The 54,908-nt window shown below is 72.1% G+C and carries 55 protein-coding genes, 2 pseudogenes and 1 riboswitch (1 of these 58 running past the window's edge); of the genes and pseudogenes, 30 read left to right on the top strand and 27 right to left on the bottom strand.

Annotation, left to right across the window (positions count from 1 at the left end; genetic code table 11):
* Nucleotides 1-1,522, bottom strand: partial view of an acyl-CoA dehydrogenase gene (locus AB5J54_RS12260; protein ID WP_369143957.1) — the 5' portion only. Its footprint begins 650 nt before the window's first position; only the first 1,522 of its 2,172 coding nucleotides appear in the window; it begins with the start codon at nt 1,520-1,522; the stop codon falls past the left edge of the window.
* A gap of 168 nt (nt 1,523-1,690) precedes the next feature.
* Between AB5J54_RS12260 and AB5J54_RS12265 the strand changes: the two genes are divergently transcribed.
* The 3 genes from AB5J54_RS12265 to AB5J54_RS12275 all read left to right on the top strand — a co-directional run bounded on the left by AB5J54_RS12265 (nt 1,691) and on the right by AB5J54_RS12275 (nt 3,538).
* Nucleotides 1,691-2,575, top strand: coding sequence for an NmrA/HSCARG family protein (locus tag AB5J54_RS12265; protein ID WP_369143958.1), 885 nt, complete (start codon nt 1,691-1,693; stop codon nt 2,573-2,575).
* Nucleotides 2,576-2,604: 29 nt separating this feature from the next.
* Nucleotides 2,605-3,030 carry a MarR family winged helix-turn-helix transcriptional regulator gene (locus AB5J54_RS12270; RefSeq protein WP_369143959.1) on the top strand — a complete coding sequence of 142 codons (426 nt, stop codon included), beginning with the start codon at nt 2,605-2,607 and terminating at the stop codon, nt 3,028-3,030.
* A 103-nt stretch (nt 3,031-3,133) separates the two neighbouring features.
* Nucleotides 3,134-3,538, top strand: a complete 405-nt coding sequence (locus AB5J54_RS12275) for a DUF4259 domain-containing protein (protein WP_369143960.1) — start codon at nt 3,134-3,136, stop codon at nt 3,536-3,538.
* An 8-nt stretch (nt 3,539-3,546) separates the two neighbouring features.
* Here the strand turns inward: AB5J54_RS12275 and AB5J54_RS12280 are convergent, their stop codons facing one another.
* Both AB5J54_RS12280 and AB5J54_RS12285 read right to left on the bottom strand, forming a co-directional pair.
* Complete coding sequence (locus AB5J54_RS12280; protein WP_369143961.1) at nt 3,547-3,969, bottom strand: hypothetical protein; 423 nt, start codon at nt 3,967-3,969, stop codon at nt 3,547-3,549.
* Complete coding sequence (locus tag AB5J54_RS12285) at nt 3,966-4,385, bottom strand: hypothetical protein (protein ID WP_369143962.1); 420 nt, start codon at nt 4,383-4,385, stop codon at nt 3,966-3,968. The genes AB5J54_RS12280 and AB5J54_RS12285 overlap by 4 nt, the downstream gene beginning before the upstream one ends.
* Nucleotides 4,386-4,483: 98 nt before the next feature.
* On the opposite strand from AB5J54_RS12285, the gene AB5J54_RS12290 reads away from it, so the two are divergent.
* The gene (locus AB5J54_RS12290; protein ID WP_369143963.1) at nt 4,484-5,113 is read left to right on the top strand and encodes a class I SAM-dependent methyltransferase; all 630 of its coding nucleotides are present in this window, start codon (nt 4,484-4,486) and stop codon (nt 5,111-5,113) included.
* A gap of 9 nt (nt 5,114-5,122) precedes the next feature.
* Here the strand turns inward: AB5J54_RS12290 and AB5J54_RS12295 are convergent, their stop codons facing one another.
* Nucleotides 5,123-6,973 (bottom strand): hypothetical protein, encoded by a 1,851-nt coding sequence (locus AB5J54_RS12295; protein ID WP_369143964.1) that lies wholly within the window; start codon nt 6,971-6,973, stop codon nt 5,123-5,125.
* Between the two features lie 479 nt (nt 6,974-7,452).
* Here AB5J54_RS12295 and AB5J54_RS12300 point away from each other — a divergent pair, with 479 nt between their 5' ends.
* The 3 genes from AB5J54_RS12300 (at nt 7,453) to AB5J54_RS12310 (ending at nt 10,479) form a co-directional block, all read left to right on the top strand.
* Complete coding sequence (locus AB5J54_RS12300; protein WP_369143965.1) at nt 7,453-8,364, top strand: N-acetylmuramoyl-L-alanine amidase; 912 nt, start codon at nt 7,453-7,455, stop codon at nt 8,362-8,364.
* A 136-nt stretch (nt 8,365-8,500) separates the two neighbouring features.
* On the top strand, nt 8,501-9,358 hold the full coding sequence (locus tag AB5J54_RS12305) for a DUF5336 domain-containing protein (RefSeq protein ID WP_369143966.1): 858 nt from the start codon (nt 8,501-8,503) through the stop codon (nt 9,356-9,358).
* 110 nt (nt 9,359-9,468) lie between these two features.
* Nucleotides 9,469-10,479 (top strand): LLM class F420-dependent oxidoreductase, encoded by a 1,011-nt coding sequence (locus tag AB5J54_RS12310; RefSeq protein ID WP_369143967.1) that lies wholly within the window; start codon nt 9,469-9,471, stop codon nt 10,477-10,479.
* A gap of 3 nt (nt 10,480-10,482) precedes the next feature.
* On the opposite strand, the gene AB5J54_RS12315 is transcribed toward AB5J54_RS12310, so the two are convergent.
* From AB5J54_RS12315 to AB5J54_RS12330, 4 genes are all read right to left on the bottom strand, one after another.
* Complete coding sequence (locus AB5J54_RS12315; protein ID WP_369143968.1) at nt 10,483-11,025, bottom strand: hypothetical protein; 543 nt, start codon at nt 11,023-11,025, stop codon at nt 10,483-10,485.
* A gap of 89 nt (nt 11,026-11,114) precedes the next feature.
* Entirely contained in the window at nt 11,115-12,206 is a 1,092-nt protein-coding gene (locus tag AB5J54_RS12320) for a prenyltransferase/squalene oxidase repeat-containing protein (RefSeq protein ID WP_369143969.1), read from the bottom strand.
* Nucleotides 12,203-12,937: a class I SAM-dependent methyltransferase gene (locus AB5J54_RS12325; protein ID WP_041128992.1), complete on the bottom strand. Its 735-nt coding sequence runs from the start codon at nt 12,935-12,937 to the stop codon at nt 12,203-12,205. Before AB5J54_RS12325 ends, AB5J54_RS12320 begins: the two co-directional genes overlap by 4 nt.
* A 109-nt stretch (nt 12,938-13,046) precedes the next feature.
* Nucleotides 13,047-14,381 (bottom strand): glycosyltransferase family 4 protein, encoded by a 1,335-nt coding sequence (locus AB5J54_RS12330; RefSeq protein ID WP_369143970.1) that lies wholly within the window; start codon nt 14,379-14,381, stop codon nt 13,047-13,049.
* A gap of 217 nt (nt 14,382-14,598) precedes the next feature.
* On the opposite strand from AB5J54_RS12330, the gene AB5J54_RS12335 reads away from it, so the two are divergent.
* Nucleotides 14,599-15,222: a TetR family transcriptional regulator gene (locus tag AB5J54_RS12335; RefSeq protein ID WP_369143971.1), complete on the top strand. Its 624-nt coding sequence runs from the start codon at nt 14,599-14,601 to the stop codon at nt 15,220-15,222.
* Between the two features lie 89 nt (nt 15,223-15,311).
* Here AB5J54_RS12335 and AB5J54_RS12340 read toward each other — a convergent pair whose 3' ends face one another.
* From AB5J54_RS12340 to AB5J54_RS12355, 4 genes are all read right to left on the bottom strand, one after another.
* A complete protein-coding gene (locus AB5J54_RS12340) occupies nt 15,312-15,860 on the bottom strand; it encodes a hypothetical protein (RefSeq protein ID WP_369143972.1) in 549 nt (182 codons plus the stop codon).
* Between the two features lie 169 nt (nt 15,861-16,029).
* Nucleotides 16,030-16,263: a ferredoxin gene (locus AB5J54_RS12345; RefSeq protein WP_369143973.1), complete on the bottom strand. Its 234-nt coding sequence runs from the start codon at nt 16,261-16,263 to the stop codon at nt 16,030-16,032.
* Nucleotides 16,263-17,726 carry an aldehyde dehydrogenase gene (locus AB5J54_RS12350; protein WP_369143974.1) on the bottom strand — a complete coding sequence of 488 codons (1,464 nt, stop codon included), beginning with the start codon at nt 17,724-17,726 and terminating at the stop codon, nt 16,263-16,265. The genes AB5J54_RS12345 and AB5J54_RS12350 overlap by 1 nt, the downstream gene beginning before the upstream one ends.
* Nucleotides 17,727-18,079: 353 nt before the next feature.
* Entirely contained in the window at nt 18,080-18,730 is a 651-nt protein-coding gene (locus AB5J54_RS12355; protein ID WP_369143975.1) for a hypothetical protein, read from the bottom strand.
* Between the two features lie 155 nt (nt 18,731-18,885).
* Here AB5J54_RS12355 and AB5J54_RS12360 point away from each other — a divergent pair, with 155 nt between their 5' ends.
* A complete protein-coding gene (locus AB5J54_RS12360; protein WP_369143976.1) occupies nt 18,886-19,923 on the top strand; it encodes an MBL fold metallo-hydrolase in 1,038 nt (345 codons plus the stop codon).
* Between the two features lie 39 nt (nt 19,924-19,962).
* Here AB5J54_RS12360 and AB5J54_RS12365 read toward each other — a convergent pair whose 3' ends face one another.
* The gene (locus AB5J54_RS12365) at nt 19,963-21,588 is read right to left on the bottom strand and encodes a serine/threonine-protein kinase (RefSeq protein ID WP_369143977.1); all 1,626 of its coding nucleotides are present in this window, start codon (nt 21,586-21,588) and stop codon (nt 19,963-19,965) included.
* 171 nt (nt 21,589-21,759) lie between these two features.
* A riboswitch (cobalamin riboswitch) is annotated at nt 21,760-21,835 on the top strand.
* A 95-nt stretch (nt 21,836-21,930) separates the two neighbouring features.
* Here AB5J54_RS12365 and AB5J54_RS12370 point away from each other — a divergent pair.
* From AB5J54_RS12370 to AB5J54_RS12400, 7 genes are all read left to right on the top strand, one after another.
* On the top strand, nt 21,931-23,184 hold the full coding sequence (locus AB5J54_RS12370) for a prenyltransferase/squalene oxidase repeat-containing protein (RefSeq protein ID WP_369143978.1): 1,254 nt from the start codon (nt 21,931-21,933) through the stop codon (nt 23,182-23,184).
* A 5-nt stretch (nt 23,185-23,189) separates the two neighbouring features.
* Entirely contained in the window at nt 23,190-23,846 is a 657-nt protein-coding gene (locus AB5J54_RS12375; RefSeq protein ID WP_369143979.1) for an SCO2322 family protein, read from the top strand.
* Between the two features lie 41 nt (nt 23,847-23,887).
* The gene (locus tag AB5J54_RS12380; RefSeq protein ID WP_369149302.1) at nt 23,888-24,976 is read left to right on the top strand and encodes an energy-coupling factor transporter transmembrane component T; all 1,089 of its coding nucleotides are present in this window, start codon (nt 23,888-23,890) and stop codon (nt 24,974-24,976) included.
* Nucleotides 24,973-26,676, top strand: a complete 1,704-nt coding sequence (locus tag AB5J54_RS12385) for an ABC transporter ATP-binding protein (RefSeq protein ID WP_369143980.1) — start codon at nt 24,973-24,975, stop codon at nt 26,674-26,676. Before AB5J54_RS12380 ends, AB5J54_RS12385 begins: the two co-directional genes overlap by 4 nt.
* Nucleotides 26,673-27,539 carry an ECF transporter S component gene (locus AB5J54_RS12390; RefSeq protein WP_369143981.1) on the top strand — a complete coding sequence of 289 codons (867 nt, stop codon included), beginning with the start codon at nt 26,673-26,675 and terminating at the stop codon, nt 27,537-27,539. The genes AB5J54_RS12385 and AB5J54_RS12390 overlap by 4 nt, the downstream gene beginning before the upstream one ends.
* A 285-nt stretch (nt 27,540-27,824) precedes the next feature.
* Entirely contained in the window at nt 27,825-28,226 is a 402-nt protein-coding gene (locus tag AB5J54_RS12395) for a transglycosylase SLT domain-containing protein (protein ID WP_369143982.1), read from the top strand.
* A gap of 180 nt (nt 28,227-28,406) precedes the next feature.
* Nucleotides 28,407-29,513: an NAD(P)H-dependent flavin oxidoreductase gene (locus AB5J54_RS12400; RefSeq protein ID WP_369143983.1), complete on the top strand. Its 1,107-nt coding sequence runs from the start codon at nt 28,407-28,409 to the stop codon at nt 29,511-29,513.
* Nucleotides 29,514-29,556: 43 nt separating this feature from the next.
* Here the strand turns inward: AB5J54_RS12400 and AB5J54_RS12405 are convergent, their stop codons facing one another.
* Nucleotides 29,557-30,726, bottom strand: coding sequence for a steroid 3-ketoacyl-CoA thiolase (locus AB5J54_RS12405; protein ID WP_369143984.1), 1,170 nt, complete (start codon nt 30,724-30,726; stop codon nt 29,557-29,559).
* A gap of 229 nt (nt 30,727-30,955) precedes the next feature.
* On the opposite strand from AB5J54_RS12405, the gene AB5J54_RS12410 reads away from it, so the two are divergent.
* The 3 genes from AB5J54_RS12410 to AB5J54_RS12420 all read left to right on the top strand — a co-directional run bounded on the left by AB5J54_RS12410 (nt 30,956) and on the right by AB5J54_RS12420 (nt 34,084).
* Complete coding sequence (locus tag AB5J54_RS12410; protein WP_369143985.1) at nt 30,956-32,242, top strand: cytochrome P450; 1,287 nt, start codon at nt 30,956-30,958, stop codon at nt 32,240-32,242.
* An 85-nt stretch (nt 32,243-32,327) separates the two neighbouring features.
* Nucleotides 32,328-33,419, top strand: a complete 1,092-nt coding sequence (locus AB5J54_RS12415) for a DUF2330 domain-containing protein (protein WP_369143986.1) — start codon at nt 32,328-32,330, stop codon at nt 33,417-33,419.
* Entirely contained in the window at nt 33,416-34,084 is a 669-nt protein-coding gene (locus AB5J54_RS12420) for an O-methyltransferase (protein WP_369143987.1), read from the top strand. The genes AB5J54_RS12415 and AB5J54_RS12420 overlap by 4 nt, the downstream gene beginning before the upstream one ends.
* A 2-nt stretch (nt 34,085-34,086) precedes the next feature.
* On the opposite strand, the gene AB5J54_RS12425 is transcribed toward AB5J54_RS12420, so the two are convergent.
* Both AB5J54_RS12425 and AB5J54_RS12430 read right to left on the bottom strand, forming a co-directional pair.
* A complete protein-coding gene (locus AB5J54_RS12425; RefSeq protein ID WP_369143988.1) occupies nt 34,087-34,491 on the bottom strand; it encodes a hypothetical protein in 405 nt (134 codons plus the stop codon).
* Nucleotides 34,492-34,551: 60 nt separating this feature from the next.
* Nucleotides 34,552-35,709 (bottom strand): serpin family protein, encoded by a 1,158-nt coding sequence (locus tag AB5J54_RS12430; protein WP_369143989.1) that lies wholly within the window; start codon nt 35,707-35,709, stop codon nt 34,552-34,554.
* A 12-nt stretch (nt 35,710-35,721) separates the two neighbouring features.
* Between AB5J54_RS12430 and AB5J54_RS12435 the strand changes: the two genes are divergently transcribed.
* A complete protein-coding gene (locus AB5J54_RS12435; RefSeq protein ID WP_369143990.1) occupies nt 35,722-36,036 on the top strand; it encodes an antibiotic biosynthesis monooxygenase in 315 nt (104 codons plus the stop codon).
* 33 nt (nt 36,037-36,069) lie between these two features.
* Complete coding sequence (locus AB5J54_RS12440; protein ID WP_369143991.1) at nt 36,070-36,555, top strand: GNAT family N-acetyltransferase; 486 nt, start codon at nt 36,070-36,072, stop codon at nt 36,553-36,555.
* Between the two features lie 12 nt (nt 36,556-36,567).
* On the opposite strand, the gene AB5J54_RS12445 is transcribed toward AB5J54_RS12440, so the two are convergent.
* On the bottom strand, nt 36,568-38,697 hold the full coding sequence (locus AB5J54_RS12445) for an MFS transporter (protein ID WP_369143992.1): 2,130 nt from the start codon (nt 38,695-38,697) through the stop codon (nt 36,568-36,570).
* Nucleotides 38,698-38,917: 220 nt separating this feature from the next.
* On the opposite strand from AB5J54_RS12445, the gene AB5J54_RS12450 reads away from it, so the two are divergent.
* The 5 genes from AB5J54_RS12450 to AB5J54_RS12470 all read left to right on the top strand — a co-directional run bounded on the left by AB5J54_RS12450 (nt 38,918) and on the right by AB5J54_RS12470 (nt 43,387).
* Nucleotides 38,918-40,138 carry a peptidoglycan-binding protein gene (locus AB5J54_RS12450; protein ID WP_369143993.1) on the top strand — a complete coding sequence of 407 codons (1,221 nt, stop codon included), beginning with the start codon at nt 38,918-38,920 and terminating at the stop codon, nt 40,136-40,138.
* Nucleotides 40,139-40,306: 168 nt separating this feature from the next.
* Entirely contained in the window at nt 40,307-40,975 is a 669-nt protein-coding gene (locus tag AB5J54_RS12455) for an HAD-IA family hydrolase (protein ID WP_369143994.1), read from the top strand.
* Nucleotides 40,976-41,260: 285 nt separating this feature from the next.
* The gene (locus tag AB5J54_RS12460; protein ID WP_369143995.1) at nt 41,261-41,911 is read left to right on the top strand and encodes an HNH endonuclease family protein; all 651 of its coding nucleotides are present in this window, start codon (nt 41,261-41,263) and stop codon (nt 41,909-41,911) included.
* Nucleotides 41,912-42,102: 191 nt separating this feature from the next.
* Nucleotides 42,103-42,573 (top strand): DoxX family protein, encoded by a 471-nt coding sequence (locus AB5J54_RS12465; RefSeq protein ID WP_369143996.1) that lies wholly within the window; start codon nt 42,103-42,105, stop codon nt 42,571-42,573.
* Nucleotides 42,574-42,763: 190 nt separating this feature from the next.
* Nucleotides 42,764-43,387 carry a DedA family protein gene (locus AB5J54_RS12470; protein ID WP_369149303.1) on the top strand — a complete coding sequence of 208 codons (624 nt, stop codon included), beginning with the start codon at nt 42,764-42,766 and terminating at the stop codon, nt 43,385-43,387.
* Nucleotides 43,388-43,549: 162 nt separating this feature from the next.
* Here AB5J54_RS12470 and AB5J54_RS12475 read toward each other — a convergent pair.
* A pseudogene (locus tag AB5J54_RS12475) lies at nt 43,550-43,756 on the bottom strand (DUF2277 domain-containing protein); the annotation flags it as partial.
* A gap of 352 nt (nt 43,757-44,108) precedes the next feature.
* On the opposite strand from AB5J54_RS12475, the gene AB5J54_RS12480 reads away from it, so the two are divergent.
* On the top strand, nt 44,109-45,092 hold the full coding sequence (locus AB5J54_RS12480; protein ID WP_369143997.1) for an IS110 family transposase: 984 nt from the start codon (nt 44,109-44,111) through the stop codon (nt 45,090-45,092).
* Nucleotides 45,093-45,098: 6 nt separating this feature from the next.
* Here AB5J54_RS12480 and AB5J54_RS12485 read toward each other — a convergent pair whose 3' ends face one another.
* The gene (locus AB5J54_RS12485) at nt 45,099-45,434 is read right to left on the bottom strand and encodes a hypothetical protein (RefSeq protein ID WP_369141788.1); all 336 of its coding nucleotides are present in this window, start codon (nt 45,432-45,434) and stop codon (nt 45,099-45,101) included.
* A gap of 127 nt (nt 45,435-45,561) precedes the next feature.
* Nucleotides 45,562-45,789 (bottom strand): hypothetical protein, encoded by a 228-nt coding sequence (locus AB5J54_RS12490; protein ID WP_369143998.1) that lies wholly within the window; start codon nt 45,787-45,789, stop codon nt 45,562-45,564.
* A gap of 188 nt (nt 45,790-45,977) precedes the next feature.
* Here AB5J54_RS12490 and AB5J54_RS12495 point away from each other — a divergent pair, with 188 nt between their 5' ends.
* Entirely contained in the window at nt 45,978-46,736 is a 759-nt protein-coding gene (locus AB5J54_RS12495) for a GntR family transcriptional regulator (protein WP_369143999.1), read from the top strand.
* Here the strand turns inward: AB5J54_RS12495 and AB5J54_RS12500 are convergent.
* A complete protein-coding gene (locus AB5J54_RS12500; protein WP_369144000.1) occupies nt 46,678-47,493 on the bottom strand; it encodes an MBL fold metallo-hydrolase in 816 nt (271 codons plus the stop codon). The two genes, AB5J54_RS12495 and AB5J54_RS12500, sit on opposite strands and share 59 nt — an antisense overlap.
* Before the next feature lie 127 nt (nt 47,494-47,620).
* Between AB5J54_RS12500 and AB5J54_RS12505 the strand changes: the two genes are divergently transcribed.
* On the top strand, nt 47,621-48,070 hold the full coding sequence (locus AB5J54_RS12505) for a lamin tail domain-containing protein (RefSeq protein ID WP_369144001.1): 450 nt from the start codon (nt 47,621-47,623) through the stop codon (nt 48,068-48,070).
* A gap of 33 nt (nt 48,071-48,103) precedes the next feature.
* On the opposite strand, the gene AB5J54_RS12510 is transcribed toward AB5J54_RS12505, so the two are convergent.
* The 4 genes from AB5J54_RS12510 to AB5J54_RS12525 all read right to left on the bottom strand — a co-directional run bounded on the left by AB5J54_RS12510 (nt 48,104) and on the right by AB5J54_RS12525 (nt 52,158).
* Nucleotides 48,104-48,643 (bottom strand): DUF4231 domain-containing protein, encoded by a 540-nt coding sequence (locus AB5J54_RS12510; protein WP_369144002.1) that lies wholly within the window; start codon nt 48,641-48,643, stop codon nt 48,104-48,106.
* 754 nt (nt 48,644-49,397) lie between these two features.
* Nucleotides 49,398-49,904: a hypothetical protein gene (locus AB5J54_RS12515; RefSeq protein ID WP_369144003.1), complete on the bottom strand. Its 507-nt coding sequence runs from the start codon at nt 49,902-49,904 to the stop codon at nt 49,398-49,400.
* Nucleotides 49,905-50,797: 893 nt separating this feature from the next.
* Nucleotides 50,798-51,436 (bottom strand): hypothetical protein, encoded by a 639-nt coding sequence (locus AB5J54_RS12520; RefSeq protein WP_369144004.1) that lies wholly within the window; start codon nt 51,434-51,436, stop codon nt 50,798-50,800.
* A gap of 302 nt (nt 51,437-51,738) precedes the next feature.
* Nucleotides 51,739-52,158 (bottom strand): DUF6578 domain-containing protein, encoded by a 420-nt coding sequence (locus AB5J54_RS12525; RefSeq protein WP_369144005.1) that lies wholly within the window; start codon nt 52,156-52,158, stop codon nt 51,739-51,741.
* 126 nt (nt 52,159-52,284) lie between these two features.
* Between AB5J54_RS12525 and AB5J54_RS12530 the strand changes: the two genes are divergently transcribed.
* A complete protein-coding gene (locus AB5J54_RS12530; RefSeq protein ID WP_369144006.1) occupies nt 52,285-52,818 on the top strand; it encodes an SMI1/KNR4 family protein in 534 nt (177 codons plus the stop codon).
* Between the two features lie 436 nt (nt 52,819-53,254).
* Here AB5J54_RS12530 and AB5J54_RS12535 read toward each other — a convergent pair.
* Both AB5J54_RS12535 and AB5J54_RS12540 read right to left on the bottom strand, forming a co-directional pair.
* A pseudogene (locus AB5J54_RS12535) lies at nt 53,255-53,506 on the bottom strand (UTRA domain-containing protein); the annotation flags it as partial.
* A gap of 26 nt (nt 53,507-53,532) precedes the next feature.
* On the bottom strand, nt 53,533-54,399 hold the full coding sequence (locus tag AB5J54_RS12540; protein WP_369144007.1) for a tetratricopeptide repeat protein: 867 nt from the start codon (nt 54,397-54,399) through the stop codon (nt 53,533-53,535).
* Nucleotides 54,400-54,908 lie beyond the last annotated feature (509 nt).

The raw sequence follows: 54,908 nt of genomic DNA on the forward strand, positions 1-54,908 counted from the left end.
CGGCGCTCGTCCACACCTTCTGCCCGTTGATCCGCCAGCGCCCGTCCTCGGTGCGTTCGGCGCGGGTACGGAGGGAGGCGAGGTCGGAGCCGGCTTCGGGCTCGGAGAAGAGCTGGCACCAGAGGCGCTCGCCGCGCAGGGTCGGGCCGAGGTGTTCGGCCTGCTGCCCGGGGGTGCCGTGGGCGAGGAGCGAGGGGACGACCCAGGTGGCGATGCCGAGTCCGGCGACGGTGATCCCGGCCTCGTCCAGCTCCCGTTGGACGGCGAGCTGCTGGAGGGGGCCGGCGCCGAGTCCGTACGGCTCCGGGAGGTGCGGGGCCGCGTAGCCGGTGGGGGCGAGGGCGCGGCGGGCGGCGGCCGGGTCGAGCCCGGCGGCGGGGGCGATGGCCTCGCGGGCCTCGCGGCGGTACGTGTCGGCCTCGGGCGGCAGGTCGAGGCGGAGGCCCCGCCGGACGCCGGCCGCGGCGTGCCGCAGGGCGGCGAGCCGGTGGTGGTCGCCGGTGCCGAGGAGCTGGCGGGCGACGAGCGCGCGGCGGAGCAGCAGGTGGGCGTCGTGCTCCCAGGTGAAGCCGGTGCCGCCGAGGATCTGGATGCAGTCCTTGGCGCAGGTGTAGGCGGTGTCGAGGGCGGTGGCCGCGGCGAGCGCGGCGGTGAGGGAGCGGACTCCCTCCTGGCTGTCCTGGGCGGCGCGGGCGGCGTCCCAGGTGAGGGCGCGGGCCTGTTCGAGCCGCACGAGCATGTCGGCGCAGAGGTGTTTGACGCCCTGGAACCGTCCGATGGGGCGGCCGAACTGTTCGCGGGTGCGAGCATGTTCGGCGGCGGTCTCGACGGCGCGGGCGGCGGTGCCACAGGCGTCGGCGGCGAAGAGGACGGCGGCGAGGTCGTGGACGAGGGGGGTGTCGAGATCGAGGGCGTGCGCGGCGGGCACGTGGGTGCCGCGGGCGGTGATCTCGGCGGTGGGCCGGGTGGGGTCGGCGCTCTCGTGGGGCCGGACCATGAGGGTCTCGGTGTCGGCGGCGAGCCAGACGGAGCCGTCGGCCGTGGCGGCGCGGAGGAGCACGAGGTCGGCCTGGGCGCCGCCGAGGACGGGGGGCGCGGTGCCGTCGAGGAGGTAGCCGCTCGCGGTGCGGACGGCGGTGAGGGTGCCGGTGCCGCCGAGGGCGACGGCTCCGATCCGCTCCCCACGCGCGAGCGTGCCGGCCGTTTCGTGGTGCCCGCACCGGTGGAGGAGTTCGGCGGCGAGGACGGAGGGCAGGTAGGGCCCGGGCAGCAGGGCCCTTGCCGCTTCCTCCACGACGACGGCGAGGTCTCCGAGGTCGCCGCCCCCGCCGTCGTGCTCCTCGGGGAGATGGAGTCCGAGGAGTCCCTGTTCGGCGGCGGCGTCCCAGTAGGCGGGGCGGCCGGTGGCGGTGTCGGGGACGTCCAGGTGCTTGCGGACTTCCTCGGGGGGTACGGCGCGGGTGAGCCAGCCCCGGACGGATCGGGCGAGCTCCCGCTGTTCGTGCGTGATGGCGATGCCCATGGGCCGCAGACTAGAACACGTTCCATTCTGACGGAAGGTCAGAAACTCGATTCGAGAAAACCTGCATGACGCAGAGAACGCGGGGTAGGGTCATCTGCATAACGCAGAGAATGCACTGCACAGCAACCCACGCCGGTAGCCCATGCCGGTGACCACCCAGGGGGAACCATGCTCACCGTCGCCGTCACCGGAGCCACCGGAGCCCAGGGCGGAGCCACCGCCCGCAGCCTGCTCGCCGCGGGCCACCGGGTCCGCGCCCTCACCCGCCGCCCCGACTCGCCGGCCGCCGAGACCCTGCGCGCCCTCGGCGCCCAGGTGCGGTACGCGGACTTCGACGACCGCTCCTCGCTCGACGCCGCCCTCGCGGGCGCCGACTCCCTCTTCGCCGTCACCGCCTTCGAGGCCGGTGCCGAGACCGAGATCCGGCAGGGCAGGGCCCTCGTCGACGCGGCGGCGAGCGCCCGCCTCGGCCATGTCGTCCTCACCTCCGTCGCCCACGCCGACCGCGACACCGGCATCCCGCACTACGAGAGCAAGCGGGCGGTCGAGCACCACCTCCGCGCCTCCGGCACGCCCTGGACGGTGATCGGCCCCGCCGCGTTCATGGACAACTACACCGGCGGCTGGACCGCCGACGGACTGCGCGAGGGGACCTTCGCCTGGCCGATGCCGGCCGACCGCCCGCTCGCACTCATCTCCTCGCGGGACATCGGCGCGTTCGCCGCGCTCGCCCTCGGGCGCCGCGAGGACTTCACCGGCCGGCGCATCGACATCGCCTCCGACGAGCGCACCCCCGGCGAGATGACCGGCGCCCTCGCCGCCGCCATGGGCCGCCCGGTCTCCTACCAGGAGGTCCCGCTCGCCCATGTGCGCACCCGGTCCACGGACCTGGCCGCGATGTTCTCGTACTTCACCACGACCGGTCTCGACGTGGACGTCGCCGGGCTGCGCCGCGAGTTCCCCGAGGTCGGCTGGCACGGTTTCGACGACTGGGCGCGGGCGCAGGACTGGACGTCGATACTGGCGCCGGAGCGCACGCCGTCCCACCACTGACCGCATCCGTCACCACCGGGGAGTCCCGCATGCAGCACAAACCCACGCCCATCGGCTTCCTGCTGAACCGCACCGACAAAGCCCTCACGCGCGCCTTGGACGGCACGCTCGGGGAGTTCGGCCTCACACGAGTCGCCTGGCAGGTCCTGAACATGGTCAAGAAGGAAGGCGGAATCACCGACGCCGAGGTCCTGAAGATCCTCTCGGTCAACGCCGACGCCCCCACCCTGACCGCCGCCATCGAGACCACCCTCACCGGAGGCTGGACGACCCGCCCGGCCGCCGGACAGCTCGCCCTCACCCCGGACGGCGCCACCCGCCTGGCCGAGGTGGCGGAGCACGTGACGGCGTTCCGGACCCGCTCCGTCGACGGCATCACCCCAGAGGAGTACGGGACCGTCATCCGCGTCCTGGAGCGCATGATCCAGAACCTCGACGGACCCGGCCGGCCATGACCGGCGCGGTGCGCGGACGATCGGGAGGCTCAGAAAGGGGCGTTGTCAGTGGCGGCTGTCACGATCTCCGGAGACCTGGAGGACAGCAGAGAGCGAGCACGCCATGGGTACCTGGGACATCGGCCCCTTCGACAACGACACCGCCGCGGACTTCTCGTACCGGGTGGACGAGGCCCCCGAGGAGAAGCGGGCCGGGGTCCTGCTCGCGGCCTTCCGCGAGGTGACCGGGACGGGCGAGGAGTACCTGGACTCGGACCTGGCGGTGGAGGCGATCGCCTCGGCGGCGCTCGTGGCGGCGCAGTGCCCGGGCGGGGAGCCGGTCACCACCTCGTACGGCCCGGAGAAGCCCCTGCCCGCACTCCCGGCGGAGCTGCGTCCGGCGGCCGTCGAGGCCCTGGACCGGGTCCTCACCGAGCCGTCCGAACTCCTGGAGCTCTGGGAGGAGTCGGACGGGGAGGAGTGGAAGGCGGGGGTACGGAAGCTGAGGGCGGTCCTCGCGGGGGCCTGACCCGCGGATCAGGTGCGAAGACCCCTCACGTGGACCGCACTTCCGTGCGCGTGCGGATCCGGTACCTCGACCTGGAATCCGGCCGAGGCGAGGATTCCCAGCAGGGCGTCCTGCATGAACTGGTGAACGTCGCGGTGGTGGCGCACGACCGGAGGCGGATCCTCGTAGTCGATGCCCTGCTCGAAGAGTTCGAGGGCGACGGTCCGCAGTTCCTCGCCCGTCCTCCAGTTCACGTACACCCCGCCGTCGAGGAGCCGGTCCACGTGGACGTCCGCACCGGGCCTGCCCCACGGGGCATCCCCGAGGTCGGCCCTGCGGGCGGGAAGTCCGGCCTGGACCAGCTCATGACAGACCCTGGCCGCCAGCTCGTTCCACTCGGCGACGAGTTCGGGCGGGGCTTCGGGGGGCAGGTCGAACCGGGGTTCGTTCACGCGCGTCTCCTCAGGGCCAGGACGATGCTCGTGACGGTGGCCGTGACGGCGGTCAGCGCGAGGACGAGGAGACCGGGGTTGACCCACCACGGGACGATCTCCTCGCCCGCGCACACCAGACTCACGGGCAGCGCGCTGCTGGAGTCGGGGTCCGCCATGTGCCCCGCGTTGAACCAGCACGCGTCCTCCGGCTGAAGGAACGGCATGTACGAGAGCCCGTACACGTGCAGTGCTCCGCCCCCGACGAAGGCCAGGGCGGCGACCCAGGCGGCCTTCTTCGCGGGTGTGCGGCGAGGCGGGGGCGGCAGGGGCAACCCGGCCTCCTCCTGCCGGGCCCGGACCAGCCCCACGTACGTGATCCCCACCCAGGCCGGCAGGACGAACGCCAGGATCACCATGCCTATGAGGGTCGCCACGGTCAGCGATCGTAACGGAGGGAAGACGGTGTGGTTCGCGTGCGACGCATAGGGCACCATGGGCGGCCATAGACGCGTACCCGCCAGTAGGAGTGACCATGTCCGAGCCCTCGCCCGAGATCCTTGCCGCCTTCGAGGCCGCGAAGGGGTTCATGCCCGTCGGGGAGGGGCTCGCGCTGTACGGGGCGGCCGTGGAGGCCGCGAAGCTGGGGCTGCCGCTCCTTGAGGTCGGGACGTACTGCGGGCGGTCGACGATCCTGCTCGCGGACGCGGCCCGGGAGGCGGGGACGGTCGCGGTGACCGTGGACCACCACCGGGGCAGCGAGGAGCAGCAGCCGGGCTGGGAGTACCACGACGCGAGCGTGGTGGACCCGGAGGTGGGGCTGATGGACACGCTGCCGACGTTCCGCCGGACGCTCCACGAGGCGGGCCTGGAGGAGCACGTGATCGCGGTGGTCGGCCGTTCGCCGCTGGTCGCGAAGACCTGGGGCGGGCAGCTGGGTCTTGTGTTCATCGACGGTGGGCACACGGACGAGCACGCCACGAACGACTACGAGGGCTGGGCCCCCAAGGTCGCCCCCGGGGGCCTGCTGGTCATCCACGACGTCTTCCCGAACCCGGAGGACGGCGGCCAGGCGCCGTACCGGATCTATCTCCGAGCCCTCGAGTCGGGTGACTTCGACGAGGTCTCGGTCACCGACTCGCTGCGGGTGCTGCGCCGCCGCTGACGCACGGGCTCAGAAGAGCGACGTGACGTACAGGCAGTTGGTGTAGCTGTAGCCCGGTTCGATCTTCGTCCTGCTCGACTTGGTGTCCCCCGCCGTGGAGGTGCCGGTGGCCGCGCGCTTCTGGAGGAAGTGGTAGTCGCCGGCGGGCAGGAGCAGGGTCGCCTTCGGGTACTTCGAGGACGGCCCCGAGCAGGCCTTGATCTTCGGGGAGTTCACGAGCAGCGGGGTCTGGTACTTCGTGCAGGTCCCGCACGCCTTGAGGGTGACCTTGCCGGTCATCGGGCCCGTGTAGAGCAGCTCGACCTCGCCGGGGCCGTCGTTGCTGACCACCATGACCATGCGGGCGCCGCCGGGGACGTCGGCCGGGGGCAGGCTCCCGCCGGCGGCGGGCTCCTCCTCGGCGATCTCGGCGGCGATGGCGATCGAGCGGGCGTGGGCGGCCTGCGGGCTGTTCGGGTAGGTCTTGGCGTAGTCGGTCATGGTCGTGGCCGCGGTGCTGAACTCCTTGTCCTTGAACTGGTCGGTGCCGCAGGCGAAGTCGCCTTTCTGGACCGCGTCCGACGCCTCCTTCGAGGCGGGTTCGAGGGACGGGTCCGGCATCTCGTCGAGGGAGGAGCGCAGCGTGCGCAGCTCGGCGGTGGCGTCGCAGGGCTCGGCGCCGCCCAGGGCGGTGACGCGGGTCTTGATGGCTTCCCGGACGGCCGGTTCGACGCGGGTCGCCTGGGTGGACTTCGGGAAGGTGCTGAGGAGCTCGTTGAGGCTCGCGCCGGCCGTCGGGTTCGCCGTCTGCACGCCGAGCGCCGCCGTGCCGCACTGGTAGAGCGACTCGGCGAGCGGCTCGTCGGTCTTGGCGGGCCGGGAGCCGAGCAGCTCCTTGTCGACGGTGGCGGCGAGCCCCCGCAGGTGCTTGAGCGGGGGGACGGCCGCGCAGTACTGCTTCTTGTCGTACGGGGCGGAGACCGACGTGTAGTACGCGTCGAGGCGGTCGGGGACGAGCTTTCCGGCCCGCGAGCCGGAGTGCTTCGTGCCGAGGTCCTGGTAGGTGTCGAGCGCCTTGCGGTAGGTCGGCTCGGCCTTGTCGAAGGCGAGGCCGTCGGCGGACTTCACGAGCGTGTCGGCCGCGGCGAGCCGTTCGAGGAGGGCCTGCTCCTTGGCCTCGTCGCGGGCGGCGCCGTACGCGAGGGAGCCTCCGGCGGGGACGGCGAGCAGGACGAGGGCGAGCGGGAGCGCGAGGCGGCGGAGGCCGGCGCCGATCCGGAGGCTGGCGCGCGCTCCGCGCCGGCCGCCGTCGATGGCGACGGCGATCAGGAAGGCGAGGTAGCCGTAGACGACGAAGGTGGGCACGCCGTCGACGTCGGCGGGGAGCGCGGCGACGAGCAGGGCGGCGGTGGCGAGCCAGCAGAGCGCGGCGCCGATCCAGTTCCGCAGCAGGACATAGCCGAGCCCGAGGCCGGAGAGGTTGAGCAGGGCGACGGCGGCGGACTGGGCCGGGTTCGCGGGGCCTTGGGGCTGCGCGGGCGGCGGCGGTGGCCCGAACCCGGGCGGAGCGCCGGGCGGCGGCGGCAGCGTCCCGGCCCCGGCCCACCCGGTCGCGGTCGCGGGCCCGGGGGCGGCGCCGTGCCCCGGCGCGGGACCGGTCCCGGGCGCGGGACCGGCGCCGGGCGAGGCGGCCGTGGCCGCGGGCGGTGCGCCCTCGGGACCTGGGCCGTACGGCGCACCGGGCACGGGCCCGGGCGGGGTGGCGCCGGCGCCGGTCGGCGGACCGAAGGCGAGCGTGTGCGCACCCGCACCCGCCCCCGCACCCGCACCCGAGCCGGCGGGAGCCGCCAGAGCCCCCGAGCCGGCCGGGGCCGGGGCCACGGGCGGAGCGCCCTCGGCCCCCGCGCCGGGCGGCGGGCCGAAGGCGAGCGTGGGCGTTCCCGCGCCGGGCGCGGCAGGCGCCGCCGGAGTCCCCGAGCCGGCCGCGCCGGGCCCAGCCGCACCCTCGGCCCCCGCGCCGGACGGCGGCGGCGGTGCCCACGGTGGCGCGGGGGCGTCCGAAGGGGCTCCGGGAGGCGGCCCGGAGTCCGTCCGGCCGCTCCGCCGGCTTAAGTCGCTCTCGCCCGGACGCCTGTCGTTCAGCTCGGGACGCCTGTCGTTCGGCTCGGGACGTGCGTCGTTCGGTTCTTCCCCCACCACGGTTCCCCCTCGTGGGTCCATGCGCGGTGACACCCCACCGTCGCCCTTCTCACCTACCCTTCACGCTTCGCTCACACGCGTCCACCGATCCATGAAGCCGGTGACCAACCTGCGACGTACCCCTGCGGCATTTCGCTCCGCGCAGGGCCTAAAGTCGCGGGGTGCCGTACGACCACCGGAACACCGCCCGCCGTACCCTCGCCCTCGCCCTCGCCGCCACGGGCTGCTGTGCCGTGCTCGCCGGGTGCGGGGCCTCACAGGCCGCTCCGCCGGCGGGGAAGGCCCAGGAGGCCACCCAGGGCGAGAGCGGGACGCAGTCCCGGCCGCCGTTCGCCTCCGCCCCCGCCGCTCCCTCCGCACCGCGGACCACCCATGCGCCGCCCGCCGCCCAGGGAAGCGGCTCGCTCGCCGGGAAGACCATCGTCATCGACCCCGGCCACAACTCCGGCAACTTCCGCCATTCGACCGAAATCAACCAGAAGGTCAATATCGGGACGAACCGCAAGGAGTGCGACACCACCGGCACCTCCACCGACGCCGGTTACACGGAGGCCTCGTTCACCTCCGACGTCTCGCACCGACTGCGGGATCTCCTCACCGCGCGCGGCGCGAAGGTGGTCCTCACCCACGACGGCGACCGCCCCTGGGGCCCGTGCATCGACGAGCGGGCCAGGATCGGCAACGCCGCCCGCGCCGACGCCGTGGTGTCCGTCCACGCGGACGGCTCGGCCGTCGGCCACCGCGGCTTCCATGTGATCCTGCCGGCGAAGGTCCAGGCGGGTGCCGCCGACACCGCGAAGATCGTCGGCCCCTCCCGTACCCTCGGCGAGCGGATCGCGGACCGGTTCGCCCGCGCCACCGGAACCTCGCCCGCCAACTACATCGGTTCCGGTACCGGGTTGGACGTACGGGACGATCTCGGCGGCCTCAACCTCTCGACCGTTCCCAAGGTCTTCGTCGAATGCGGCAACATGCGTGACCCGAAGGACGCTCAGCTGCTCACGTCGGCGACGTGGCGGCAGAAGGCCGCGCAGGGACTGGCGGACGGCATCGCGACCTACCTCAAGGGGTAGAACCCGCGGGCGATAGATTCGCTCCGTACGATGGGGGCCCCGCCCCCCGTGCCACACACTTGAGCGCCATGGCCCGAGCGCCATGACCAGAGCGCCACCCGACGCGACGACCGACGACCCGACGAAGGACTCTTACGTGAATATCCGCTCCCTCACCCGAGGCGATGGCGTGCTGATCGGCGCAGCGGTGGTGCTGTTCATCGCCTCGTTCCTCGACATCTCCGGCTGTGACGCCGGCGCCGACATCTGCGACAAGGTCCCCACGGTGAACTCGTGGGAGCTCTCGTACCTCGGCTGGGGCTCCTTCTTCGTCGGGATCGCGGGCGCCGCCCTCGTCGTCGCGTCCCGCGCCCTGCCGCAGCAGCGCAAGGTGGCGGGCCTGGAGCTCGGCCAGGTCGGTGCCGCGTTCACCATCGCGTCCGCCTGGACCCTGCTCATGTGGATCTTCGAGGCGGAGAACGCCGGCGCGGGCCTGATCCTCGGCCTCATCGCCGCGCTGGTGGTGGCCGGTGCCGCCGTCGCCGGTCCGCTGGTCCCCGCCCTGCAGGCCCCGCTCGTCGGCGCGCCCAAGCCGCAGACCCCGCAGCCGTACGGCATGCAGCCCGGCCAGCCGGGTCAGCCGGGCGTCCCCGGCGGCTACGGCTACCCGGGCGCGCAGCAGCAGCCGTACGGCGCTCCGCACGACCCCTCGCAGGGTGCGGGCCAGCCGTTCGGCGCGCAGGCCGCCGCCCCGCAGCCGCAGGCCGTGCAGCAGCCCGAGCCGCAGGCGGCCGCCCCGGCCCCGCAGCCGGCCTCGGACTTCGCGCCGTTCTGGTTCGCGGTCCCGGTCGCGCGTCCGCTGTACGCGGAGGACGGCTCGCAGGCGCCGATCGCGGAGCTGGCGCCGGGCACCTGGTACCTGGCGGTCGAGCAGCGCGGTCCGGGCCTGGTGGCCCAGACGCAGGACGGCCGCCGCGGTGTCCTCCAGGACACGACGGGCATCCAGCGCGGCTGATCGCGCCCCGTTCACGAACGGCCCCCCGACCGGAATCCCTTCCGGGCGGGGGGCCGTTGCCGTACAGTCCCCGCAACACACCTGACGGACCGTCAGAAAGGATGTGGGGCATGCGACTCGGACTCGCCCTCGGCTACTGGGGCCGCGGCCCCTCCCCCGCCCATCTCGACCTCGCCCGCGAGGCCGAGCGGCTCGGCTACGACTCCGTGTGGACCGCAGAGGCCTGGGGCTCCGACGCCTTCACCGCGCTGACGTGGATCGCCGCGCACACCAGCCGCATCCGGCTGGGCACCGCCGTCGCGCAGATGGCCGCCCGCGCGCCCACCACCACCGCGATGCACGCGCTCACACTGGACCACCTCTCCGGCGGGCGCGTGCTGCTGGGGCTCGGCCTGTCCGGCCCGCAGGTCGTCGAGGGCTGGTACGGGCGCCCCTTCCCCCGCTCCCCGCTGACCGCGACCCGCGAGTACGTGGACGTGGTCCGCCAGGTGCTGCGCCGCGAGGCACCCGTACGACTCGACGGACGCCACCACTCCCACCCGTACACCGGCCCGGACGGCACCGGCCTCGGCAAGGCCCTGAAGCCGATCACCCACCCCCTGCGCGCCGACGTCCCGATCCTGCTGGGCGCCGAGGGACCCAAGAACATCGCGCAGACCCTCGCCATCGCCGACGGCTGGCTGCCGCTCTACTGGACGCCGGACCGCTGGGCCGAGGTGTACGCCCTCCCGGACACGCTCCCCGAGGGCTTCCTCGTCGCGCCCATGGTCCGGGCGCGGCTCTGCGAGGACGTGACGGCCGGGCTGCTGCCGGTCAAGGCGATGCTCGGCTTCTACATCGGCGGCATGGGGCACGCGGCCCGCAACTTCCACGCCGACCTCATGGGGCGCATGGGGTACGAGAAGGAGGCCCGCCGCATCCAGGAGCTGTTCGCGGCGGGGCGGCGCGAGGAGGCGGTGCTCGCCGTACCGGACGCCTTCGCGGACGAGATCTCCCTGGTCGGCCCCCGGAAGCGCATCGCCGAGCGCCTCGACCGATGGCGACAGGGCCCGGTGACCGACCTGCTGGTCACGGCACCGGACCCGGCCACGCTCCGCCTCCTGGCGGAGCTCAACGCCTGAGGGTCACCCACCCAGCTCCGACGTGCTGGGCACCTTGTCCACCACTTCCGCACCGGCACTCCTGCCGGCGTCCTTCACGCTGTTGATGACGTTCTCGAAGGCGCCGACGTCCGCGTCGCCCACCTCGCCCTTGCGGAGCTTCGTCCCCAGGTCCTTGAGCGACTCGATCCCGGCGGAGAGCGGCGCGACCGCCTTCGACAGCAGCGGGTCGCCCTTGGCGTTGTTCACGGCCGCCTTGAGCCGGTTGTACGTGAACGCGCCCGCGAGCCCCGCCTTGACCAGCGCGAAGGTCCGGCCGTCCGCGCCCTTCTTGAACTTGCCCGCCCGGTACGGCTTCACGATCCACTGGTACGTGGCACCCGCGGCCAGACCGGCGTTGGCCACGAACCGCGTCTTCGCCAGCTTCTGCTGCTCGAAGCTCGCGGAGGCCGTCGGCGTCGCGGCACCGCTCGCACTCTGCGCGTCGTCGTTGCATGCGGTGGCGGTGAGGAGCAGGGCGCAGGACAACAGCAGTGCCACGACCCCCCGCGAAACGCTTCTGGGCAAGACGAAACCTCCCTGGTGACGGTGGCGCCAGCCTCACCCGGGCCCACCGCGTCCGCCACCGGGGCGACTCCGTACGGGTTCGGGCGGGCCTAGCCTCCGCAGCAGTCCGGTTCGAGGCCCGTGGGGAGTCGGTCACCGCCGAAGACCGCGACGGTCGCCTCCTCGCCGCCCAGGGCCGCCACCGCGAGGAGGAGGGAGCCGGCGGTCCAGCTGGTCTGCTCCTCGGGCCAGACGGCCCGGTCGGCCTCCGTGGCGCCCTCGAAGACGTACCCCGTCCAGTACATGCCGTTCTCGGCGCGCAGGTGCTGGATGTCCTGGAGGATGGTGAGCGCCCGGTCGGACTCCCCCATCGCCCAGAGCGAGAGGGCCAGTTCGCAGCTCTCGCCGCCGGTGACCCAGGGGTTGGGGACGACACAGCGCACGCCCAGGCCGGGCACGACGAAGCGGTCCCAGTCGGCCTCGATCCGGGCCTTCGCCTCGTCCCCCGTGACCGCGCCGCCGAGGACCGGGTAGTACCAGTCCATCGAGTAGCGGGACTTGTCGAGGAAGCGCTCGGGGTGCCGGCGTATCGCATGGCCGAGGGCCCCCGCGGCCAGCTCCCAGTCGGGCTGCGCCTCCTCGCGGACCTCGGCGATCGCGAGGGCGCAGCGCAGCGCCTGGTGGATCGACGAACTGCCCGTCAGGAGCGCGTCGTTCACCGGGGTGCCGTCGGGCTCGCGCTTCCAGCCGATCTGGCCGCCGGGCTGCTGGAGCCCGAGGACGAACTCGACGGCCGCGTAGACGACGGGCCACATCCGGTCGAGGAAGGCGTCGTCGCCGGTGGACAGGTAGTGGTGCCAGACGCCGACCGCGATGTACGCGACGAAGTTGGACTCACGGCTGCGGTCGGTGATCTGCTCCGGGTCGCCGTCGTGGTACGCCGCGGACCAGGAGCCGTCGCCGTTCTGATGGCGGGCGAGCCACTCGTAGGCCCGGGCCGCGGCCTCGTGCTCGCCGGCCGTGTCGAGGGCCATGGCGGCCTCCGTGTGGTCCCACGGGTCCAGGTGGTGCCCGCGGAACCAGGGGATGGCGCCGTCCTCGCGCTGGCAGGCGAGTATCCCGGCGACGGTCTCGGCGGCCTGCTCCGCGGTGAGCACCCCGGGCAGGACGAGGTGCTCGGCGATCCGCTCGGGGAAGGTCACTGCGCGTCGGCCTTGGGGAGGTGGGGCTTGGTGGCGTAGGCGACGAAGCTCTTGCCGACGACCGGGTTGAGCAGCTGCTCGGCGACCCGGGTCAGAGCGGGCTTCTTCATGATGTCCCAGACCAGGAGCTTGTGGTACGCGCGGACCGGCAGCGCCTTGTCGTTGTCCACGCCGAAGGCGCACTTCAGCCACCAGTACGGCGAGTGCAGCGCGTGCGCGTGGTGGGTGCCGTACGGCTTGAGACCGGCCTGCCGGATCTTGGCGAGCAGCTCGTCGGCCTTGTAGATGCGGATGTGGCCGCCCTCGACCTCGTGGTACGCGTCGGAGAGCGCCCAGCAGACCTTCTCGGGGCCGTACCGGGGCACGGTGATCGCGATCCGGCCGCCCGGCTTGAGGACCCGCACCATCTCGGCGAGCACGCCCTTGTCGTCCGGAATGTGCTCCATGACCTCGGAGATGATGACGACGTCGAAGGACTCGTCGGGGAACGGCAGGTTGAGCGCGTCGCCCTCCATCGCGGTGGCGGTCGCCCCCGCGGGGGCCTCCCCGGCCTCCTTCATGGCCGCGAACCACTTGGCGACCTCGCGGATCTCCTCGCCGTTCTGGTCGAGGGCCACGACCTGGGCACCACGCCGGTAGCACTCGAAGGCATGCCGCCCCGCCCCGCAGCCGAGATCGAGCACACGATCACCGGGGGCGAGCGGGAAACGAGTGAAGTCGACGGTCAGCACGAAGGCCTGCTTTCGGGGTTGGAGACTGGTTGTGGGCAGGCGTTCCGCGGGGCGGAACAGGTGGGCACAACTCCACCGCCGGGCTGCGGCCGGCAACGACTGCGGGATGTCACCGGCGGACTCCGGCTCCCTGACGGGCCACCGCCTCGCGGTACAGCTCGGCCGTCCCCTGGGCGGCCCTGGCCCAGGTGAAGTTGGCCAGGACCCGCTCGCGCCCGGCCCGGCCGAGACGCGCCCGCAGCTCCGCGTCACCCAGCACCCGCCCCAGCGCAGCGGCAAGCGCCCCCGCGTCCCCCGTCGGCACCGCAAGGCACGTCTCGCCGTCGGCCCCGGCGACCTCCGGAATGGCCCCGCCCGTCGTGGCGACGAGCGGAGTCGCGGTCGCCATGCCCTCGGCGGCCGGCAGCGAGAACCCCTCGTACAGCGAGGGCACGCAGGCGACCTGGGCGGACCGGTAGAGGTCGACGAGCTCCGCGTCGCTGATGCCCTTCACGAACTCGACGGCGCCGGCCAGCCCGTACCGCTCGATCGCGGCGGCCACCGGCCCGTCCTCGGCGCGCTTGCCGACGACGACGAGGTGCGCCTCGGGGTTCTCGGTACGGAGCTTGGCGAGCGCCTCGACGAGGAAGACGAGACCCTTGAGCGGGACGTCCGCGCTGGAGGTGGTGACGATCCGCCCGGGGACCTCGGCGACGGACGGGTCCGGGGACCAGAGGTCGGTGTCGGCGCCGATGTGGACGACGCGAATGCGGTCCTCGCGGACGCCGAGGTGCTCGACGATCTCCTGGCGGGAGGTGCCGGAGACGGTGAGCACGGACGGCAGCCGGCGGGCGACCTTCTTCTGCATGCCGGTGAAGGCGTACCAGCGGCGGACGGAGGCGCGGCGCTTCCAGTCGGCGGCGGCGTCGAGTTCGAGCTGCCGGTCGACGGTGATGGGGTGGTGGATCGTGGTGACGAGCGGCGCGCCGATCGCACGCGGGCCGCCGAGGAGTCCGTAGCCGAGGGTCTGGTTGTCGTGGACGACGTCGAAGTCGCCGCGACGGGCGGCGAGCATGCGCCGGGCGCGCAGGGAGAAGGTGAGCGGCTCGGGGAAGCCGCCGGTCCACATGGTGGCGACTTCCAGCGCGTCGATCCAGTCCCGGTACTCCTCGCGCTTCGGGGTCCGGAAGGGGTCCGGCGAGCGGTAGAGGTCGAGGCTCGCGATCTCGGTGAGCGTGAGACCCGCGAGATCCTCGCCCTCGTCCAGGACGGGGTACGGCTGGGAGCCGATGACCTCGACGGTGTGGCCGAGGCGGGCGAGCTCGCGGGAGAGGTGCCGGACGTAGACGCCCTGGCCGCCGCAGAACGGGTTCCCCTTGTACGTGAGGAGAGCGATCCGCAACGGACGGTCACCGGCCGCGGTGACGCCCTGGCGGGGGCTTGCCTCTATGGCCTCAGCGGTCATGCGCGACCCCCTTCGAGCGTGCGTTTCGCGGGAGCGTAACCGCTCGCGCTAATCTAGAACAAGTTACAGACTTGAACGTTCTTGATCCTTCAAGGAGCACAGAATCTACCGGCAGGTAGCTCCGTGGTGAGAGCCGGAACAGGTGATTCGCGCCACGGCGGCGGCACGGCCATACTGTCGCTCCCCACCGAACGGAAGCCGCACGGAACGGGACCTCATGACCGCAGAGAACAGGGCGGACCACAGACCCGCGTCGCCGCCCCTCACGGAGCGCCAGGAGGCGCGCCGCCGCCGCATCCTGAACGCCAGCGCCCAGCTCGCGGCCAGGGGCGGCTTCGACGCCGTGCAGATGCGGGAGGTCGCCGAGGCGGCGGGGGTCGCCCTCGGCACCCTGTACCGGTACTTCCCGTCCAAGATCCACCTGCTCGTGGCGACCATGCAGGACCAGCTGCAGCACATGCACACGACGCTGCGGAAGCGGCCGCCGGCGGGCGCCGATCCGGCGGAGCGGGTCGCCGAGACGCTGATGCGCGCCTTCCGGGCACTCCAGCGGGAGCCGCAGCTGGCGGACGCGATGGTGCGGGCGCTGACCTTCGCGGACCGCAGCGTGAGCCCCGAGGTCGACACGGTCTCCCGGCTGACGACGGCGATCATCCTGGACGCGATGGGGGCGGAGCACCCGACGCCGAGCCAGCTCTCGGCGGTCCGGGTGATCGAGCACACCTGGCACTCGGCGCTGATCACCTGGCTGTCCGGACGCGCCTCGATCGCACAGGTGAAGATCGACATCGAGACGGTCTGCCGCCTGATCGACCTGACGGCACCGGAACCGACGGCCTGAGGACACCTCAGGCCGCACGAGCCGGCGGCCCGGGGCTTCCGCCCGGGCCCCCGGCCGGTCCACCTGCCGGGGGCGCGGGCGGTGCGGGGTCAGGAGCCCTGCGGCTTGGCGTTGCTCTCCGCGAGGACCGCCGCGCACTCCGCGCTGCTGTCGACGGCCACGAACATGACCAGCTTCAGCGGGCCCGCCGAGTGGTTGCTGGCCTGGAGCTTCCAGCTGCTCTTCGTCAGCGACTTGATCACCGAGCCGCCCGCGCCGGAGCTCCGCTCCTCGCTCCAGCCGCCCGAGGTCAGGGTCGCGACGGTGCCGGAGTACGACTTCGCCGGGTCCGCGGCCTTCTCGGCGTCGGCCGTCCAGCTGACCATGCACTCCTTGGCCTCGGCCGGGACCGCCTCGCCCGAGGAGTCCTGCGTGAAGCCGGCCCCGGTCGCCGCGTCCGTCAACTCCTTGGTGACGGCGGCCGCGTCCAGCTTCTCGTCGCTCGAACCACCCGCGCCGGAACCGCCCGTCGCGGACGAACCGGCCGAGGACGAACCGCCGGACGCCGAACCGCCCTTGTCCGTACCGCCCTCGCTGCCACAGCCCGCCACGAGCAGCACCACACCGGCAGCCGCGGCCGCCCACATCGCCTTGCGCACAACACTCCCAATTCCGCGCGCACGAAGGCCCCTTGCCCCCGTGATCAAGGGGCCTAGTTTTGCACGTGGAAACAGCTGCCGTACGCAAAGGCGCGTGTCGTCAGGGCTGCTAGGCGTCCTCACCCGACAGCACACGGCGCACGGGCGGGCCGCAGGAGGTCGGGCCCGGTCAGTCCTCCGGCGGGAAGACCGGCTCCCCGCCGTCCGCCAGGGTGATCAGGATCGCCTCCACCGGACAGCCCTCCGCCGCCGCGAGGAGGCGTTCGCCCGCGTCCGTCTCCGGCTCCACCGGGTGGGACTGGCGGGCCGTGTCGAGGCGGAAGCCGCCCGGGGCGTGGTTCACGCACATGCCGGAGCCGATGCAGACGCTCCGGTCGACCTCGACGTGCCAGCGGTCCCCCATCACGCCCCGCCCTCGTAGCCGCCGGGGAGGTGGATCATCTTGTGCTCAAGGTACTCGCCGAAGCCCTCGGGGCCGAACTCCCGCCCCAGGCCCGAGTTCTTGTAGCCGCCGAAGGGGCCGAGCATGTCGAGGCTGAAGGTGTTGACGTTGAAGGTGCCGGTGCGGATCCGGCGGGCGAAGTCGATGCCGTGCTCCACGTCCCCGGTCCACACGCTGCCGCTGAGCCCGAAGTCGGAGTCGTTCGCGATCCGCCGCGCCTCGTCCTCGTCCCCGTACGGCAGGAGGCAGATGACCGGGCCGAAGATCTCCTCGCGGGCGATCCGCATGGAGTTGTCGACGTCGCCGAAGAGGGTCGGCTCGACGTACCAGCCGCGGTCGAGGCCGTCCGGGCGGCCGCCGCCGGTGAGCAGCTTCGCGCCCTCCGCCTGGCCGATCCCGATGTAGTCGAGGGAGCGCTGCTGCTGGCGCCGGGCGACGAGCGGGCCGACCTGGGTGGCCGGGTCGAGCGGATCGCCGACGACGAGCGCGCCGGCCGCGGCCGCGAAGGCCTCGGCGATCTCCTCGTACCGCGCGCGGGGCGCGAGGATGCGGGTCTGGGCCACGCACGCCTGCCCGTTGTTCATCCAGGCGGCCGGGACGATCCCGGCGACGGCGGTCTCCAGGTCCGCGTCCGGCAGGATCACGGCGGCCGACTTGCCGCCCAGTTCGAGGGTGACGCGGGTGAGGTTGCGGGAGGCGACCTCCATGACCCGCTTGCCGGCGGCGACCGAGCCGGTGAAGGAGACCTTGTCGACGCCGGGGTGGCCGACGAGGTACTCGCTGACCTCGCGGTCGGCGGGCAGGATCGACAGGACCCCCTCCGGGAGACCGGCCTCGGCGGCGATCTCGCCGAGGATGTACGAGTCGAGGGGCGACTCCGGGGAGGGCTTGAGGACCACCGTGCAGCCGGCGAGCAGCGCGGGCCCGAGCTTGGCGGCGGCGGTGAACTGCGGCACGTTCCACGGGACGACGGCCGCGACGACCCCGACGGGCTCGCGCCGGACGAGCAGCGGCCCGAGGACACCGCCGCGCCGCTCCTCGTACGGGAAGTCCCGGGCGACGGTGATCGCCGCGTCCCAGACCATCATCGCGCCGAGCGCCTGGGCGAGGACGGACCAGGAGTACGGGGAGCCGTTCTGCGCGCTGATGACGCGACCGATCTCCTCGTACCGGACGGCGATCGCGTCCTTGATCCGGGTGACGACGGCGATCCGCTCCTCGACGGTCATCCGAGGCCAGGGCCCTTCGTCGAAGGCCCGGCGGGCGGCGGCCACGGCCCGGTCGACATCCGCCTCGGAGGCGTGCGGGACACGGCCGATGACCTGCTCGGTGTGCGGGGAGATCACCTCGATGACCCCGTCGCCGAGCGGGTCGGTCAACTCCCCGCCGATGAACAGCTTTCCGTGCTCCACAAGCTCGGTCATGACCGCTGCCTCCCGAGGGGATGGAATTGCCTGCCGGTATCCCTGACGATGTTTCCTGACGGTGCTTCAGAACTGATACCAGTTCTAGTTATACTTGGCCAGACTTGAGGCCAAACCGGCCCCCACCAGCAGCTTTGCCACTGGTGGGGGCCGTCGTCATGCCGTGAAGCCAGGGTCGGCGTGCCCCGGGCAGCCGCTCAGCGCCTTGATGTTCTCGCCTGCGTCGAGCAGCGCCCGCAATGGTCGACCGGACGGCTCAACGCACCCGGGGCGCGGCAGGCTGCCCCGCAGCACCAGCCGCCGGTCGCTTCGACGGGCGCTCCCGGCCGGGGAGCGCCACGGGCAGCCCGGGCTCAGCCGCCACCCGAGTTGGCCGAGGCCGAACCACCTGAGGTCCAGCGTGAGTTGGGCTGCGGCCGTTCGCGCGTGCTGCGCTCGGTGCGCAGCAGCACGACAACCCCAGCCGGGCCGAGCAGAGCCTTCAAGGCGTCGGCGAGCCGCCGCGGGTCGCCGCCGAACGGGAGCTCGATCCGCTCCCGGGCGCCCCCCAGGACGAGTTCCAGCGCGAGCGTGGAGACGGCCGGCTTGTAGTCCCCCTCGTACGGCTCCACCACCTTGTGCGTCAGCCACACCTCGCGCAGGGTCGTGACGGGCAGCCAGACGTCCGGCCCGGCGGCCCGGACCAACCGCAGGGACGTGGGCACCCCGGCCGGCGCGAACTCCACCCGCAGGATGTCCCGGGCCCGGGAAAAGGCCATCACCGGCCAGCCGATCAGGTACTCCAGCCCGGCGATCACCCCCACCACCACGAACACGGTCGACGCCCGCGCCCCGGCCAGCGCCATCCAGAGGGCGACGACCAGGGTCAGCGCACCCAAGGCGAGCGGAACGAACAGCGTCGGCCCCAACGACATCAGCGCGTTCCACACCCGCCCGGTCGGCCCCGCGCGCAGGACCAGATCCGTCGAGTCGGGGCCTTGTCTCAACAAGGGATCGGTGGCCATGCCTCCAGCGTAAGACCGGTCCGCAAGAGCGCCTCGGCAATAACCGGCCCATGGAGCACGGATCCTGACGGTCCGTAGCCCGGCTCTTCTGACGAGTAGTCAGTTCTAGTTATGGTGGGCGATGGTCGTACCGGTACGCAGAGACGAGGACGCTCATGACCCAGGTGACCGAGCACGGCGGAGGCGTCTGGTCCCTGCGGGTGCCCATCCCGGACAATCCGCTGGGCCACACCCTGGTCCACGTCCTCGACACCGACCGCGGCCCGGTCCTCGTCGACACGGGCTGGGACGACCCGGCCTCCTGGGACGAACTCAGCGGCGGACTGGCCGCGTTGGGCCTGTCGGTCACGGAGATCCACGGAGTCGTCATCACCCACCACCACCCCGACCACCACGGCCTCTCCGGCCGGGTCCGCGAGGAGTCGGGCGCCTGGATCGCCATGCACGCCGCCGACACGGCCGTCGTCCGCCGCACCCGCGAGGCCGAGCCCGGCACCTGGTTCGACTACCTCGCCCGCAAACTCGCCACCGTCGGCGCCCCCGAGGACCACATCGCGCCGCTGCGCGCCGCCCGCGCCGCCGGCCGGATGCGGACCCTGCCAGGACTCCGCTCGGCCCTCCCCGACCGCGAGATCGTCCCCGGCGAGCTCCTCGACCTGGCCGGACGCCGCCTCCGCGCGATCTGGACCCCCGGCCACACCCCCGGGCACGTCTGCCTCCACCTGGAGGAGGAGCACCCCTCCCGGCTGCCCGGCCACGGCCGGCTCTTCTCCGGCGACCACCTGCTGCCCGGGATCTCCCCGCACATCGGCCTGTACGAGGACCCCGACGACGCGACCGCCACCGATCCCCTCGGCGACTACCTGGACTCCCTCGAACGGATCGGCCGCCTCGGCGTCGCCGAGGTCCTCCCCGCCCACCAGTACGCCTTCACCGACGCCGCAGGCCGGGTCCGCGAACTCCTCGACCACCACGAGGAGCGCCTCACCGGCCTCCTCGGCCTCCTCGCGACCCCGCTCACCCCGTGGCAGCTCGCCGAGCGCATGGAGTGGAACCGCCCCTGGGAGCAGATCCCCTACGGCTCCCGCAACATCGCCGTCAGCGAGGCCGAGGCCCACCTCCGCCGCCTGGTGAAGCTCGGCCGCGCGGAGCCGGTGGCGGGCACGGACCCGGTCACGTACGTCGCGGTCTGAGGCCCGCCCCGCCTCGGCCCGCCCTGTCCCTCATCCGCCTCAGGCCTTGAACAGGCGGATGAGGGACATGATCAGGACCAGTGGGGAGATGCCGCCGCCGAGCACCATCACCGGGATCGCCACCCACCACAGCCAGTGCTGCCCACCGTGCTCGTAAGAGTCGTAGCCGTTGTGGACGAAGAGGAACCAGAGGAGGTGGAGGGTCAGTAAGGCGATCAGCGCGATCCAGTAGAGGGCGACCCCGGCCGACCACAGCCGGACCCGGCCGGGCCGGACCGTGAGCAGCCGCCCCCGGTAGACCTGGAGTCCGACCATCGTGGCGATCAGGAGGGCCGTCGCGGGCAGTCGCCACCAGTCGTTCATCGCCCACTGGTACGGGCCTTGCGCCTGGTCGGAGAGCGAGGGGTACGCGATCGCCCGGCTCAGGAGGTCCACTCCGCCGACGAGGAAGGCCACCATCGGCACCAGGTAGAAGAGGCCGAGAAGCGGCCTCCCCAGACCCGAGGTCAGCGCCCGCACCGCACGCTCCCGCGCGGACGGCACACCGGCCGAGGAGGCCCGGGCCCGCCCTCCGGCGGCGGCCGGTCCGCGGACGGCGGCGCGGGGCCGGGGCAGAACGGCGGTGGGGCGCGGCGGAGGGAGGACGGTGGTGGCCGGCGTCGTACCCGTGCCCGTACGGGCGCTTGAGGGAGCCGGCTCCACCCCGCCATCGGGCTCCGGCTCGGCATCGGGCTCCACCCCGCCATCGGGCTCCGGCTCGGCAGCGGGCTCCGGCTCGAACTCCGCCTCCGCGTTGAGCAGCTCCTCCGCCTTCTGCGCGATGGCCGCGACCACCGGCGCCGGCAGCCAGCTCCCCGACTCCGCCCGGTGGGCGTCCGCCGTCGCGGCGAGCTCCGCCACCGGCGGCCGGTCGTCCGGCCGCTTGGCGAGGCAGCTCCGTACGAGCTCCCCGAACGGCCCCTCGACCCCGTCGAGGTCCGGCTCGTGGTGGACGAGCCGGTACAGCAGCTCCGCCACCGAACCGCCGCCGAAGGGCCCGCGCCCGGTCGCCGCGAACGCGAGGACCGCGCCGAGCGAGAAGAGGTCCGCCGCGGGCCCGACCGTCCGCCCCTCCGCCTGCTCGGGCGACATGAAACCGGGCGAGCCGACGACAAGGCCCGTCCCCGTGAGGGCCGTCTCGTCGGCGGAGCGGGCGATGCCGAAGTCGATGAGCAGGGGCCCGGACGGCGACAGCAGCACGTTCGACGGTTTGACGTCCCGGTGCACGAGCCCCGCCCGGTGCACGCCGTCGAGGGCGTGCGCGAGGCCGGAGAGCAGCCGCCAGAGGGCCGGTTCGGGAAGGGGTCCGTGGGCGAGGACCGCCTCGGAGAGCGCGGGACCCGGCACGTACGCGGTGGCCAGCCAGGGCACCTCCGCGTCCGGGTCGGCGTCGAGGACCGGGACGGTGCCGGCGCCGCGTAACGACCGGGCGGCCCGCACCTCGCGGGCGAAACGCTTGCGGAAGCCCGGGTCGCCGGCGAGCGCGCCGTGCACCACCTTGAGCGCGACCGTCCGGCCGCCCCGCGAACGGCCCAGGTAGACGCGGCCCATGCCGCCCTCGCCCAGCCGGTAGAGGAGCCGGTAGGGGCCGACGCCCCGCGGGTCGCTCTCGGTCAACGCGCGCATTCCGCACCCCCGTGAAGACGCCGTCGTCGTGCTCTCGTGGCGGCGTCAGCATGGCACAGCGATCAGCTCTCCGGCAGGCTGCTCCCGCAGCCGGTGTGAGGCGCCTCGCACCCCCGGGGCGGCGGGCGTACGGGCCGGTAGAGTGAGCGGGTCGTCATCATGCCCGTACGGGGGGAAGCCGGTGGAAATCCGGCACTGACCGCGCAGCCGTGAGCCGCCCCCAGGGGAGCGGCGAGTCGGAATGCCCCGCCCGGGACGTGACCGCCGGCACCGTCGAGGAATACGGAGCCGGAGCCTGGTGCCCCCGAGGCGTGCCGGTGCCCGGCCGCAGGAGAGGGCCCCATGAACACCGTCCGCCGCGGCGCCGCCGCGCTCGCCGCCGCCGCCGCAGTCGCGCTCGGCACCGCAGCAGCCGTCCCGGCCGCCGCCGCGCCGTCCCCGACCCCCTCGACCGGCACCCTCCCGCCCGGCCTGTACGGCACGAAGGACCCGACCTACGACGGTGTCTGGCGGCAGTCGCTCGCCTTCCTCGCCCAGGGCCGCGCCGGCTACCAGCCCGCCGACCAGGCGGTGAACTGGCTGCTCGGCCAGCAGTGCGACGACGGTTCGTTCGCCTCGTACCGCGCGGACGTGTCGACGTCCTGCGACGCGAAGACGATGCGGGACACCAACGCCACGGCCGTCGCCGTCGAGGCGCTCCGCGCCGTGCGCCGCCAGTCCGCCGCCCCCGCGGCGATCGACAAGGCCGTCGAGGCCGGCACCGACTGGCTGCGGTCCGTGCAGAACAAGGACGGCGGCTGGGGCTACGGCGCCGGCGGCGCGAGCGACGCCAACTCCACCTCGATCGTGATCGGCGCGCTCGCCGCGATCGGCGTGAAGCCCGTCTCGTTCACGTCGGCCGAGGGCCGCACCCCGTACGACGCGCTCCTCGCCTTCGCCCTGCCCTGCTCGTCCAAGGACGGCGCCGGGGCGTTCGCGTACCAGCCGGACAAGGACGGCAAGCTCCTCGCCAACGCCGACGCCACCGCGGCGGCGACCCTCGCCGGGCTCGGGAAGAGCATCGTCGCCGCGAAGGCCTCCCCCGAGCAGCCGCCGGCCTGCAACGACCTGTCGAAGCCGACCGCCGAGCGGGCCGCCCTGAACGGCGCCTCCTACCTGGCGAAGTCCCTCGCGAAGACCGGTCACCTGACGCTGCCGCCGATGCCGGGCGCCACCGACACCACCGAGCAGCCCGACGTCGGCAACACCGCCGACGCCGTCGTCGCGCTCGCCGCCGCCGGCGCCACGAAGGAGGCCGAACCGGCCCTGGCGTGGCTGGAGAAGAACTCCGCCGCGTGGGCGAAGGAGGGCGGCCCCGCCGCGTACGCGCAGCTGATCCTGGCGGCCCGCGCGACGGACACCGACCCGCGCGAGTTCGGCACGGTGGACCTGGTCGAGCAGCTCAACGCCACCGGCCCGGCGCCCAAGACCCCGGACACCTCGGCCTCCTCCACCAGCGACGACGAGGGCTTCGGCTTCGACGTCTGGTGGATCATCGGCATCGGCACGGTCGTCGGCGTCGGCATCGGCTTCCTCGTGAGCGGCCGCAAGAAGTGAGCCGTATGCCGACGAAGGCCGCGGGCGTCACGGCCGGGGCGCTCCTCGCCCTGACCGCCGTGGCGGCGGCTCCGGCGCAGGCGGCCGGCTACCGCTACTGGTCGTTCTGGGAGAGCACCGGCGGAAAGCCCTGGACGTACGCCACGCAGGGTCCGGCGACCGCCCGGCCCGCCGACGGCGACGCCCTCGGCTTCCGCTTCGCGATCAGCAACGGCACGGACGACATGTCCCGGCCCTCCAACGCCCCCGACTTCCCGGGGATCTGCGGGGGCGTGGAGAAGAAGGACGGTACGAAGCGGATCGCGGTCGTCGTCGACTTCGGCGGCCCGGCGGACGCGCCGCCCGGGGAGACCCCGCCGGCGAAGCCGGTCCAGGTCGGCTGCGCGCAGGTCCGCGAGGACGCGACGGGCGCGGAGGCGCTGGCCGCGGTGGCGAAACCGCTGCGGTACGACAGCGCCGCGATGCTGTGCGGGATCGCCGGGTATCCGGCGAAGGGCTGCGGCGAGCAGGTCGAGGAGAAGCCGGCGGCGTCGGCCGCTCCGAAGGCCGCCGCACAGGAGTCCCACGGGGGCGGCGGCCCGTCGTTCGGCGTGCTCGCGGGCGGTGCGGCGGTCCTGGCCCTGGGCGGGGCGGCGATCTGGAAGGCCCGCCGGCGCGGATGAGTACGGCCCGGAGCGTGTTCACGTCCTCGGCCCGGAGCGTGATGACGGCCCCCGAGGCGAGCCGGGCCAACGCCCTGCACGCGGGCGCGTGGTGGCTCTGGGCGCTCGGCCTGGCCGTCGCCGCGTCCCGGACGACGAACCCGCTGCTGCTCGGCCTCCTGGTCGGGGTGGCGGGTTATGTGGTGGCGGCGCGGCGCACGGACGCGCCCTGGGCCCGCTCGTACGGCGCGTTCGTGAAGCTGGGCCTGTTCGTCGTGGCCCTGCGCGTCGTCTTCTCCCTGATCCTCGGCTCCCCGATCCCCGGTGAGCACGAGCTGTTCGTCCTCCCCGAGGTGCCGCTGCCGGACTGGGCGCAGGGGGTACGGATCGGGGGCCGGGTGACGGCCGAGCAGCTGGTGTTCGCGCTGTACGACGGCGCGAAGCTGGCGACCCTGCTGATCTGCGTGGGCGCGGCGAACGCGCTGGCCAACCCGGCGCGGCTGCTGAAGTCGCTGCCGGGGGCGCTGTACGAGGCCGGGGTCGCCGTCGTCGTGGCGATGACCTTCGCGCCGAACATGGTCGCCGACGTGGTCCGGCTGCGGACCGCCCGCCGACTGCGGGGCCGGCCCACGGGCGGGGTGCGGGCGGTGCTCCAGATCGGCCTGCCGGTCCTGGAGGGGGCGCTGGAACGGTCGATCGCGGTGGCGGCGTCGATGGACGCGCGGGGCTACGGCCGGACGGCCCAGGTCCCGGCGGCGGTACGCCGCACCACGAACGTCCTGACCCTGGGTGGCCTCCTGGGCATCTGCGCGGGCTCGTACGGACTGCTCGCCGCGGAGGGCGCGGGCTACGGACTTCCGCTGCTCGGCGCGGGGCTGCTCGCCGCGATGGCCGGGCTCCGGCTCGGCGGCCGCAGGACGGTCCGTACGCGCTACCGCCCCGACCACTGGGGGGCGCGGGCCTGGCTGGTCGCGGGCTCCGGGGTGGCGGTCGCGGTCCTGATGATCTGGGCGAACGCGTACGCCCCGGAGGCGCTGCACCCCGGAGTGGTCCCCCTGGAGGCGCCGGAGCTGCCGGTGTGGCCGGCGGTGTCGGTCCTGGTGGGCCTGGTCCCGGCGTTCGTGGCGCCGAAACCCAAGGAGTTCGTGTGATCCGCTTCGACAACGTCTCGGTGCGCTACGAGGAGGACGCGGAGCCGGCCCTGCGGAACGTGAACCTCACGGTCCCCGAGGGCGAGCTGGTCCTGCTCGTGGGCCCGTCGGGCGTGGGCAAGTCCACCCTCCTGGGCGCGGTGTCGGGGCTCGTCCCCCACTTCACGGGCGGCACCCTGACCGGCCGGGTGACGGTCGACGGCCGCGACACCCGCACGCATCCGCCGCGGGAGCTGGCGGACCTGGTGGGAACGGTGGGGCAGGATCCGTCCGCGCACTTCGTCACGGACACGGTGGAGGACGAGCTCGCGTACGGCATGGAGTCCCTGGGCCTCGCACCGGGCGTGATGCGCCGGCGCGTGGAGGAGACGCTCGACCTCCTGGGCCTCGCCGACCTCCGCGACCGCCCCCTCGCGACGCTCTCCGGCGGCCAGCGCCAGCGGGTCGCGATCGGCTCGGTCCTCACCCCGCACCCCAAGGTCCTCGTCCTCGACGAACCGACCTCCGCGCTCGACCCCTCGGCGGCCGAGGAGGTCCTGGCGGTCCTGCAGCGCCTGGTCCACGACCTCGGCACGACGGTCCTCCTGGCGGAACACCGCCTGGAACGAGTGGTCCAGTACGCGGACCAGGTCCTCCTCCTGCCGGACGCGGTGATGGGCCCGCCGACGGAGATCATGTCCGTCTCGCCGGTACACCCGCCGGTGGTGGCGCTGGGCCGGCTGGCGGGCTGGGACCCGCTGCCGCTGACGGTGCGGGACGCGCGGCGGAGGGCGGGCGAGCTGAAGGAGCGGCTGGAGGGCCGTGCGCCCGCAGGCCCTGCGGGGCTTCTCCCCCACCCCGCCCCTTCCCGTAACCGGGGCTCCGCCCCGGACCCCGTACGGCCTTCGGCCGTGTCAGGCCTTCTCCCCTTCCTACGGCGCCGCACCCTCCCCACCGACCCCCCCCCCACCACCCCCCTCCTCCGCACCGAAGCCCTCGGTGTCCGCCGCGGCCGCGTCGAGGCCCTCCGCCGTGTCGACCTCCACGTCGCCCCCGGCGAGACGGTCGCGCTCATGGGCCGCAACGGTGCCGGGAAGTCCACCCTCCTCTCCACCCTCGTGGGCATGATCGAGCCGACGACCGGCACGGTCCGGGTCGCGGGGCGGGCCCCGCACAGCACCCCGCCCCGCGAGCTGATCCGCCAGGTCGGCCTGGTTCCGCAGGAGCCGAGGGACCTCCTGTACGCGGACACGGTCGCCGCCGAGTGCGCGGCGGCCGACGCGGACGCCGGCGCGACGCCGGGGACCTGCCGGACCCTGGTGGAGGAACTGCTGCCGGGCGTCGCGGACGGCACGCACCCCCGCGACCTGTCCGAGGGCCAGCGGCTCGCGCTCGCGCTGGCCGTCGTCCTGACCGGCCGCCCCCCGCTGCTCCTGCTCGACGAGCCGACCCGCGGCCTGGACTACGCGGCGAAGGCCCGTCTGGTCGCCCATCTGCGGACCCTCGCGGCGGAGGGCCACGCGATCGTGCTGGCGACGCACGACGTGGAGCTGGCGGCCGAGCTGGCGCACCGGGTGGTGATCATCGCGGACGGCGAGGTCGTCGCGGACGGCCCGACCGCCGAGGTCGTCGTGTCCTCGCCCGCGTTCTCGCCGCAGGTGGCGAAGATCCTGGCGCCGCAGCCGTGGCTCACGGTCGAACAGGTGGAGGCGGCACTGTGAAGACGGCCCGCCCCCTCCGCCTCGGCCCACGCTCCGTCGCCGCACTCGTCCTGGTCTCCCTCGTCGGGATCCTCGCCTTCTGCTGGCCCCTCTTCGCGGACGCCGGCTCCGCCGTGACCTCGCACGCCGGGGACGCGCCGTGGCTGTTCGCGGCGCTGCTTCCGCTCCTCGTCGCGGTGGTGGTGGCGACGATCGCGGACTGCGGGATGGACGCGAAGGCGGTGGCGATGCTGGGCGTGCTCGCCGCGGTGGGCGCGGCCCTGCGCCCGCTGGGGGCGGGGACGGCCGGTCTGGAGCCGATGTTCTTCCTGATGGTGCTGAGCGGCCGGGTCCTCGGCCCGGGCTTCGGCTTCGTCCTGGGGTCCGTGACGATGTTCGCCTCGGCCCTGCTCACGGGCGGGGTCGGCCCGTGGATGCCGTTCCAGATGCTGTCGATGGGCTGGTTCACGATGGGCGCCGGACTGCTCCCGGGCCTTGACCGGCTCCGGGGCCGGGGCGAGCTGCTGATGCTGTCCGTGTACGGATTCCTGGCGGCCTTCGCGTACGGAACGGTCATGAACCTTCAGGGCTGGGTCCTGCTGCAGGGCCTGGGCAGCGGGGTCTCCTTCGTGCCGGGCGCCCCGCTCCACGAGAACCTGGTCCGTTTCCTCGCCTACGTCCTCGCCACCTCCCTCGGCTGGGACCTCGGCCGCGCCGCGCTCACCGTCGTCCTGACCCTCACCGTCGGCGGCACGCTGCTGCGGGCGCTGCGGCGGGCCACGCGGCGGGCGAACTTCGAGGCCCAGGTCACATTCGAGGCCCCGGAAGGGGGGTCTCCGAGTGAGGCGCCCCATAGGACCTACGTCACGTACGAAGCGAAATAGTAGCCCGACGTACCCGTCCAAACTACCCCACACCCCCGCATGACCTGCGGAAACACGGCACAGCCACCCACCCCCGAGGGGCCCCCGGGTCCGAACCTCCCTCGTACAGGGGGTCATTGCATCGGCGTTCCGGCCCTGCTTCTCTGGTGGACGTCGCCAGGCAGCCGGTGCTCATCGCAGCACCACGGACAGCCGGTCCCCCCAGTTCCCGGGCCTCCCGGGCTCTGGTTCCGGCTTGCCGAAAACGCCTGGCGCAGCCCTTGTTCCCGACGTTAGGTCGATACCTTGATCCGCTCGCTCACCACTCGTGTCTCTGCCCGCAACAAGAAGATCGCCGTGTCCGCAGCCGTGCTGCTGGGTGCGTCGGGTGCGGTGCTGGGCACGACGGGCGCGGCCTCGGCCGCCAGCCCGCAGGAGCTCGCTCGTCAGATCGTCCCCGCCTCGCAGTACGCCTCGTTCAGCAAGATCGTCGAGCACGAGTCCGGCTGGAACCCCAGCGCCACCAACTCGTCCAGCGGCGCCTACGGCCTGGTCCAGGCCCTGCCGGCCTCGAAGATGTCCTCGGCCGGTGCCGACTGGAAGACCAACGCGGCCACCCAGATCAAGTGGGGCCTCAACTACATGAACGAGCGCTACGGCTCCCCGAACGCCGCTTGGGCGTTCTGGCAGGCCAACGGCTGGTACTAAGAAGCACCTGCCGCACCGCGCATCCGCAAGGCCCCGCCCTCCTCACGGAGGGGCGGGGCCTGCGGCGTTTTCCGCGTCCCCCGATTTAGTAGACCGGTCGTCTAGCTTCGTCTAGGGTTCCCGGTATCGGCGGCGGACCCCACCGAACGGTCCCGCCGCGACCGACCTCGGAGGCTGCCCGTGTCCGCGCACCCCGCCCCTGCCGACGCCCCCACCCTTCCGCCCGGCCGCTTCGGCGACCTCGTCGGGATCCCGCTCCCCGTCGTCCAGGGCCCCTTCGGCGGGGGCCTCTCCTCGGTCGAGCTGGCCGCGGCCGTCTCCGAGGGCGGCGGCCTCGGCTCGTACGGGGCGCACATCCACACCCCGGAGGAGATCACCGCGCTGGTGGCCAAGCTGCGCGCCGCGACCGGCCGCCCCTTCGCCGTGAACCTCTGGGTGCCGCAGGAGGGCGAGCGCACCGACCTTCCCGAGTCCGCGCTCGCCGAGCACATCGAGCGCCTGCGCCCGTACTACGAGGAGCTGGGGGTACGTGCCCCGAGCGCCGAGGACGTCCGGGCGTGGCCCGACTTCGACGCGCAGCTGGACGCCCTGATCGCGACCGCCCCGCCGGTGATCAGCCTGGTCATGGGCCTGCCGCCGCGCCGTCTGGTCACGGAGGCCCGGCGGCGCGGGACCGTCGTCGTCGGCACGGCGACGACGGTCGAGGAGGCGGTGGCCCTGGAGGCGGCGGGGGTCGACGCGGTCGTCGCCTCCGGCAGCGACGCGGGCGGCCACCGGGGCGCCTTCCTCCGTCCCGTACGGGAATCCCTGGTCGGCACCTTCTCGCTGATCCCGCAGGTGGCGGACGCGGTGGCGGTCCCGGTGATCGCGGCGGGCGGGATCGCCGACGGGCGCGGGGTCGCCGCCGCGCTCGCGCTCGGCGCGGACGCCGTCCAGGTCGGGACCGGCTTCCTCGCCACGCGCGAGTCGGGGGCGAGCGAGGCGCACCGGCGGATCCTCGGCACCCCGGAGGCCCGGACGACCGTCCTCACCCGCCTCTTCTCGGGGCGCACGGCGCGGGGCATCCCGAACGGCTTCGTCCGGGACATGGCCGCCCACGAGGAACGCGTACCGCCGTATCCCGTGCAGAACGCGCTGATGGGTCCGGTGCGGCGGGCCGCCGCGGAGCAGGGCCGGCCCGAGTACGTGAACCTCTGGGCCGGCCAGGCGGCGGCCCTGGCGCAGGAGCCCTCGGCCGCCGCGTACCTCTCCGCCCTCGTGGAGCAGGCTGTCGGAGCCGCGGGGTGACGGTCGGAGCCGCGGGCTGATCGCCGGAGCCGCGGGGTGACGGTCAGAGCCGCTGGATGATCGTCCCGGTCGCGAGCGCCCCGCCCGCGCACATCGTGATGAGCGCGAACTCCTTGTCGGTGCGCTCCAGTTCGTGCAGGGCGGTGGCGATGAGCCGGGCGCCGGTGGCGCCGACGGGGTGACCGAGGGCGATGGCACCGCCGTTGACGTTGACCTTCTCCAGGTCCTGATCGAAGACCTGCGCCCAGCTCAGCACCACGGACGCGAAGGCCTCGTTGATCTCGACGAGGTCGATGTCCTTGAGCGACATCCCGGCCTTCCCGAGCACCGCCCGCGTCGCGTCGACCGGCCCGTCCAGATGGAAGTGCGGGTCGGCGCCGACGAGGGCCTGGGCGACGATCCGGGCGCGCGGGCGGAGCTTGAGGGCGCGGGCCATGCGCTTGGAGGCCCACATGATGGCGGAGGCGCCGTCGGAGATCTGCGAGGAGTTCCCGGCGGTGTGGATCGCGGTGGGCATGACGGGCTTGAGGCCGGCCAGGCCCTCCATGGTGGTGTCGCGCAGGCCCTCGTCGCGGTCGACGAGCCGCCACATGCCCTGCCCGGCGGCCTGTTCGGCCTCGGTGGTGGGGACCTGGACGGCGAAGGTCTCGCGCTTGAAGCGCTCCTCGGACCAGGCGATCGCGGCCCGTTCCTGGGAGAGCAGGCCGAGGGAGTCGACGCGTTCGCGGGTGAGTCCGCGGCGGCGGGCGATGCGCTCGGCGGCCTCGAACTGGTTGGGCAGGTCGACGTTCCACTCGTCGGGGAACGGCTTGCCCGGGCCGTGCTTGGAGCCGGAGCCGAGCGGGACGCGGGACATGGCCTCGACGCCGCAGGAGATCCCGATGTCGATGACGCCGGCCGCGACCATGTTGGCGACCATGTGGCTGGCCTGCTGCGAGGACCCGCACTGACAGTCGACCGTGGTGGCGGCCGTCTCGTAGGGCAGGCCCATGGTGAGCCAGGCGGTGCGCGCCGGGTTCATGGACTGCTCGCCGGCGTGGGTGACCGTACCGCCGACGATCTGCTCGACGCAGTCGGCGTGGATGCCGGTGCGGCCGAGGAGTTCGCGGTAGGTCTCGCCCAGGAGGTAGGCGGGGTGGAGGTTGGCGAGCGCGCCTCCGCGCTTGCCGATGGGGGTGCGTACGGCTTCGACGATGACGGGTTCCGCGGCCATGAGCTCGTCCTCTCCTCGACCGGACGGGGTGTCCCGGCACCCCGGTCGGTCGGCGTCACGGGGGAACTAGTACGCGTTCTAGTTCTGAGTGCAGTCTTATGACTGCTACCGCGGGTACGCAAGGGTCCGGGAGGCAACAGTTCCCGCTCCGCCCCTTGCTACTTGTAGAACTCGTTACTAACTTTCCCGGCAACTTCTGATGGTCCATCAGATATGGAGAGTGTTGCCGATGGCCTGCCCGCATCTCCCCGGAGGACAGCTCCCCGAAGGGCTCCCGGAAGGGCTCCCCGAAGGGTTCGACGCCACCGACCCCGATCTGCTCCGCGACCGCGTCCCCTTCCCGGAGTTCGCCCGGCTGCGGCAGACCGCGCCCGTGTGGTGGTGCCCCCAGCCGTCCGGCGTCACCGGCTTCGCGGACGGCGGGTACTGGGCGGTCACGCGCCACGCGGACGTCAAGTACGTCTCCACCCACCCTGAGCTGTTCTCCTCGAACGAGAACACCGCCGTCATCCGCTTCAACGAGCACATCACCCGGGACCAGATCGAGGTCCAGAAGCTGATCATGCTCAACATGGACCCGCCCGAGCACACCCGGGTCCGCCAGATCGTGCAGCGCGGCTTCACCCCGCGCGCGATCCGGAACCTGGAGACCGCCCTGCGCGAGCGCGCGCACGCCATCGTCGAGGAGGCGAAGCGCGGCACCGACGCCGACGGCACCTTCGACTTCGTCACCCGGGTCGCCGTCGAACTCCCCCTCCAGGCCATCGCCGAACTCATCGGCGTCCCCCAGGAGGACCGCGCCCGGATCTTCGACTGGTCGAACAAGATGGTCGCGTACGACGACCCCGAGTACGCCATCACCGAGGAGATCGGCGCCGAGGCCGCCATGGAACTCATCGGCTACTCGATGAACATGGCCGCCGCCCGCAAGGAGTGCCCCGCCCAGGACATCGTGTCGCAGCTCGTCGCCGCCGAGGGCCAGGGCAACCTCTCCTCCGACGAGTTCGGCTTCTTCGTCCTGCTGCTCGCCGTCGCCGGCAACGAGACCACCCGCAACGCCATCAGCCACGGCATGCACGCCTTCCTCACCCACCCCGAGCAGTGGGAACTCTTCAAGCGCGAGCGCCCCGCGACCGCCGCCGAGGAGATCGTGCGCTGGGCGACCCCCGTCGTCTCCTTCCAGCGGACCGCGACCCAGGACACCGAACTCGGCGGCCAGAAGATCCGCAAGGGCGACCGGGTCGGCCTCTTCTACTCCTCCGCCAACAACGACCCCGAGGTCTTCGCCGACCCCGAACGCTTCGACATCACCCGCGACCCCAACCCCCACCTCGGCTTCGGCGGCGGCGGACCCCACTTCTGCCTCGGCAAGTCCCTCGCCATCAAGGAGATCGAGCTGATCTTCAACGCCATCGCCGACGCCCTGCCCGACCTCACCCTCGCCGGCGAACCACGCCGGCTGCGGGCGGCCTGGCTGAACGGGGTGAAGGAACTCCGCGTCCGGACCTCCGTCTGAGCCGTACGCACGGAAGGTACGCACGGAAGGTACTCACGGAAGGCACGCACGGAACCGGAATGCGATCGACCACGTCTGACCCCGCATGCGGGGGACACAGAGAAACATCCTGACGGTCGTCATCGCGCTGCTGGCGCTCCAGCTCGGCTCGCTCGTCGCACCGGCCTACGCCTGCGGCTGCGGCGCGATGATCCCGGACAGGTCCGAGCGCATCGGTGTCGACCGGGAGGAGTCGGCCGTCCGCTGGGACGGCCGCACCGAGACCGTCGTCATGCGCTTCCACGTCCACGGGAACGCCCGGCGGGCGGCCTGGATCATGCCGGTGCCGAGCCGCGCCGACGTCACCCTCGGCGACCCGGCGCTCTTCGACGAGCTCGAACGGCTCACCGAGCCCGAACAGCGCGACCGTCACTACTTCTGGCCGCGCGAGGGCGACTGGCCCTTGGACGACACGTACGGCGACGGAGCCGCCGCCGCCCCGCCCGGCGCGGGCTCCGGCGTCGGTGTCGTCGGCCGCGAACGGCTCGGCCCCTTCGACGTGGCCCGGCTCACCGCCACCGACCCCGAGGCCCTCGGTGACTGGCTGCGCACCAACGGCTTCGAGCTGCCCGAACGGCTCACCGACGCGCTCCAGCCGTACGTCGAGCGGAAGTGGGAGTACGTCGCCGTCCGCCTGGCGCCGCAGGAGCAGGGCGCGACGCTGTACGGCGAGCTGACCCCGCTGCGGATCCGCTTCGCCTCCCCCGAACTCGTCTACCCCATGCGGCTCTCCCGCCTCGCGCGGACCGCGCAGACCCTCGGCCTGTACATCCTCGCCGACCACCGGATGGAGCCCCGCTCCCCGATCGGCGGCGACCGCCCCGAGGTGACGTTCGCGGGCCGGATCGAGCGCCCCGAGCACGCGGTGGCGGGGCTGGCGGGCGGCGCGCCGGTCCAGCTGACGGCCCTGGAGCAGAAGTTCCCGAACCCGGCGCGCATCGACGACGACCACCACCTGCGGGCGGTCGCCGACACCCCGTACCGCGAGATCGCGTACACGGACCGGCTGCTCACGCTCGGCGGCATCCCGGTGTGGCTGCTGACGGCCGGAGCCGTACTCCTGGTCGCGGCGCCGGCGTGCGTACGGATGGCAAGGCGCCGCTCACGCAGGGCCGCAGGTGTACGTTCGACCGCATGACGAACCCTCAGTGGACCGCAGTCGACACGTACTTCACCGAGACGATCGCCCCCGCCGACGAGGCGCTCACGGCCGCGCTCGCCGACTCCACGGCCGCCGGCCTGCCGGAGATCGCCGTCGCCCCCAACCAGGGCAAGCTGCTCCATCTGCTCGCCCAGATGCAGGGCGCGAAGAACATCCTGGAGATCGGCACCCTCGGCGGCTACAGCACGATCTGGCTGGCCCGCGCGCTGCCCGCCGACGGCCGGCTGATCACTCTGGAGTACGAGCCGGCCCACGCGGACGTCGCCCGCGCCAACATCGCCCGCGCCGGCCTCGACAAGCTCGTCGAGGTCCGCACGGGCGCGGCCCTGGACACCCTGCCCCAGCTGGAGGCGGAAGGCGCGGGCCCCTTCGACCTGGTCTTCATCGACGCCGACAAGGTCAACAACCCGCGGTACGTCGAGTGGGCCGTGAAGCTCTCCCGTCCGGGCACCGTGATCATCGTCGACAACGTGGTGCGCAACGGCCGGGTCGCGACTCCGCACCCGGACGACGAGGCGATCACGGGCACGCGCGAGATGTTCTCCCGGATCGCCGCCGACTCCAGCCTGGACGCGACCGCGATCCAGACGGTCGGCACGAAGGGCTACGACGGCCTGCTCCTGGCCCGCGTCACCGGGTAGGGCTACTTCCACTCGTAGAGAGCCCCCGTCACCTTCCCGCTCTCCTCGGTGTCGAACTCGAAGACGGCGCAGGTGCCGTTGAGCCGGGCGAACTGGGCGGCGGCGCTCTCGTAGAACACGGCGCCCCGCCAGTTCACACCGCCGGACTCGTTGAAGCGGCCGACACCGGTGCCGTGCCAGGTGATCGTCTCTCCGGCCTGGGTCATGCTGATGCCCTGGCCCTCGCCGAAGAGCGTGCCGTCGGCCTGCAGGACCGACTCGTACGTCCCCATGTCCTTGATGGTCACGCCCAGGAGCGTGCCCGTGCCCGAGAACGAGGACTCCGTGACGGCGTGACCGCCGTCGGTGGACAGCACGCGCAGCCCTGTCATCTCTCCGGAAATCGTCCCCAGCTGCTCGCCGAGCATGATGGGACTCCTCTCGCCCGAATCCCCCTGATTCCGGACTACGCCTGCCCACGGGGATCGTCAAACGGGGGCGCTGGACCGCCACCCGGTGAAGAGGGGCAGTTCACCCTCCTCGTCGAGCACCACCACCCCGAAGGGCCGGTCGAAGGCGATCCGCTCCACCACCTCGTGCCGGGGCGGGGCCGCGCCGCGGGTCATCGTGACCTGGGTGACGGCGGCGGCCTCGACGCCCTCCTCGGCGACGTCGATCATCGCCGACTGGGCGACCTTGGCGATGTACAGATCGGCGTCGGAGATCCCGGGGAATTCGGCCCCGGGCCGCAGGGCGCGACCGACACCGAGCGCCGCGAGGTGCTCCAGCGCATCAGTCGTCGTACGGAGCGTGAACCGCGGCAGGCCGAGGTCGGCCGAGTCGGCGACGAGCGGCCGCCGGGCCCCGGTCCCGGCCCAGGCGGCGGGCAGCACGTCGGCGGGCCCGTCCCCCTCGGCCCCGAGCACGAACCGCACGCGCACCCCCTCCTCGCAGGGCAGCTCGACGACACAGACCCGATCCACGTACCAGACCCACCCGGCCGGGATCCGCTTCCGCATGGTCGGTACGGGGCGGGTGTCGCCGTACCCGTCGGTGAAGGGCAGGTCGCGGGTGAGGTGCCCCGGAAAGGCGGACAGCCAGGAGGCGCGGAGGGCAAGCGCGTTGAGCAGCACCAGGTCCTCGGATCCGTCGAGTTCGAGCGGCAGCCGCGTGATCCGCCCGCGGGTGGCACCCCGTACCCAGCCGTCGAGCTCCTCCTGGAGATCGGGAAGCTCCCCCATCGACATGTCGTCCGTGGCCCCGAGGACTTCATCGGGCAGCGCGAACAGGACGGCCCAGGGCAACACCCCGAACCGCACCCCCGGCACCCTCTGCCGAAAGGTGTCCAGGACCGGCAGCGCGCTCCACACCCCGGTGGCCACGTCGACCCCGTCGGTCCCCGCGACCCGCCGCCCGACCAGGGTCACGGCCGCGCCGGCTTCCTCCCCCTCGACCCCGAGCAGCCCCCGCAACTCCTCCCCGGTCCGCCCCCGAGCCCCGGCCGCCACGACCCCGAGCGCCAGCCACAACCCGACGGGCGACACGACGAAGTCGTCGTCCCCGAGCCGCGACAGCCACCGCGCGGCCAGGGTCCGTATCGCGTCCGCCGCCGCATCCGCTTCGGGGGTACCGGAGCCGTGGGTCATATCCTGCCTTCCATGAGCATCGTGAAGATCAATGTCCTGACCGTGCCGGCCGAGCAGCGGGAGGTGCTCGAGCAGCGGTTCGCCTCTCGGGCCGGGGCCGTGGAGGGGTCCGACGGGTTCGAGTGGTTCGAGCTGCTGCGCCCGGTGGAGGGCACCGACCAGTACCTGGTGTACACCCGGTGGCGCAGCGAGGAGGACTTCCAGAACTGGATGAGCGGTTCCATGAAGGACGCTCACCAGGGTGGTGGTGGCGAGCGGCCGAAGCCCGCGGCCTCCGGCTCCACCCTGTGGTCCTTCGAGGTCGTCCAGCAGGCGTCGCCCAAGTAATTCGGCGGCGGGCATGGTCATGCGGGCCTCAGAATGGCCCGCATGACCTGGACTTTCTCTCCTGAGCGCGTCGACACCCCGGACGCGACCTCGCTGCGGCGCGACTACTACGACGACGTCGCCAGCCGCTACTGGAAGCGGCCCGCGACCGAGGCCGAGATAGACGAGGGCCTGACGAACGACGGGGTCGAGAAGCTGACGCCGCCGACCGGGCAGTTCCTCGTCGCCCGGTTCGAGGGGAAGCCGGCCGGGTGCGGCGGCGTCCTGATGCTGGACGACGAACGCGCCGAGCTGACCCGGGTGTTCCTCCGGCACGCCTACCGCGGGGCGGGCGGCGCGGGCGGCCTGCTGCGCCGCCTGGAAGAGGAGGCGCGGGCGCTCGGCGCGCGCCGGATGGTCCTCAACACCCGCCTGGACCTGGTCGAGGCACGCGCCCTGTACACGCGGCACGGGTACGACGAGATCCCCGCGTACTGCACCGGGCCCTACATGGACATCTGGTACGGCAAGGAGCTCTGAGCCCCTCCGGGTTCAGCCGTGGTCGTCGCGGGGTGGCCCTTGGTGGTCGCCGGGCGGCCCTTGGCGGTCGCGGGGCGGTTCGTGGTGGTCGCGGGGCGGTTCCGGTGTGGGGGGCAGCTCCCCGTCCGGGCCGCGCAGTTCGGCCGTCAGCTCCTCCACCAGCTGGACGAGGTCGGTGGGCCGGTCGGGTCCCCACCAGTCGCCGAGGAGTTCGGCGAGCGACTCCTCCCTGGCCCTGGCCAGTACCGTCGCCGCCCCCACCCCCTCCTCGGTGAGGGTCAGCTGGACGCCCTCCCGGGCCACCAGGCGCCGCTCCTCCACCTGCCGGGACGCCTCCGTGATCACCCCCAGCGGTACGGGGGTGGTCTCGGCCAGCCGGGAGGGTTCGACGGTCCCGTGGCGGCGGATGCGCAGCAGCAGCCAGCTCGCGGCCGGCTGCAGGTCGAGCCCGGCGCGGGCGGTGATCTTCACGTAGATCGCCTTGCGGCCCTCCTGGGACCCGAGGACGGACAGGGCGCGGGCGCGCTCCTCGTACGAGGAGCGCTCGGCCGGGTGGGAGGCGAGCGTCCGGCTGGTGTCGGGCGGGGTCACCGAGGCGCGCAGCTTGTCCTCCTTCAGGAACCAGGAGATGACGAAGGCGACGAGGACGACCGGCGCCGCGTACAGGAAGACGTCCGTGATGGACGTGGCGTAGGCGTGCAGGACGGACGGCCGCAGCTCGGGCGGGAGCTGGGCGATGGCGCGCGGGTCGGCGGCGACCCGGTCGGCTCCGGTGCCGGGCGGGAGCTCCGTACCCGCGCTCGCGAACACGTCGTCGAGTTTGCCCGTGAGCCGGTGGGTGAAGATCGTGCCGAAGACGGCGACGCCGAAGGAGGCGCCGATGGAGCGGAAGAAGGTCGCTCCGGAGGTCGCGACGCCGAGGTCCTCGTGCGAGACGGCGTTCTGCACGACCAGGACGAGGACCTGCATGACGAGGCCGAGTCCGGCGCCGAAGACGAAGAAGCAGACGCTCATCGACCAGGTCGAGCTGGTCTCCGTCAGCTGGTGGAGCAGGAACAGACCGAGCCCGGTGAGGGCGGTGCCGGCGATCGGGAAGACCTTCCAGCGGCCGGTGCGCGACACGATCTGGCCGGAGCCGGTCGAGGCGATGAAGATGCCGAGGACCATGGGCAGCATGTGGACGCCGGACATGGTCGGGGTGACGCCCTGGACCACCTGGAGGAAGGCCGGCAGATAGGTCATCGCGCCGAACATGGCGAAGCCGACGACGAAGCTGATCACCGAGACGAGGCTGAAGGTCCGGATCCGGAACAGCTTGAGCGGCAGCACGGGCTCGGCGGCCCGCCGCTCGACGTTCACGAACCAGACGAGGAGTACGGCTCCGAGGACGGCCAGTCCGGTGATCTGCGGCGAGCCCCACGCCCAGGTGGTGCCGCCGAGCGAGGTCACCAGGACCAGGCAGGTGGCGACCGAGGCGATGAGGAAGGTGCCGAGGTAGTCGATCGTGTGGCGGGTGGAGCGGACCGGGATGTGCAGGACGGCAGCGATGACGAAGAGGGCGACGATGCCGATGGGGAGGTTGATGTAGAAGACCCAGCGCCAGGAGAGATGCTGGGTGAAGAGCCCGCCGAGCAGGGGGCCGAGGACGCTGGTGCCGCCGAAGACGGCGCCGAAGAGGCCCTGGTACCTGCCGCGCTCCCGGGGCGGGACGAGGTCGCCGACGATCGCCATGGCCAGGACGATGAGACCGCCGCCGCCGAGGCCCTGGATCGCACGGTAGGCGATGAGCTGCGGCATGTTCTGGGCGATGCCGCAGAGGGCGGAGCCGACCAGGAAGACGACGATGGCGCCCTGGAAGAGCTTCTTGCGCCCGTACTGGTCGCCGAGCTTGCCCCAGAGGGGGGTTCCGGCCGTGGACGCGAGCAGATAGGCGGTGACCACCCAGGAGAGGTGTTCCATGCCGCCGAGCTCGCTGACGATGGTCGGCAGGGCGGTGGAGACGATGGTCTGGTCGAGCGCGGCCAGCAGCATGCCGAGCAGCAGTGCGCCGATCGCGACGAGGACGGTGCGGTGGCTCTGGCCCTCGCCCGGCACGGGGACGTCGGCTTCACCGAGCTGGGACGGGTGCGTGTCCTGAGCCATGGGGTCTCCGTGTCCGTGTCCGTGTCGCGGCGGGCCCCTCCATCCTGATCGGAATGTCCCACTATGGCCTGCGGAAGGGCACAGTCGTTCGCCCGCCGTACAGGTGCGGCCTGCATAATCGCTCGCAGTGGTATCGGGGAGGGGACCCATCATGACCGGACACGTCTGTCCTGAATGCGGTGTACACAGACCTGGCTGCGCCTGCGCCCGGGCGGCGGAAATGGCGGCGGCCGAGGACTTCGACCCGCTGCGGATCAGGCCTTACGTGACCCTGGACGCCTCGGAGGGACCGGCGGGGCCGTACGAGGCGGCGGCGGGGGCGGACGCGGGGGGCGCCGGCGTGACGGGCGTCGGTCCGGCCGGCGTCGGCCTGACGGGCGTCGGTCCGGCGGACGGCGTAGCGGCGGGGCCGGACGCCCAGCAGACCGCGCTCCTGCCGACGTACTCGACGGGGGACGCGGCGACCGCACACGTACCGGCGGCGTACGCGACGGAGGACCCGCCGACCGCGCACGTACCGGCGTACCCCGCACAGGACCCGCCGACCGCACACATACCGGCCTACTCCACGGAGGACCCGCCGACCACCCAGCTGGCGGCGATCCGCCCGGAGGGTGCGTACCCGGCCGGCCCGGAGTCGGAGGCGTACCCCGCGGCGGCGCATCCCGGCGCGTACCCGGGCGCCCCCGGCACCGACGCGTACCCCTCCGCCCCCGCCCCGGACGCGTACCCCAAGGGCGTCCACCCCGGCGCCTCCGCGGGCGACCCCTCCGAGACCATGCCGCTGCTGTTGCGCGGTGTCGGCGACGTACCGCCCGCGCACGAGCGGGCGCGGGGGCGCGGGCGCAAGCGGGGCGTCATGGTCGCGGCGGTGGCCGCGGTCGCCGTGGCGGGCACCGCGGCCCTGGCGGCGGCCGTCCTCGGCGGCGCGGACGAGACCGACGACCGGGCGGCCGTGCCCGACGTGACCACGAGCGCCTCCCTGAACGTCGCCGTGTCGGAGGCCCCGTCCCCGTCCTCGGAGACGCCGGAGCCGACCGCCTCCTCCCCGACGCCGCACCGGACGTCCGCGTCGCCGTCGGCGACCCCCTCCCCGAGCCGTACGACCGCGAGCGCGTCGGCGGCCCCTCCGGCCGCCACTCGTTCCGCGGCTCCGACGGCCGCGGCGCCGACGACGGCCACACCGTCCGCACAGCCGCCGCAGCCGACCGAGGAAGCGGCGGCCACGCTGAGCCTCGGCTCCTCGGGCGACGAGGTCGTCGAGCTCCAGGCGCGGCTGACCCTGGCGGGGGCGTACCACGGTGACGTGGACGGGGAGTACGACCAGGAGGTCTGGCGCGCGGTGAAGAACTACCAGTCGTGGATGTACATCCAGGGCGACCCGAAGGGTGTGTACGGCCCCCACACGCGCGAGGCCCTGGAGCGGAGCACCTGGCTCTAGACCGCCGTACGACGGCTGGGCGGCGGGCCGCGGGATTCCGGAGCGCGGACCGGTTGGCCAAGACGGCCCCGGGTTTTGTATCGTAGAAGAACAAAGTGGCCCCGCCCGCACTCCCTGACCGGTGGGCGGGACCACTTCGTTCTCCGTGCCACCCCTTCTGGAGACCCGATGGCCGCCACCACCCCGGCAACGCTCACCGCCCGCGCCCTCCTCCTCGACATGGACGGCACCCTCGTGAACTCGGACGCCGTCGTCGAGCGCTGCTGGCGCCGCTGGGCGGACCGCCAGGGTCTCGACGCGGGCGAGGTGATGAAGGTGGTCCACGGCCGCCAGGGGTTCGCGACGATGGCGGTCCTGCTTCCGGACCGCCCGATGGCGGAGAACCACGCGGACAACCGGGTGATGCTGGCCGAGGAGACCGCCGACCTCGACGGGGTCGTCCCCGTCGCCGGCGCCCCCGCCTTCATGGCCGCCATCGCGGACCTGCCGCACGCCCTGGTGACCTCGGCGGACGAGGCGCTCGCCCAGGCCCGGATGGGTGCGGCGGCGCTCCGGATGCCGGAGGTCCGGGTCACGGCCGAGATGGTCGGTGCCAGCAAGCCGGACCCGGAGGGCTTCCTCAAGGGCGCGGCGGCGCTGGGCTTCGCGCCGGCGGACTGCGTGGTCTTCGAGGACTCCGAGGCGGGCATCCAGGCGGGCCGTGCGGCCGGTATGCGCGTGGTGGGCGTCGGCCCGCGCGCTGCGGCCTTCGCACCGGACGCGCACGTCGCCGACCTCACGCGACTGCGGGTGGAGCCCGCGGCTGACGGCTCGATCACGCTGACCGTCCTGGCGTAACCCTCCCCCTTTTCTCCCGACTCGCGCGCGACCGGACCTTCCGGCCGCGCGCGAACCGTTTCCCGCCCGTCCCCGACCCACCTTCCCCCGACTCCCTGACCGCGGGCGGAATCTGGCACTCCATCAGGACACGTCACACCCCTTGATGTGACGTGTCCATGTCGCCACCCTGTTACCTGGCGCACCCCCCACCGAAACCTGGCGCCGCCACGATGACCGGGCCCACCGCCCGGCACCCCGCGGGGACGCAGTCAGCCAAGGTCCCCCCACATCAAGGGAGTTCACATGCCCACCGGCATGATCTACGCGCGTCGACTCGCCGTACTCGCCACCTCCGCCGCCCTCACCGTCACCGGCCTCCTCGCCACCGCCCCGGCCGCGCAGGCCGCGATGCCCACCCCGGTCAGCGCCGCGACCGCCCGCACCTACCTGGCCGCCCTCACGGTCAAGGCGGAAGGTTCCACCTCGGGTTACAGCCGGGACCTCTTCCCCCACTGGATCACCCAGTCCGGCACCTGCAACACGCGCGAGACGGTCCTCAAGCGCGACGGCGTGAACGTCGCCACCGACTCCAACTGTGCCGCGATCAGCGGCAGCTGGTACTCCGAGTACGACGGCGCCACCTGGACCGTAGCGTCCGACCTCGACATCGACCACATGGTCCCGCTCGCCGAGGCCTGGCGCTCGGGCGCGAACTCCTGGACCACCGCGCAGCGGCAGGGCTTCGCGAACGACCTCACCCGGCCGCAGCTCATAGCCGTCACCGACAACGTCAACCAGGCCAAGGGCGACCAGGACCCGGCGACGTGGCTGCCCTCGCGGACGGCCTACCGCTGCACGTACGTCCGGGCCTGGGTGCAGGTCAAGTACTACTGGAACCTCAGCGTCGACTCCGCCGAGAAGAGCGCCCTCCAGTCCGTACTCAACGGCTGCTGAAAGAAGCGCTGCTGAACCCGCGTCAGCGACGGTCGTCGGGGAGTGAGCCGTGCCACACGCTCCCCGATGACAGAATGTTGAACTTGCAAGTATTAGTGAGGGGTGCCTAACCTTACGGCCTCATCGGTTTCCGTCCCCCCGCGCCCCGCTCCCCACGAACGGGGCCGCCAGGCCGAAGGAGTCCCACCCCCATGACCGCTCAGAGCACTACCCCCGCGAGCCTCACGGCACGCCTGAACCAGGCCCAGCCCTACGCGCTCGGCCTCTTCCGCATCGTCGTCGGCCTGCTCTTCGCCTGCCACGGCGCCTCCTCGCTCTTCGGCCTCCTCGGCGGCACGGCGATACCCGCCGGCACCTGGCCGGGCTGGTACGCGGCCGTCATCCAGCTCGGCGCCGGCGTCCTGGTCCTGGCCGGACTCGGCACCCGCAGCGCCGCCTTCCTCGCCTCGGGCTCGATGGCGTACGCGTACTTCAAGGTCCACCAGCCGGAGTCGCTCTTCCCGCTCCAGAACGGCGGCGAGGGCGCGGCCATGTTCTGCTGGGCCTTCGCGCTGCTCGTGTTCACGGGCCCGGGCGCGCTGGCCCTGGACCGGCTCTTCGGCGCCGGCGAGGCCACGGACGCGAAGACCCGCGAGGAGCGGGGCACGCCGGTCGCGGCCTGACGCACGAGCCACCTAGCGGAGGGGGCCGGAATCCGCAGTGCGGTTTCCGGCCCTTCTGGGTGCCGGGGCCCGACCCTTCTCCCCCACCCCACTCATCCCGCCCATTCCCCCACCGGGCCGGGCCGCGTCCCGCCCCGGGGCCCACCGGCAGCGGGCCCCCCGCCCCCGCGTAGGCTCTGGCCCTGTGAATCTGCTCGACAGCCTGGGCTCGCTGCGGTCGCTCACCGCCGGTCCATGGATCTATCCGGTGGTGGCGACGTCGATCCTGCTCGACGTCTTCCTGCCCGTGCTGCCGAGCGGCTTCCTGGTGATCACCGCCGCCACGGCGGCGGCGACGGCGACCGGCGCATCCACCGGCGTACCGTCGGTCCTCCCCCTGCTCCTCTGCGCGGCGACCGCCTCGACGCTCGGCGACTTCCTGGCGTACCGCCTGGCGCTGCGGGGCGGGGCCAGGCTGGACCGGGCGATCGCACGCTCCCGCCGCCTCTCGCTGGCGCAGGAACGTCTCGGCACCGCGCTGGCCCGGGGCGGCGGGCTGCTCGTCGTCCTCGCGCGCTTCGCCCCGGCCGGCCGCTCCGTGGTCTCGCTGGGCGCGGGCGCGGCGAAGCGGAGGGTCGAGGAGTTCCTGCCGTGGTCGGCGCTGGCGGGCGTGACCTGGGCCTCGTACAGCGTGGGGCTCGGGTGGCTGGGCGGTCAGTGGCTGGGCGCGACCTGGTTCAGCGCGGGGGTGTCGACCCTGGCGCTGTTCCTGGCGGGCGGCCTCGCCGCGTACCTCATCCGGCGCCCGGCCACGACTCCGGCACCCGCGTCCTGACGGCAGCGGTCCGCGACTCCCACGTCCCCGATCACAGAAGGCGGGCGGCTACCGCGCCGCGACAGCCACGGGCTGAGGCTCCCGCGCCCTGACGTCAGCACCGTGGTCGTGGTGATCGTGGTCGTGGTCGTGGTCGTGGTCGTGGTGATCGTGGCGATGCGCGCCGCGCACCACCAGACCGTCCAGAAGTCTCGCGGTCGCGTCGGCGATCTCGTCCACGGCCCGCTCGAAGACCTCGCGGTTGTGGGCGGCGGGGGCGCGGAAGCCGGAGACCTTGCGGACGTACTGCAGGGCGGCGGCGCGGATGTCGTCCTCGGTCGCCTCCTCGGGCAGCGCGGGCGGACGGAGAGTCTTGATGCTGCGGCACATGTCTCCAGTGTGGCGCGCCCCACTGACAACCGCCCGGAACGGCCGGCGGAACCCCCGGAACCACCCGTGGAACCCCGCGGAACCGCCCCCTGACCTACCCCCTCACCTACCCCCCCCCGTTACCTTTTTCACGGCTCCGCAATGGAGCCTCCGGCCTCGGGTCCGGCATGACTTCCCCCTCCTGTTGTTGATGATCCGGGGGGGTGGTGTCACCGGGCCCGGAGGCATCGACGGACCGCTAATGAGGGGCTTGAGCACCGGCTTCACCCGAGCCGGAAGCTCTCCGTAACGTGGGTGTGGCAGCTCGGTGCCGAGGCAAGGCCGGACGAAAGCGTGATGGAGGGGCCTGCACGTGATCGACATCGGCGACATCGACGTATTCCTCGGCCTGGACGTCGGCAAGGGCGAACACCACGCCACCGCCGTCACCCCGGCCGGGAAGAAGGCGTTCGACAAGCGGCTGCCCAACACCGAACCCAGGCTCCGCGAGCTGTTCGCGAAACTCCAGGCCAAGCACGGAACGGTGCTGGTCGTGGTCGACCAGCCGGCCTCGATCGGGGCCCTGCCGCTGGCAGTCGCCCGGGACATGGGCTGCCCCGTCGCCTACCTGCCCGGCCTGACGATGCGGCGAATCGCCGACCTCTACCCAGGCGAGGCCAAGACCGACGCGAGGGACGCGTTCATCATCGCCGACGCCGCCCGAGCGATGCCCCACACGCTGCGGGCGATCGACGGCGAGGACGAGACAGTCGCCGAGCTGGAGATGATCGTCGGCTTCGACGACGACCTGGCCGGCGAGGCAACCCGGGTCGCCAACCGGCTGCACGGCCTGCTCACCCAGATCCATCCGTCGCTGGAACGGGTCCTGGGGCCGCGGTTGCAGCACCCAGCCGTCCTCGCCCTGCTGGAGCGGTTCGGCTCACCCGCCCAGATCCGCAAGGCGGGCAGGCGCCGACTGGTCACGTTGTTACGGCCGAAGGCGCCGCGGATGGCCGAGCGGCTGGTTGAAGAGATCTTCGCGGCCCTGGACGAGCAGACCGTCACCGTTCCCGGCACGGACGCGGCCTCACTGATCGTCCCGAGCCTGGCCAGCTCACTGACGGCCGTCCTGGACCAGCGCAAACTACTGGCCGGGCGAATCGAGGAACTGCTGGAGGCACACCCTCTTTCGAAGGTCCTGATCTCGATGCCGGGAGTCGGCGTCAGGACCGGAGCCAGGAAGGGAAAGCACCACACCCAGGCCCTGCTCTGCCTCGCCCGACGCCGGGCCGACGTCCTCTTCGCAATGCTCCGCGACGGAACCTTCTACGAGTCCCGGCCTACCGCAGTGGCATGAGATCGCTCACGAGTCGCGCTGCATGGACGTCGAGAGGGGCGACTCGCAGTCGAAATCGAAAGTCTCTACGGCGGCGTCAGCGGGAAAGTCTGGGTGGTCGTGCCAGATTCCAGCCAAGGCGACCAGCAGGTTCCACGAGGCGGTTGCATGCAGCTCCGTCTCCCCTGAGTGCTCAGCCGGTGAGTTTCGGTGGAAGATCACCGCCGCGATCTGTTTGTTCGCGGCCAGGCGCAGGGCTGCGGCCGTGCGGCGGGCTTCGCCTTGAAGCGGAGCGGTTTCGGGGATGCGTGCCGACACGAAGCCAGCCAGCCGTGCGACCTGGTCCTCAGTGATCCGTTCCACTCATACCCCTGCGGCTAGCAACCCTATTCACCTGCGACGGCGCCAACTATCGCACCGGGCTGACACCGCCATGGGCGATGGGAGGCCTAGACAGCTTGACCAAAGACATAGGGGCACCCCCGCCCCCTCACCCGCCCCCGAGCCCGCGTCTGCTCCGTGCGTTGATCTCGGCGGTGCGGGCCCGCAGCTCGTGCAGGGGCGTGGCGGGCTGGACGTCGACGGGCTCGGCCTCCCACTCGCCGCCGCCGTGGACGGCGCGGATCAGAAAGCGCCCGGAGACGCACTCCACATAGAAACCGACCCGCCCCGTGGCGGTGTCGCGGACGAGGTCACCGACCTCGGGCAGTGGCTGCACGCATCCCCTCCGTCCCGAATCCTGAAGCCTGGGGACACTCAGGGAAGCGCGGCGACCCCGCCCTGTCAACGTATCTCTAGAGATGTCCCCCGATGGATGGATCGACCGGGCGGGACGGCGTACTGGTGTGCACCGGGGCCGAGGAGCGCGCCGTAGGGTGTCCCGCAATGGAAGGGAGTGGTCCACCCGTGACTGACCAGGACAGCGCTCGTCGGCCCAAGTACCAGCGCATCGCCGACGAGTTGAGAACCGCGATCCAGTCGGGCGCCTTCGCGCCGGGCGATCGGCTCCCCGGCGAGAACGACCTCATGTCGACCTACGACGTGGCCCGCATGACCGCTCGCCAGGCCCTCTCCGTCCTGCGTACGGAAGGGCTCACGGAGGCGCGCAAGGGCGCCGGGGTCTTCGTCCGGGTCTTCCGCCCGCTGCGCCGCCGGGGCATCCCGCGCCTCGCCGGGGAGCAGTGGGGCAGTGGCCGCTCGGTGTGGTCGGCGGACGTCGAGGACCGGGAGCTGGTCGTGGACCAGATCGAGGTGGGCGAGACGGAGGCCGGGGACCGGGTCGCGGGGGCGCTGAACCTGGCGCCGGGGGCACCGGTCTGCGTCCGCAGCCGCCGTTTCGTACTCGACGCGAAGCCGGTGCTGCTCTCCGTCTCGTACCTCTCGGCCGAGCTGGTACGCGGTACGCCGATCGCGGAGCCGGACACGGGCCCGGGCGGTACGTACGCGCGGCTGACGGAACTGGGGCACCGGCCGGTGCGGTTCCGGGAGGAGATCCGCTGCCGGATGCCGACGGCGGACGAGTCGGACCGGCTCTCCCTGGAGCTCGGGACGCCGGTGGTCCTGATCGGGCGCACGGCGTTCACGGGGCCGGGGATGGCGGTGGAGCTCAACGAGATGACGCTGGACTCGTCGTCGTACGTCCTGGAGTACGACTTCGACGCATAGCGGCGGCCTCGAACCGGGCGCCGGGGTCGGCGTGGACGACGTCGCCGGGGAACTCGGCGGCGGCCAGGGCGACGGCGTCCGCCGGACTGGTCCCCGGCCCGACGTGGGTCACGACGAGCCGGCCGGCACGGGCGTCGGCGGCGCTGCGTCCGGCCTGGGCGGCGGAATGATGCCCGGGCGCAGAGCCGTCGGCCTCACAGACGAACAGATCGCACCCCTCGGCCAGCTCGACCAGGGAGGAACAGGGCTCGCAGTCCCCGGAGTGCACGAGGGAGGCCCCTGCCTCGTCCTCCACGCGCAGGGCGAAGGCGGGCAGGCCGCCGTGCTCGACGGCGCGGGAGCGAAGGGTGAGCCCCCCGACGCGTACGACATGCCCGTCGTGCAACTCCTCGACGGCGAAGGCCTTTTCGACGGGGCTGCGGGCGGGTCCGTTCGTCAGGAAGGCGGCGAGGCGATCGGCGATGCCGGGCGGCCCGAAGAGGGGCACGGGCAGCGGGAGGTCGAGCCCGGCGTACAGCAGCGCGTAGGAGGCGGTGAGCAGGTCGGCGCTGTGGTCGGCGTGGAGGTGGGAGATCCACACGGCATCGACCGACCCGAGCGACACGTAACGCTGGAGCTCGGCGAGGGTGCCGGTCCCGGCGTCCACCCAGAGGCGGACGCCGCCACCCTCGACGAGGTAGCCGGAGCAGGCGTTGCCGGGCCGGGGGAAGGGGGTGGCGGACCCGAGGACGGTGATCCGCAACAAGTCGCTGCCCATGCGTCGAGTCTAGGCCGAGCTGCCGACAACTGACCTGAATCCGTGCAGAAGAAGTGAAGATCGTGCGTATCGTGTGTGCTCGCCAGGCCCCATCGGCGGGTGCCGGGCAGAGAACTGAGGGACATTCATGCTTCGCGTACGCACGCTCGCGGCCGTGACCGCGGCCGCCGCCTCCGGCATCCTCCTGCTGCCTTCGCAGGCGCAGGCGGCCGGTTCGGTCCACCTGTACAAGGTCTACTACGACAGCCCGGGCACGGACAACCGGTCCAACAGCAGCCTGAACGCCGAGTACGTCCAGATACGCAACACGACCGGCGCCGCGGTCAACCTGCGGGGGTGGACGCTGACGGACGCGGCCAACCACAAGTACACCTTCGGCGCCTTCTCGCTCGGCGCGGGCAAGATCGTGACGGTCCGCACGGGCCGGGGCACGAACACCGCCGCGAACGTCTACCAGAACCGCGCGGCGTACGTCTGGAACAACGACAAGGACACGGCGACGCTGCGCAAGTCGAACGGCACGAGCGTGGACACGTGCGCGTACAACTCGACGCGGGTGGACTACAAGTGGTGCTGACGAGGCACCGCGCCTGAGGCCGGGGCCCGGGGGTCAGGAGGCCTCGGCCGCCTCCCGGGCCCCGGGCACGCCACCCCCGTGCTGCTGGACGTCGGAGTTGACCTGTCCGCCGAGGGTCATGACGTTCAGGGTGGCGGAGTTCTCGTTGGCGATGGCCTTCTCGACACGCGAAACAAGAACAGAGAACGCCTCGCGCTCAGCGAGGTTGTGATAAGGCCCGACCTTGGTCTCAAAGTAAACCCGCTCATGCCCGAGCAACTGCTCGGTGGACCGGTAGTTCTTCCACTGCTCGCGATAGCGGTAGACACTCTCGAGCGACACGGCGGCGACGACCACGACGCTCAGGACCGTGGCGGTGACCCGCGCGAACCCCAGGTCCAGATTCACGAACACGGGCACCAGGGCGCCGCCGACGACGGAGACGGTCCGCATCCGCAGATGCATGGCCTTCATCCGGGTCGCTTTGGCGTCGTACCACCCCTGGTACTGCGCGAGCCTGGTCTCCATGTACCGCTGCGGCGTCATCTCGCCACCCGTCACGCCCACTTCGGGCGCGTCCCCCACCTCAGCCATACCGCGAGTACACCGGCAAGCCCAACCTCCCGTCAACTCCCACCTCACACCCTCCACCAAGCGCCGCTAGAACCACGGATCCCGGCCGCAGGCGGCACCGAGGCGCGGCACGGCCACCGATCGTCATCGCGAATCTCGACGAAGAACAGTGCTTCCCGCGGACGTTCAGGAACGTCAATAACTGATCACCTGAGGCCGCGACCTGTGACGACCACCAAATCGAACAGCACCGTGACGTGCTGACGAGCCGCCGGCAGTGGTCGACTCCAGTCGCTACCGAGCGCCCGTCTACTGCCCCAAGACGGCCCGGCGGGGGGCGATCGCGCGTCAGTACACAGGCGGAGAGAGGCCAGGGCGCCCGGCCGGTGATCTGTCGACCTCGTGGCTGAGCCAGCAGGCGCGGACGCGCCCGCCAGCCACATCGTCGACCGCCGCCACCCCTGCTAACTGCACGGCCTTGCACGCAGGCAGTGCTCTAAAGGTGCGGCGACCATCCAAGCCATAGACCTACGGGGATCCGTCAACGGCGCCGTACGTGCTCGGCTGGTTACCACTCTGTCGTTCTCTCCGGACGGTGACCCTGACGTGGACGCTGCCCACCAGGGACGATCCACTGCCGATCGCAGCGACCGCTGCAGCGGCCCCAGCAGCACCATGCCACGCGAGCAGTGCTGCGGTGATGACAGCAATCAGCCCCGTGAGCGCTGTGATCCAGCCCGTTGCGGTGGACCCGTCGATGCGCGATATGCGCCTTTCAGTCGATGGCACTGTAGAGCACCGGTCCTTCCGCATCGCACATCCCTGCCAGGCAGCACTGGGCTACGCCCATCCGTTGTTCCACCTTGCTGACGTACTTCTCCAGCTGCGGGACGAGGCCCTCTTCGTCGAGCCGATACGAGGCTGCCTCGATGAGAGTCCGGGAGACACGGGGGGATGCGTCGGCGCCGTTGGTGAAGACCATCAGGTCCGACAGGAGTTGCTGCGGGGAGGGGACGAAGACACGCCGAGCGAGGTCGAAACGACTGGGCAGGTGGTAATTGGGTTTTCCCTGTTCGCGCCCGGCAGGGATCAGATGCATCTCCCAGCCACTACGGTCAGACGGCGAGTAGACACGAGGACTCCAGTGCAGCTGGTGGAACACACAGCCGTGGTCGTCGCGGAAGTCCTCGTCGAACCAGATCCCGCCCCAACGGTCCACGCCCGATCCGCCGGCCCGCCAACCGATCACGGGAATGCCGGAGCCGGCCCAATGACTGGCCACGGAGCCGATGTAGGGGTGGTGGAGCGAGTCTCGCGGGCCGGTGACGAGCGAGGGTTCGCTCGTCCTGCGAGCAACGGAGTACGGCACGTTCTCGGCTGCCTGACGACGCCGCGCAGCACGCTTTCTGGTTGAATGCTTGACCATCAGTTTCCAGACCGGCAGTTACCCACACCCTGCCTCACTGAGCGTCAACCAGTCTTGCGCGATCCACTGAGGACCTTGGCCAGGGTGTACGAAGTGGTGTGGGCACGACGTAGTGGCTCAGGCGGCGCAGCTGCCAAGTGGGATCATACCGATGCCCAACACCCCTGGCCTGCAACTTCCGGCAATTCACGCCCTGTTCGACACCCACTTCAGGAGGGCGGGAGGCGAAGAGTGGCACTGACCTGCGCCTTTCAGGAGAAGGTAGATCGACGCTCACCCGCGGGATCTCCCACTCCCCGTGAGCGCCCCGCCTCATCAGACATGGGTGCGACACGGCTGGTACCAGAGGCCCCTTTGCGCGCGACTCCCGGCAGCCTCGACGACCCGCCGAGCCTACGAGTGCTCCACGAAGGCCGTCGGAGGCATGTCGTCCCCCTCCCCCTCATACGCGTGCCACCGGGGGGCACGACTGGCAGGACACCGACTACACCTCACGACGCATGCCGGCCGCACGGTCAAGCCGATGAACCAGATCCGTTCGCGTCAGCGCATCACGGAGGCGACGGGGCTCCCCGAATCCGGCTGCACGACACCGGCAAGAGTGCGCAACGCTCCTGTTCGCCGCAGGCGTGCCGGCGCGGGGCGGGAAGGAGATCTCGGGCACTCGCAGATCGCCGTCACGATGAACATCTACACCCACGTCGTCCAGGACACGCAGCGCGAAGCCGTGAGTCACATGGACCGGCTGCTCAGGAGTCGTCCCCGGTCTTGGGTCCTTCACGTGCAGATTGCCAGCTCGACTGATCGGCTGCCCAGCGGAGGACGGCATCACAGACTGCGGTCTGGGAAGCTGACCGCGTCCCCTCGCGCTCAGCGGCCGTGCCCGCTTGGTGAACCACCTCGTAGCTGTCGTCCTCGTCGAGCAGGACTTGGAGGTACCAGTCGCCCTCACCCTGGTCGGTCATCCGCTGAAGAAGCAGGTACTCCCTATGTCGCAGCCCGGCAAGCATCGCCTCGATGATGGAGGCGTCGGGGTCGCGGACCAGCCGTCCGTCGGGAGCCAGCGCGACAAGCTTGAGCGGCCCGAGACCCTCCTTCTGATGCCTATCCCGGACCCACTCCTTCTCCTGACCGGTCAGGAGAGACGGCGGTACGGGGGGTCCGTCAGGGTTGTAGACCGCAATGGGGTCGTCCGGATCGGACCACGACCCCACCGTCCACAGGCGGTACACGTGGACACCGTCCTCCGCCAGCGGCACTGCGAGGGTTGTCGGCGCGGGAGGGCCAGGAATGCAGCGCCCCACGTCCTCCCCGTACGGGCCACCGTGGAAGATCGCGTGCATCCATCCCTTCGGCGGTCGCCCGGTCGTGTCGAAAACGTCCTCCACCGTTCCCCCTTCGACGGAATCGCAGCCCTGACGGTCATCATGATCGGCCGGGCGGGCCCCAGAGCCCAGTGACCATGGACGTTGATGTCAAAAGTGGACGCCAAAGGCCCCCAGCAATGATCGGCTGGGGCCCTTTCCCTGGTGGGCGCGGACGGTTTCGAACCGCCGACGTCTCCTTTGCAAGCCTGGCACCCGTAGCTGATCCGCCCTGGCAGCTCAGCCTCTCTGTGCGCCACGACGGCTGAAACAGGCCGCAGTGCCCGCGGTTGACCGCTCGATCTGGCACACATCCGCCAGCTCCCTCATCGACCGTGAGCAGCCGCGCCTTCCGGCAGGTCGGCGACACACCGGGCGGTCACCAAGTAGCCCGCGAACCTGACGTCCGGCCTGGCCTTCGCCCACCCGTCCGCCCTCTCAACCGGTACCAGCACGGTCGTGCCCGGAACGGGGTAGTTCACCTTGTCCGTGGCGCCCGGGGGTACCCCGTAACGGCAGTGCACCTCGACGATCGACACCACCTCCACCGAGGCGGGCGCATGTCCCTCGTCCTGGCCGTGATGCTCCTCGCGGAAGTCGATCTCATCAGCACGTTCGACACCGACGACGTCGACGTAGTCCTCCGGATCGACCTCCAGCAGCGTCCAGGAGACAACGTCCCCTGGCGCGAAGCTCTCTCCGCAGCACTGGATCTGCCAGTCATCGACCCAAATCGTCAACGTCATGACGCCATTGTCCGCTGCGGGCGGCTCCTCACAGCTGCTCTTACAGGCCTCCCACGAACGCCCACGTGCACAGCCGGTGAGGCCAGCGGCCTCGTGGGCCTCCCGAGCGGTCACTAATCTGTTCGCATGACCCCGAACGAAGACCGCCAGTTTCCCGCTGCGCTCGCCGCTGCCATGGCGGTCCGGCTCGACTGCATAGGCGAGGACGGCGTCGACTTCGAACCCTACGAGTCCTTCCTGACTGCCGACGAGACAACGGACTGGCTCCGTGCGTGGACGGGCAACAGCGACCTGACCGGCGATGACTTCCGCGTCTTCGGCCAGGACGGCACCGGCGGGAACGTAGCCTTCTGGCTCACCCGTCCCGGCCGGGACCTGACAGAGCAGCCCGTCGTCTTCATGGGCTCCGAAGGAGAGACCGGAGTCGTCGCCCGCGACCTGGGCACCTTCCTGTGGCTGCTGGCCGACGGCTTCGGCCCGTGGGAAGCGGCCGCCTTCTACGAACCCGAGCCCGACTGGGCTCCCAGGGTCAACGAGGACCTGGCGGCCATCGCGGAGCAGCACGCTCCGTCCTGCCGTGCGTCGGCGGCGACGATCGTCGCGCAGGCCACACAGGAGTTCCCCGACTTCGACGACACCATCATGGGGTTGTGCCGCTGAACATTTCCAGGTGAGCTGGATTGGGCCACTACGCCTGCGGGGTCGGGCCGCAGCTCGCGACGGTCGTAAGGGGCCGTGAGGACTGCTGTCATCCACCGTCCGGTTCGTCTGGGCGGTCGGCCCAGTGCCACCAAAGGACCCGGTCCTGCTGACAGCGCCACAGGGAGCGGCAGACCCTCTTGCCGTCCTCCTCGCGCGTGAAGGGAGCGAATCCCTTCCACTGCATGGGTCGGGCGCAGTCGGGGCAGGGGAGCGGCCAGCAGCCATGGTGCGGAACGTGCTCTCGGGCGTTGTCAGTGGTCGGCTGTAGCGTCCTGGCCAAGGTTGAGCCGGTTCGATGTTCCTCCCCGGAACACGGCGGCCAGGGGGGGTGGCACGGTAGGGGTCCCCTGAGCTTTCACGCTTCGGGATCCTCAGCTCGGACCCCACCCCCCTCTCACCTTCCCCGGTTGATGGGGATCTCGTAGACGATCTCGCAGAGGGCGGCGGGCACGACGATGTCGGCGGTCTCGACGGGCCGCCCCTGGTCGCTGCAGTAGATCCGCCGGATGTGCGTGACGAGCGCGGCCTTCTGGATCCCGAGGAGCGACACTTCCTCGGCGGTGGCCTGCCGCGGCTCCGGCTGCTCGACGGCGTGGCTGACGGTGACGCCGATCTGGGCCATCCGATCCACGACGCCGGCCCCGGCGCGCACCTTCCCGTCACGCCCGGGGCTCAACCAAACAGCTCCAGTCCGTTCCAGCTGCGTTCGCCGCCGATCGCCCACGCATCCAGTAGCTGCCGGGCCTCGGTCTCAGGGGCGGCCAGCCAGACGGTCTGTGAGCCACCATGTGTCGGCACGCCGGCCTCATCCCAGTCGACCCGCCCCTCGCTGCAGCATGCGCACAGCATGTGGAAGCTGCTCGCCGGCTCGGCACCGAAGTCCTGCGCGAAGAATGAAGCCACCAAGGCGTCGACGTCGGATGCATCCGCTGCGTTTACGGTCGCATGCAGCGTCGGCAGTGGAGAGGTCTCGAAGAGCAGCAATTCGTCGAAGACAGCGACTCTCTGGCCGTTGTACGTCCGCTCGCCGGTCGGCTCCCCATCGTGGACGACGATCTCCCCGAAGCGCCGGCCTTTCGTGGCAGGGACGTTCATCACGCGTCCTCGCGTTGGGCAGAGCCGCTGGATCCAGACCACCTCGCGCTCGCCGCCCGTGTCCAGCCGCACGCACGCCGGGCCGAAGGCGCCGTTGATCTCCCCCTCCCCCTCTGGCATCGGGATTCCGAAGCCCTCCCAAGCGTCACGGGCGGTCGACCAGTCACGCTGGATCGTGGCAGCGACCCCCAGGTTCCAAAACGCCGGGTCCTGCTCGCCGCGCAGCGAGCGGGCAGCAGCCTCACGGCCGAGTTCGTAGGCCTTTGCCCAGTTACGCAGAAACTTGTACGCCAGTGCCGCGTCGTACCACCACTCCGCGCTGGGGCCCTCGTCCGGATAGTGAGCAAGGACCTGCTCGTACAGCTCGGCGGAACGCAGCCACTCCTCCGCATCCCACATCTCCCGAGCTCGTTCCAGCAACCGCTTCGCCTCGGACTTCTCCACGCCCCTGTCCCTCTCTCCGACCAGGGAGGGAGTTTCGCACGACGACTGAAGGGTGCTGGAAGGGGGGAACATCAACACTTGTGACAACCGCCAACGATGTGTGGCCGGCCTCTCGAAGGCGCGCCCGCTCATCGGCGCTTGGGAGTGCCGCGCAGGCACTCCAGAGGGTCCGCTGTGTCTCCATCACCTTGTAGAGGAGGTCCTTGGACGTGCGAAAGCGGCCTGCATGCCATCTACGGGCGTCGTCAGCTTCTCTCCGCTCCCGCTCAGCCCCGCGCTGTAGTAGCTGAGTCGTGATGGCAGCGGCCAGGGTGCCGATGACGCCGAGGAGAGCGAGGAGGAACTGAATGGTTGATTGGCTCACGGCCGGAGACCATCGATCTTCCGGGTGGTGCCGTCCACTCTTAGCTGTTCACTCAGATCTTCTGGAGAAAGCCCCTTGCTAAGGGCATCATGATCTGTCGTGGATCCAACCATCGTTGCCGCCCTCGTAGCCGTGCCGTCCGCTC

This window comes from Streptomyces sp. R44, from assembly GCF_041053105.1.
Classification (GTDB): domain Bacteria; phylum Actinomycetota; class Actinomycetes; order Streptomycetales; family Streptomycetaceae; genus Streptomyces.

Coding starts and splice junctions, on each gene's coding strand:
- AB5J54_RS12510 (WP_369144002.1), bottom strand. CDS start 48,643: ATGGCTGAGGTGGGGGACGCGCCCGAAGTGGGCGTGACGGGTGGCGAG.
- AB5J54_RS12365 (WP_369143977.1), bottom strand. CDS start 21,588: ATGCGCGCGTTGACCGAGAGCGACCCGCGGGGCGTCGGCCCCTACCGG.
- AB5J54_RS12435 (WP_369143990.1), top strand. CDS start 35,722: ATGAGCATCGTGAAGATCAATGTCCTGACCGTGCCGGCCGAGCAGCGG.
- AB5J54_RS12290 (WP_369143963.1), top strand. CDS start 4,484: ATGTCCGAGCCCTCGCCCGAGATCCTTGCCGCCTTCGAGGCCGCGAAG.
- AB5J54_RS12350 (WP_369143974.1), bottom strand. CDS start 17,726: ATGACCGAGCTTGTGGAGCACGGAAAGCTGTTCATCGGCGGGGAGTTG.
- AB5J54_RS12370 (WP_369143978.1), top strand. CDS start 21,931: ATGAACACCGTCCGCCGCGGCGCCGCCGCGCTCGCCGCCGCCGCCGCA.
- AB5J54_RS12330 (WP_369143970.1), bottom strand. CDS start 14,381: ATGACCGCTGAGGCCATAGAGGCAAGCCCCCGCCAGGGCGTCACCGCG.
- AB5J54_RS12375 (WP_369143979.1), top strand. CDS start 23,190: ATGCCGACGAAGGCCGCGGGCGTCACGGCCGGGGCGCTCCTCGCCCTG.
- AB5J54_RS12335 (WP_369143971.1), top strand. CDS start 14,599: ATGACCGCAGAGAACAGGGCGGACCACAGACCCGCGTCGCCGCCCCTC.
- AB5J54_RS12360 (WP_369143976.1), top strand. CDS start 18,886: ATGACCCAGGTGACCGAGCACGGCGGAGGCGTCTGGTCCCTGCGGGTG.
- AB5J54_RS12265 (WP_369143958.1), top strand. CDS start 1,691: ATGCTCACCGTCGCCGTCACCGGAGCCACCGGAGCCCAGGGCGGAGCC.
- AB5J54_RS12460 (WP_369143995.1), top strand. CDS start 41,261: ATGCCCACCGGCATGATCTACGCGCGTCGACTCGCCGTACTCGCCACC.
- AB5J54_RS12505 (WP_369144001.1), top strand. CDS start 47,621: ATGCTTCGCGTACGCACGCTCGCGGCCGTGACCGCGGCCGCCGCCTCC.
- AB5J54_RS12345 (WP_369143973.1), bottom strand. CDS start 16,263: ATGGGGGACCGCTGGCACGTCGAGGTCGACCGGAGCGTCTGCATCGGC.
- AB5J54_RS12355 (WP_369143975.1), bottom strand. CDS start 18,730: ATGGCCACCGATCCCTTGTTGAGACAAGGCCCCGACTCGACGGATCTG.
- AB5J54_RS12440 (WP_369143991.1), top strand. CDS start 36,070: ATGGCCCGCATGACCTGGACTTTCTCTCCTGAGCGCGTCGACACCCCG.
- AB5J54_RS12430 (WP_369143989.1), bottom strand. CDS start 35,709: ATGACCCACGGCTCCGGTACCCCCGAAGCGGATGCGGCGGCGGACGCG.
- AB5J54_RS12405 (WP_369143984.1), bottom strand. CDS start 30,726: ATGGCCGCGGAACCCGTCATCGTCGAAGCCGTACGCACCCCCATCGGC.
- AB5J54_RS12455 (WP_369143994.1), top strand. CDS start 40,307: ATGGCCGCCACCACCCCGGCAACGCTCACCGCCCGCGCCCTCCTCCTC.
- AB5J54_RS12425 (WP_369143988.1), bottom strand. CDS start 34,491: ATGCTCGGCGAGCAGCTGGGGACGATTTCCGGAGAGATGACAGGGCTG.
- AB5J54_RS12525 (WP_369144005.1), bottom strand. CDS start 52,158: ATGACGTTGACGATTTGGGTCGATGACTGGCAGATCCAGTGCTGCGGA.
- AB5J54_RS12420 (WP_369143987.1), top strand. CDS start 33,416: ATGACGAACCCTCAGTGGACCGCAGTCGACACGTACTTCACCGAGACG.
- AB5J54_RS12270 (WP_369143959.1), top strand. CDS start 2,605: ATGCAGCACAAACCCACGCCCATCGGCTTCCTGCTGAACCGCACCGAC.
- AB5J54_RS12465 (WP_369143996.1), top strand. CDS start 42,103: ATGACCGCTCAGAGCACTACCCCCGCGAGCCTCACGGCACGCCTGAAC.
- AB5J54_RS12450 (WP_369143993.1), top strand. CDS start 38,918: ATGGCGGCGGCCGAGGACTTCGACCCGCTGCGGATCAGGCCTTACGTG.
- AB5J54_RS12445 (WP_369143992.1), bottom strand. CDS start 38,697: ATGGCTCAGGACACGCACCCGTCCCAGCTCGGTGAAGCCGACGTCCCC.
- AB5J54_RS12415 (WP_369143986.1), top strand. CDS start 32,328: ATGCGGGGGACACAGAGAAACATCCTGACGGTCGTCATCGCGCTGCTG.
- AB5J54_RS12310 (WP_369143967.1), top strand. CDS start 9,469: ATGCGACTCGGACTCGCCCTCGGCTACTGGGGCCGCGGCCCCTCCCCC.
- AB5J54_RS12500 (WP_369144000.1), bottom strand. CDS start 47,493: ATGGGCAGCGACTTGTTGCGGATCACCGTCCTCGGGTCCGCCACCCCC.
- AB5J54_RS12275 (WP_369143960.1), top strand. CDS start 3,134: ATGGGTACCTGGGACATCGGCCCCTTCGACAACGACACCGCCGCGGAC.
- AB5J54_RS12380 (WP_369149302.1), top strand. CDS start 23,888: ATGACGGCCCCCGAGGCGAGCCGGGCCAACGCCCTGCACGCGGGCGCG.
- AB5J54_RS12530 (WP_369144006.1), top strand. CDS start 52,285: ATGACCCCGAACGAAGACCGCCAGTTTCCCGCTGCGCTCGCCGCTGCC.
- AB5J54_RS12410 (WP_369143985.1), top strand. CDS start 30,956: ATGGCCTGCCCGCATCTCCCCGGAGGACAGCTCCCCGAAGGGCTCCCG.